Source organism: Rossellomorea marisflavi (assembly GCF_022170785.1).
Classification (GTDB): Bacteria; Bacillota; Bacilli; order Bacillales; family Bacillaceae_B; genus Rossellomorea; species Rossellomorea marisflavi_B.
Genome location: NZ_CP081870.1, coordinates 4,095,271 through 4,152,941, shown reverse-complemented (window position 1 = coordinate 4,152,941; position 57,671 = coordinate 4,095,271). Strand labels below are relative to the sequence as shown.

The 57,671-nt window shown below is 48.0% G+C and carries 53 protein-coding genes and 1 riboswitch (2 of these 54 only partly in view); of the genes, 35 read left to right on the top strand and 18 right to left on the bottom strand.

Translation table 11 applies throughout. The features are described 5' to 3' along the window. Window positions 1–498: the 3' portion of a GntR family transcriptional regulator gene (locus tag K6T23_RS21375; RefSeq protein WP_056539525.1), read on the top strand. The gene continues 132 nt to the left of window position 1, outside the view; 498 of the gene's 630 nt are visible here — the last part of the coding sequence; the start codon falls outside the window, past its left edge; the stop codon is at window positions 496–498. A 181-nt stretch (window positions 499–679) separates the two neighbouring features. After that, the gene (locus tag K6T23_RS21370) at window positions 680–1,435 is read left to right on the top strand and encodes an SDR family NAD(P)-dependent oxidoreductase (RefSeq protein ID WP_056539522.1); all 756 of its coding nucleotides are present in this window, start codon (window positions 680–682) and stop codon (window positions 1,433–1,435) included. Window positions 1,436–1,486: 51 nt separating this feature from the next. Here the strand turns inward: K6T23_RS21370 and K6T23_RS21365 are convergent, their stop codons facing one another. The 5 genes from K6T23_RS21365 to pepT form a co-directional block, all read right to left on the bottom strand. Continuing rightward, the gene (locus tag K6T23_RS21365) at window positions 1,487–1,951 is read right to left on the bottom strand and encodes a FixH family protein (RefSeq protein ID WP_238283272.1); all 465 of its coding nucleotides are present in this window, start codon (window positions 1,949–1,951) and stop codon (window positions 1,487–1,489) included. Window positions 1,952–1,966: 15 nt separating this feature from the next. Beyond that, window positions 1,967–3,310: a PepSY-associated TM helix domain-containing protein gene (locus K6T23_RS21360; RefSeq protein ID WP_238283271.1), complete on the bottom strand. Its 1,344-nt coding sequence runs from the start codon at window positions 3,308–3,310 to the stop codon at window positions 1,967–1,969. A 14-nt stretch (window positions 3,311–3,324) separates the two neighbouring features. Next, on the bottom strand, window positions 3,325–3,888 hold the full coding sequence (locus K6T23_RS21355) for a DeoR family transcriptional regulator (protein WP_238283270.1): 564 nt from the start codon (window positions 3,886–3,888) through the stop codon (window positions 3,325–3,327). A gap of 154 nt (window positions 3,889–4,042) precedes the next feature. Further along, a complete protein-coding gene (locus K6T23_RS21350) occupies window positions 4,043–5,440 on the bottom strand; it encodes an RQC-minor-2 family DNA-binding protein (RefSeq protein WP_238283269.1) in 1,398 nt (465 codons plus the stop codon). Between the two features lie 111 nt (window positions 5,441–5,551). Further along, window positions 5,552–6,784, bottom strand: a complete 1,233-nt coding sequence (gene pepT, locus K6T23_RS21345; protein ID WP_056539503.1) for a peptidase T — start codon at window positions 6,782–6,784, stop codon at window positions 5,552–5,554. 154 nt (window positions 6,785–6,938) lie between these two features. Here pepT and K6T23_RS21340 point away from each other — a divergent pair, with 154 nt between their 5' ends. From K6T23_RS21340 to K6T23_RS21320, 5 genes are all read left to right on the top strand, one after another. Beyond that, entirely contained in the window at window positions 6,939–8,528 is a 1,590-nt protein-coding gene (locus K6T23_RS21340; protein ID WP_079514094.1) for an ATP-binding protein, read from the top strand. Further along, a complete protein-coding gene (locus K6T23_RS21335; protein ID WP_056539497.1) occupies window positions 8,525–9,190 on the top strand; it encodes a response regulator in 666 nt (221 codons plus the stop codon). The genes K6T23_RS21340 and K6T23_RS21335 overlap by 4 nt, the downstream gene beginning before the upstream one ends. Window positions 9,191–9,352: 162 nt before the next feature. Further along, the gene (locus K6T23_RS21330; RefSeq protein WP_056539493.1) at window positions 9,353–10,360 is read left to right on the top strand and encodes a tripartite tricarboxylate transporter substrate binding protein; all 1,008 of its coding nucleotides are present in this window, start codon (window positions 9,353–9,355) and stop codon (window positions 10,358–10,360) included. Window positions 10,361–10,374: 14 nt separating this feature from the next. Beyond that, complete coding sequence (locus K6T23_RS21325; RefSeq protein ID WP_048015663.1) at window positions 10,375–10,833, top strand: tripartite tricarboxylate transporter TctB family protein; 459 nt, start codon at window positions 10,375–10,377, stop codon at window positions 10,831–10,833. A 24-nt stretch (window positions 10,834–10,857) separates the two neighbouring features. Further along, window positions 10,858–12,363, top strand: a complete 1,506-nt coding sequence (locus K6T23_RS21320) for a tripartite tricarboxylate transporter permease (RefSeq protein ID WP_048015664.1) — start codon at window positions 10,858–10,860, stop codon at window positions 12,361–12,363. A 43-nt stretch (window positions 12,364–12,406) separates the two neighbouring features. Here K6T23_RS21320 and K6T23_RS21315 read toward each other — a convergent pair whose 3' ends face one another. Continuing rightward, window positions 12,407–13,318, bottom strand: coding sequence for a hypothetical protein (locus tag K6T23_RS21315; protein ID WP_238283268.1), 912 nt, complete (start codon window positions 13,316–13,318; stop codon window positions 12,407–12,409). 331 nt (window positions 13,319–13,649) lie between these two features. Between K6T23_RS21315 and licT the strand changes: the two genes are divergently transcribed. The 10 genes from licT (at window position 13,650) to K6T23_RS21265 (ending at window position 25,654) form a co-directional block, all read left to right on the top strand. Then, complete coding sequence (licT, locus tag K6T23_RS21310; protein ID WP_238283267.1) at window positions 13,650–14,516, top strand: BglG family transcription antiterminator LicT; 867 nt, start codon at window positions 13,650–13,652, stop codon at window positions 14,514–14,516. A 122-nt stretch (window positions 14,517–14,638) separates the two neighbouring features. Continuing rightward, window positions 14,639–16,510 (top strand): beta-glucoside-specific PTS transporter subunit IIABC, encoded by a 1,872-nt coding sequence (locus K6T23_RS21305; RefSeq protein ID WP_238283266.1) that lies wholly within the window; start codon window positions 14,639–14,641, stop codon window positions 16,508–16,510. After that, window positions 16,507–17,961, top strand: coding sequence for a 6-phospho-beta-glucosidase (locus K6T23_RS21300; protein ID WP_238283265.1), 1,455 nt, complete (start codon window positions 16,507–16,509; stop codon window positions 17,959–17,961). The genes K6T23_RS21305 and K6T23_RS21300 overlap by 4 nt, the downstream gene beginning before the upstream one ends. 81 nt (window positions 17,962–18,042) lie before the next feature. Next, window positions 18,043–18,152: riboswitch (SAM riboswitch) on the top strand. Window positions 18,153–18,225: 73 nt separating this feature from the next. After that, complete coding sequence (locus K6T23_RS21295; protein WP_238283264.1) at window positions 18,226–19,350, top strand: 5-methyltetrahydropteroyltriglutamate--homocysteine S-methyltransferase; 1,125 nt, start codon at window positions 18,226–18,228, stop codon at window positions 19,348–19,350. Between the two features lie 40 nt (window positions 19,351–19,390). Continuing rightward, a complete protein-coding gene (locus tag K6T23_RS21290) occupies window positions 19,391–20,278 on the top strand; it encodes an EamA family transporter (protein ID WP_238283263.1) in 888 nt (295 codons plus the stop codon). A 223-nt stretch (window positions 20,279–20,501) separates the two neighbouring features. Beyond that, a complete protein-coding gene (locus K6T23_RS21285) occupies window positions 20,502–21,149 on the top strand; it encodes a hypothetical protein (protein WP_238283262.1) in 648 nt (215 codons plus the stop codon). 22 nt (window positions 21,150–21,171) lie between these two features. Next, entirely contained in the window at window positions 21,172–22,770 is a 1,599-nt protein-coding gene (locus K6T23_RS21280; RefSeq protein ID WP_238283261.1) for a DUF6792 domain-containing protein, read from the top strand. 20 nt (window positions 22,771–22,790) lie between these two features. Beyond that, window positions 22,791–23,114, top strand: coding sequence for a hypothetical protein (locus K6T23_RS21275; protein WP_238283260.1), 324 nt, complete (start codon window positions 22,791–22,793; stop codon window positions 23,112–23,114). Between the two features lie 184 nt (window positions 23,115–23,298). After that, window positions 23,299–24,630, top strand: a complete 1,332-nt coding sequence (locus K6T23_RS21270) for a hypothetical protein (protein WP_056539993.1) — start codon at window positions 23,299–23,301, stop codon at window positions 24,628–24,630. Between the two features lie 58 nt (window positions 24,631–24,688). Further along, window positions 24,689–25,654: a class F sortase gene (locus tag K6T23_RS21265; RefSeq protein WP_238283259.1), complete on the top strand. Its 966-nt coding sequence runs from the start codon at window positions 24,689–24,691 to the stop codon at window positions 25,652–25,654. Between the two features lie 368 nt (window positions 25,655–26,022). Here the strand turns inward: K6T23_RS21265 and K6T23_RS21260 are convergent, their stop codons facing one another. Together K6T23_RS21260 and K6T23_RS21255 are read right to left on the bottom strand one after the other, a co-directional pair. Then, window positions 26,023–26,715, bottom strand: coding sequence for an LrgB family protein (locus K6T23_RS21260; RefSeq protein ID WP_238283258.1), 693 nt, complete (start codon window positions 26,713–26,715; stop codon window positions 26,023–26,025). After that, on the bottom strand, window positions 26,688–27,086 hold the full coding sequence (locus K6T23_RS21255) for a CidA/LrgA family holin-like protein (protein WP_238283257.1): 399 nt from the start codon (window positions 27,084–27,086) through the stop codon (window positions 26,688–26,690). Before K6T23_RS21255 ends, K6T23_RS21260 begins: the two co-directional genes overlap by 28 nt. A 175-nt stretch (window positions 27,087–27,261) precedes the next feature. Here K6T23_RS21255 and K6T23_RS21250 point away from each other — a divergent pair, with 175 nt between their 5' ends. From K6T23_RS21250 to K6T23_RS21235, 4 genes are all read left to right on the top strand, one after another. Further along, window positions 27,262–27,693: a MarR family winged helix-turn-helix transcriptional regulator gene (locus K6T23_RS21250; RefSeq protein ID WP_048004724.1), complete on the top strand. Its 432-nt coding sequence runs from the start codon at window positions 27,262–27,264 to the stop codon at window positions 27,691–27,693. Window positions 27,694–27,759: 66 nt separating this feature from the next. Continuing rightward, entirely contained in the window at window positions 27,760–28,554 is a 795-nt protein-coding gene (locus tag K6T23_RS21245) for a MurR/RpiR family transcriptional regulator (RefSeq protein ID WP_079514120.1), read from the top strand. Window positions 28,555–28,681: 127 nt separating this feature from the next. Further along, complete coding sequence (locus K6T23_RS21240) at window positions 28,682–30,241, top strand: PTS transporter subunit EIIC (protein WP_238283256.1); 1,560 nt, start codon at window positions 28,682–28,684, stop codon at window positions 30,239–30,241. Then, window positions 30,238–31,593, top strand: a complete 1,356-nt coding sequence (locus tag K6T23_RS21235; RefSeq protein ID WP_056539468.1) for a 6-phospho-alpha-glucosidase — start codon at window positions 30,238–30,240, stop codon at window positions 31,591–31,593. Before K6T23_RS21240 ends, K6T23_RS21235 begins: the two co-directional genes overlap by 4 nt. Window positions 31,594–31,639: 46 nt before the next feature. Here K6T23_RS21235 and K6T23_RS21230 read toward each other — a convergent pair whose 3' ends face one another. The 3 genes from K6T23_RS21230 to K6T23_RS21220 are packed head-to-tail and all read right to left on the bottom strand — an operon-like array spanning window position 31,640 to window position 35,472. After that, on the bottom strand, window positions 31,640–32,281 hold the full coding sequence (locus K6T23_RS21230; RefSeq protein ID WP_238283255.1) for a DUF1266 domain-containing protein: 642 nt from the start codon (window positions 32,279–32,281) through the stop codon (window positions 31,640–31,642). Window positions 32,282–32,296: 15 nt separating this feature from the next. Then, complete coding sequence (locus K6T23_RS21225; RefSeq protein WP_238283254.1) at window positions 32,297–33,772, bottom strand: J domain-containing protein; 1,476 nt, start codon at window positions 33,770–33,772, stop codon at window positions 32,297–32,299. Then, the gene (locus K6T23_RS21220) at window positions 33,769–35,472 is read right to left on the bottom strand and encodes a molecular chaperone HscC (protein ID WP_238283253.1); all 1,704 of its coding nucleotides are present in this window, start codon (window positions 35,470–35,472) and stop codon (window positions 33,769–33,771) included. Before K6T23_RS21220 ends, K6T23_RS21225 begins: the two co-directional genes overlap by 4 nt. A 655-nt stretch (window positions 35,473–36,127) precedes the next feature. On the opposite strand from K6T23_RS21220, the gene K6T23_RS21215 reads away from it, so the two are divergent. The 7 genes from K6T23_RS21215 to K6T23_RS21185 are packed head-to-tail and all read left to right on the top strand — an operon-like array spanning window position 36,128 to window position 45,698. After that, window positions 36,128–37,477: an aspartate aminotransferase family protein gene (locus tag K6T23_RS21215; protein WP_238283252.1), complete on the top strand. Its 1,350-nt coding sequence runs from the start codon at window positions 36,128–36,130 to the stop codon at window positions 37,475–37,477. A gap of 4 nt (window positions 37,478–37,481) precedes the next feature. Continuing rightward, window positions 37,482–38,984 carry a pyridoxal phosphate-dependent decarboxylase family protein gene (locus K6T23_RS21210; RefSeq protein WP_238283251.1) on the top strand — a complete coding sequence of 501 codons (1,503 nt, stop codon included), beginning with the start codon at window positions 37,482–37,484 and terminating at the stop codon, window positions 38,982–38,984. Between the two features lie 28 nt (window positions 38,985–39,012). Further along, window positions 39,013–40,749, top strand: coding sequence for an IucA/IucC family protein (locus K6T23_RS21205; RefSeq protein ID WP_420493515.1), 1,737 nt, complete (start codon window positions 39,013–39,015; stop codon window positions 40,747–40,749). 16 nt (window positions 40,750–40,765) lie between these two features. Further along, window positions 40,766–41,290, top strand: coding sequence for a GNAT family N-acetyltransferase (locus tag K6T23_RS21200; RefSeq protein WP_238284494.1), 525 nt, complete (start codon window positions 40,766–40,768; stop codon window positions 41,288–41,290). After that, window positions 41,290–42,672, top strand: a complete 1,383-nt coding sequence (locus tag K6T23_RS21195) for a lysine N(6)-hydroxylase/L-ornithine N(5)-oxygenase family protein (RefSeq protein WP_238283249.1) — start codon at window positions 41,290–41,292, stop codon at window positions 42,670–42,672. Before K6T23_RS21200 ends, K6T23_RS21195 begins: the two co-directional genes overlap by 1 nt. Then, window positions 42,669–44,459, top strand: coding sequence for an IucA/IucC family protein (locus K6T23_RS21190; RefSeq protein WP_238283248.1), 1,791 nt, complete (start codon window positions 42,669–42,671; stop codon window positions 44,457–44,459). The genes K6T23_RS21195 and K6T23_RS21190 overlap by 4 nt, the downstream gene beginning before the upstream one ends. 30 nt (window positions 44,460–44,489) lie before the next feature. Further along, on the top strand, window positions 44,490–45,698 hold the full coding sequence (locus K6T23_RS21185; protein WP_238283247.1) for an aspartate kinase: 1,209 nt from the start codon (window positions 44,490–44,492) through the stop codon (window positions 45,696–45,698). A 40-nt stretch (window positions 45,699–45,738) separates the two neighbouring features. Here the strand turns inward: K6T23_RS21185 and K6T23_RS21180 are convergent, their stop codons facing one another. Beyond that, window positions 45,739–45,999: a hypothetical protein gene (locus tag K6T23_RS21180; RefSeq protein WP_238283246.1), complete on the bottom strand. Its 261-nt coding sequence runs from the start codon at window positions 45,997–45,999 to the stop codon at window positions 45,739–45,741. Window positions 46,000–46,151: 152 nt separating this feature from the next. Between K6T23_RS21180 and K6T23_RS21175 the strand changes: the two genes are divergently transcribed. Next, on the top strand, window positions 46,152–46,307 hold the full coding sequence (locus K6T23_RS21175; protein ID WP_079514148.1) for a DUF1540 domain-containing protein: 156 nt from the start codon (window positions 46,152–46,154) through the stop codon (window positions 46,305–46,307). Window positions 46,308–46,405: 98 nt separating this feature from the next. Here the strand turns inward: K6T23_RS21175 and K6T23_RS21170 are convergent, their stop codons facing one another. Beyond that, window positions 46,406–47,848 carry a PH domain-containing protein gene (locus K6T23_RS21170; RefSeq protein WP_238283245.1) on the bottom strand — a complete coding sequence of 481 codons (1,443 nt, stop codon included), beginning with the start codon at window positions 47,846–47,848 and terminating at the stop codon, window positions 46,406–46,408. Further along, the gene (locus tag K6T23_RS21165; RefSeq protein WP_238283244.1) at window positions 47,845–48,408 is read right to left on the bottom strand and encodes a PH domain-containing protein; all 564 of its coding nucleotides are present in this window, start codon (window positions 48,406–48,408) and stop codon (window positions 47,845–47,847) included. The genes K6T23_RS21170 and K6T23_RS21165 overlap by 4 nt, the downstream gene beginning before the upstream one ends. A 515-nt stretch (window positions 48,409–48,923) precedes the next feature. Here K6T23_RS21165 and K6T23_RS21160 point away from each other — a divergent pair. The 3 genes from K6T23_RS21160 (at window position 48,924) to K6T23_RS21150 (ending at window position 50,949) form a co-directional block, all read left to right on the top strand. Then, window positions 48,924–49,583, top strand: a complete 660-nt coding sequence (locus tag K6T23_RS21160) for a hypothetical protein (protein WP_079514154.1) — start codon at window positions 48,924–48,926, stop codon at window positions 49,581–49,583. A gap of 66 nt (window positions 49,584–49,649) precedes the next feature. Beyond that, a complete protein-coding gene (locus tag K6T23_RS21155) occupies window positions 49,650–50,018 on the top strand; it encodes a hypothetical protein (RefSeq protein WP_238283243.1) in 369 nt (122 codons plus the stop codon). Between the two features lie 13 nt (window positions 50,019–50,031). After that, entirely contained in the window at window positions 50,032–50,949 is a 918-nt protein-coding gene (locus K6T23_RS21150) for a hypothetical protein (RefSeq protein WP_238283242.1), read from the top strand. A gap of 95 nt (window positions 50,950–51,044) precedes the next feature. Here K6T23_RS21150 and K6T23_RS21145 read toward each other — a convergent pair whose 3' ends face one another. The 4 genes from K6T23_RS21145 to K6T23_RS21130 form a co-directional block, all read right to left on the bottom strand. Then, complete coding sequence (locus tag K6T23_RS21145) at window positions 51,045–52,997, bottom strand: ABC transporter permease (RefSeq protein ID WP_238283241.1); 1,953 nt, start codon at window positions 52,995–52,997, stop codon at window positions 51,045–51,047. Continuing rightward, window positions 52,987–53,748, bottom strand: a complete 762-nt coding sequence (locus tag K6T23_RS21140; RefSeq protein ID WP_238283240.1) for an ABC transporter ATP-binding protein — start codon at window positions 53,746–53,748, stop codon at window positions 52,987–52,989. Before K6T23_RS21140 ends, K6T23_RS21145 begins: the two co-directional genes overlap by 11 nt. Before the next feature lie 104 nt (window positions 53,749–53,852). After that, window positions 53,853–54,854, bottom strand: a complete 1,002-nt coding sequence (locus K6T23_RS21135) for a sensor histidine kinase (protein ID WP_238283239.1) — start codon at window positions 54,852–54,854, stop codon at window positions 53,853–53,855. Continuing rightward, window positions 54,851–55,540: a response regulator transcription factor gene (locus tag K6T23_RS21130; RefSeq protein ID WP_238283238.1), complete on the bottom strand. Its 690-nt coding sequence runs from the start codon at window positions 55,538–55,540 to the stop codon at window positions 54,851–54,853. The genes K6T23_RS21135 and K6T23_RS21130 overlap by 4 nt, the downstream gene beginning before the upstream one ends. Before the next feature lie 518 nt (window positions 55,541–56,058). Here K6T23_RS21130 and K6T23_RS21125 point away from each other — a divergent pair. The 3 genes from K6T23_RS21125 to essB form a co-directional block, all read left to right on the top strand. Then, window positions 56,059–56,352, top strand: coding sequence for a WXG100 family type VII secretion target (locus tag K6T23_RS21125; RefSeq protein ID WP_048012098.1), 294 nt, complete (start codon window positions 56,059–56,061; stop codon window positions 56,350–56,352). Window positions 56,353–56,426: 74 nt separating this feature from the next. Further along, on the top strand, window positions 56,427–56,669 hold the full coding sequence (gene yukD / locus K6T23_RS21120) for an ESX secretion system protein YukD (protein WP_053429740.1): 243 nt from the start codon (window positions 56,427–56,429) through the stop codon (window positions 56,667–56,669). A gap of 15 nt (window positions 56,670–56,684) precedes the next feature. Beyond that, window positions 56,685–57,671 carry the 5' portion of a type VII secretion protein EssB gene (gene essB / locus K6T23_RS21115; RefSeq protein WP_056539436.1) on the top strand. Its footprint extends 336 nt past the window's final position, so the window shows 987 of its 1,323 coding nt (coding positions 1–987); it begins with the start codon at window positions 56,685–56,687; its stop codon lies beyond the right edge, outside the window.

Here is a 57,671-nt window from a genome sequence, read left to right as displayed (position 1 = left end):
ACGAGTCGGGCCCCTGTCAGGGAGGCCCTTTACCTGTTGAAGGTAGACGGCATCGCCGAGCGCATTCCGAGGATCGGAACGATTGTGAAACATTTCAGTGATAAAGAAATCATCGAATACAACGACGCCGTGATCGGACTGCTTCAATCAGCCATCGATCAGTCACAACCCAAATGGAATGACACCAATCGCCACAGGCTGCAATCATTCGGCGACGAGACTGATGAGGCTTGCAGGCAAGAGGATGTGCAGTTGTATCAATCAAAGGTGGAACAGCTGATTACCCACGTTTTCACTGTTTCGGATAATAAAGCGTTGATGCGCTTTTACAAAGAAGCCAATCATATCCTGATGGTCTTCGCCCAGGTCAAGTGGACCGGGGAGACGATGAAGAACTTCAACAGGGAGCTTAAGGTGTTCACTTCTTCTCTGCTTCAAGGGAATTTTGAAGAGGCGAAGCATGCAGTGAAAGTGACTCTCGATCAGGGAGTGATCTGAGGGCTAATCGGAATCAAAATGGTAGTAAGCAGGTCGGGGGCCTGCTTACTTTTTTTATGGAGATCGAAACCTGCCTGTTAAAATATAGTACATTTGGCTGAGCTTAATTGTCGACAATACGAACGATCAGGCGTACAATAAAAGAGTATTACAAATTGTCGACAATACAGGAGGGGTTTTTATGTCAGAGTTAAAAGGTCAAGTTGTCGTAATCACTGGGGGAGCAAGTGGAATAGGGAAGGAAGCGGCCCTTCAGTTATCTGGAAAGGGAGCATCCGTTGTCGTCGCCGACTTCAATGAAAGCGGTGCGAAGGAAGTAGCCGAACAGATCAATCAAGCGGGTGGAAGTGCCGCTCATTATAAAGTAGATGTTTCAAAAGGGGAAGAAATCAAAGCATTGATCGACTGGACGGCTGAGAAATTTGGTACATTCAACGGGATCTTCAATAACGCCGGCATCGGGTTGGTGAAACCATTCCTTGAAATGGATCCAGAATCGTATCACCGCGTCATCGATGTGGATCAGCACAGCGTATACTATGGCATGTACTATGGCGCCAAGAAAATGGTTGAGCTCGGTGCGACTGGAACAATCGTAAACACGGCGTCCATTTATGGAACGGCTGCCGCAGTGGGAAGCTTCAACTACAATGCAGCCAAAGCGGCCGTTGTCATGATGTCCAAATCAGGAGCCCTCGAGCTTGCTGAACACGGCATCCGCGTCGTCGGTGTGGCACCTGGCTTCATTGATACACCGATTTTAGGTGACGATCAGGAAGCAAAAGATTATCTGGCCGGACAGCATATGCGTGGTGAACTGATCAAGCCGGAGAAAGTGGCGAGCGTCGTCACGTTCTTATTCACGGATGCAGCCAGCGCGATCAATGGACAAACCATCCCGGTGGAAGATGGATTCCTGAGCTACAAAATCCGATAAGACAAAGAAAGACCGGAAGAGGGCCAACCCTTTCTTCCGGTCTTTTTGCTTTTAATGATGATGTCCGCCGCCTCCGCTTTGCTGCGGGACGTTCCCGTTCAAGGCCTCAACATCTTCTTTTGACAGCTCGCCGACGGCAAGGGGCTTGGTCGGCATGATGGTGGAGCCGTTACTACCGGCATGGACTTTTACATAATACAGTCCTTCTTCCTTCAGATCTGTCTTGAAGGTATAAAGGCCCTTTCCTTCGTTATCGGCTTCTTCCATCCCCTGGCGGAAGCTGCCGTCAGCCTTCCACATTTCCACATGGACAAAATTGGCATTCTCCACCTTTTCTCCGTCCTGGGTGAGGGAGATTTTGATCGGCTCGTCACTCGTATAAGGATCTGGCAGGGACACATCCGCCTCAAGAGGGGATTCCTGCTTGTACAGGTCGGCTGCATCCTCTTTAGGGGCACATGCCCCCAATAGGATGAGGATCAGGGTAAAAGGCAGTAGTTTCAACAGGTATCTCATAGGTCGTCTCCTTTCTTATGCCGCTCCAAGGAATTCTTTTACCTTCGGGAGCCTTCTGATGATAAGCCAGTCCAGGAGCCAGACAACGATGAGACTCAACCCTACCAGCGGGAAGATGATCCCCAGTGCAATCATGACGGCCAAGAAGGCACTGAATCTCCAGATGCTTGGTCCTTTCGGTGCACCCATCTCATGCTTCGGTTTCCGCTTCAGCCACAGATAGAATCCGCTCACAACCACAAGGATGATTCCAAGGCAGATGAGAAGGCTGAGGATTTGATTGAAGATCCCGAACTGTGTCCCTTTGTGCAGGGTGATGCCGAGTGCCACGGCTTTCCCGACAGGACCGTAATGGTCATAACGGTAATCGGCGAGGATCGCACCGGAATACTGATCGATATGGATTGTCAGTTCATCCTGCGCCCTGGCAGGAAAAGCAGAGAGCGTGTAAACACCTGTCGGGTCCTGAGGGATATAGACTGTATAACTCGGATCGATATCCTGACTATTGGCGATGTCGACTACATCGTTGATGGATAGGGGAGTGTATCCTTCAAGGGCCGATTTGGGAACGTCCAAGTTTTCTGCTCCCCATGGCACTTCGGCAATTTCCTTCGTTTTCACTTCTGATTGTGGTGCACTTCCCGTCCAGATCGATGGAGGGTAGCCTGCTCCGGAATTGGTGACGGCGTTCTGGAAGTTGGTCCCCCAGAAGCCTGACCACGGGAGCCCCGTCAGGATCAGGAATAGCATCCCTGCTGTGATCCAGAAGGCAGGGACGGCATGAAGGTCACGACGGAAAATCTTCTTGCCTTTATTGAATCTCGGGAAGAGGACCCCTGACAGTTTGTCTTTTTTTCGCGGGAACCAGAGGAAGAGCCCCGTCACGATGAGGACGACGGCCCAGCAGGCGGCAAGTTCCACGATCCGGTCGCCGAGTGTACCAGCCATCAATTCTCCATGGATCTCTTCAATTTTGTTCATGATCCGGTCGTCGGCCTTCAGTTCACCGAGGGATTTGCCTGTATAGGGATCGATGAACACGGTGGATGAGCCTTCTTCCGTACTGATGCCCACTTCGCTGGAGCGATCGGCGCTTTCTCCTGGCCTATAAGAAGTGACGGTTGCATCGGGATGAAGCTTTTTCACTTCTTCGATCTGTTCGACAGGTGCAATCTTGTCTCCTTGGGGCTGGACATCATAGTACTGGTTGTACAGCACACCTTCAATCTGTGGTTTAAAAAGGTAAATCGAACCGGTCACCGCCAGGATGAACAGGAAGGGGGCAAAGATGAGCCCTGCGTAAAAATGCCACCTCCAGATCGTTTGATAGGGAGATTTTTTAGGTTGGTTTTTCATAAATAGACTCCTTCTTAAGGGTGACAGCAGCCATTGCCTTGCATCGTATCCGAAATGGCATGGATGGCCTCTTCAAATGTGTGCAGGGTACCGCCGAATCCAATTTGGAATTTTTCTGCGTGCATGAGTGAACCGAAGGCGATGACCTGAGGCTGACAGCAATTCAGGTTCAATTCGGCACCGATGAGGAATGTAGCGGTCTTGGCGCTGATTGTGGCATCGGTCAGGAAATCACGGCACAGGATCTGAACGACCTCATCGCGGATGTCGTTGAAGCGGAGAAGGCCGCAATGTGGACAGCAGGTTTGTTCGACACGGTGACTCGTCTTCACGAGCTGGACGGAGTGCCTCGTTCCGATCGACTTCATGCAAAGGCTGCATCCGTTTAGGGGTAGCTCATGGCTCGAGGTGATGCCGTTTGACGTTTTTTGGACACTCCCTTCATCGACAAGGGGCTTGATGTCCCGGTAGACCGTCATCTCGGAGACACCGAGGCGTTCGCTGATATCCGATACCTTCAAGGTTTCTTCCTCTTCAAGCCAAGTCAGGATCTGTTGGCGGCGTTCAATGGGAAGCATGGGACCACTCCTTTTTTTATTCATAGTGTAAGAGTATGGGAGAAAGGGGCGGGGAACAAGGGGAAGCTTGATGAAAAATGTGAAAATATGTTGACGTGTAACAAAGAAGACAAACAAACTTCTTTTTTTCCACACAAAGAAGAGCGGTGCACGCTCATGCACCGCTCTTCTTCCATTGGATCATCGCTTGAGTGATATACTTGGCCGGCCATGAGGAAAGCATGGCGAAGATCGATGTATCATTCAGCCCCAAGCGCCTGATCTTGCTGGTGGCCTCGCCTTTTAAGATTTGAACAAGCAGGTGGACGGGAATATCCGACCACCCGGGGACACCCTCGATGTCCTCGATCATACCACGGGTGAGCCCGTACCCTTTGACCTCTACCATCACATCATCCGGTGATGGGCGGTATTCCTGCTCTTTTGTCTCAAGATAGGAAAGATGGTCTTCCAGTGTCTGCTGAAAGTCCTCTCCCTCCAGGTTCGTCTTAAGCAATGAAATATCAGGAATATGGACGAGGGACAGGCTCATTAAATCGGGTTCCACATAGCAATCGGGTAGCTTACATCCCTTTAAGGACTGATAGATGGAAAGGATGGGATGGGAGGCTACCCGCCCTCCCAATTGTTCTTCGAGATCTCTTGCCCGTTCGATCATGTCTGCAAGAGGTATCAAGTCTGCCTTAAGGTCCTGGAGTCGGCGGATTGCGTTCACGACGTCCATTGTTTTCTCGGCCATGGCATTGAACTGCTTTTCGATTGTGGCGATGCGTTTACGCGCCTGCTCCATATTGACCTCGGTTGGCAGGGTCACACGGTCTTCTTCCGGAGAATAGTCGATTGTATAGTTGCACTTATGACAGGTACAGGAGAGGATCCCTTCCTTCGCTTTCAGGATAAGCTCCTTCTCATGACCGCATATATCCCACCGCCAGTGAAGAGGAATGCTTCTGTAGGGGCGAAGGACGATTTCCACACGGTGCCTCCAGAGGGCCACATCCTCTGGTGAATTCAACAGGCCGAGAAGCGAAGAGGAATTAAGGAATTCTACAGCTTGTACGATGTCCTGCTTCGTGCGTGCTAATTCCATGAAAGGATGCCGGGAATAGGCGGACCGGATCGACTCGAGCCACTCATCCCTCTCCCTCTCATGAAGGGTGGCGACAAACGCATAGTCGGTCATCACACGCTGCACGTGAGCTTCCAGGTCCTCCGCAGAAAGGGTATCATATTCCACAGTATAAAAGGATTCTTTCTCTATGGGGAGCCCCCGCTGGTCGGAGTGCTTCTTCCACAGGAAGGATTCAGGTCTGATGAGATGGGGATAAAGCTCTTCTTTCCGATAGATCGGGACGGGAAGGCGTGTACCGTTGGTGTCGGGGAAGAAAGCCTGTATGGCATGTCCCTCTTCGATGATCCCATCCACCGCGTGTTGAAGGCGGCTCAGGAGCCCCCGCTGCTTCTTGTGTCCGATGGACCTGACTTCGGGGAACTTCCTGCCAACGGGAATGATGAGGAGGGAGGGATAGTCAGTCAATTCAACATATCTCATAATGGGTCACCTCGTCTTAGTCTGTATTCCACATTATAATTTCCTGCCTTGCTGGAAGCGAATGTGCATGTGCAAAAAAAGAGCAGTCCCTTCTCCAGGACTGCTCTCCTCTTATGCTTCTTCTGCAAATAGACGTGCGATTTCCACGATTACATTCACGGATTTCTCCATATTGTCCACGGAAATGAATTCGAATTTCCCGTGGAAGTTCTCTCCGCCTGTGAAGATATTCGGGGTCGGGAGTCCCATGTAGGAAAGCTGGGAACCGTCTGTCCCGCCGCGGATCGGCTCGACGATCGGGACGATGCCGTGGTTGGTCATGGCTTTATATGCCGTATCGACAATGAATTTCACGGGCTCGATCTTCTCGCGCATATTGTAATACTGATCTTTCATGGAGAGGGAGACACGCTCTTCCCCGTATGTTTCCTGAAGTTCTTTCACGATGGAGGTCATAAGCTCCTTCCGCTCGGTGAATGTCTCACGGTCGAAATCACGGATGATATACGTGAGAGTCGTCTTCTCCACATCGCCCTCGAAGGAGAGGAGGTGGAAGAAGCCTTCATACCCTTCCGTATATTCAGGCGCTTCTTCTCGAGGCAGTCTGCTTTGGAGCTCCATGGCGATCTTCATGGAGTTGACCATCTTGCCTTTGGCCGTTCCTGGATGGATGTTCGTTCCGTTGATGGTGATGACGGCACCTGCCGCGCTGAAGCTTTCGTATTGGAGCTCACCGAGTGGGCCTCCGTCGACGGTATAGGCATATTGCGCATCGAATCGCTCCACATCGAATTGATGAGGGCCGCGTCCGATTTCTTCATCCGGTGTAAAGGCGACGCGGATCCGTCCGTGCTCGATGTCAGGATGTTTCACGAGGTAGTCCATGGCGGTCATGATCTCGGCAATGCCCGCTTTATTATCGGCACCAAGGAGCGTTGTCCCATCCGTTGTGATCAAGGTATGGCCATGATAGTTTCCGAGGTTCGGAAATTCATGGGGTGATAGCGTGACACCTCGGTCTTCATTCAGGACGATTTCGCCACCGTCATATTCTTCATGAATCTGCGGATTGACGTTTTTCCCGGTGAAATCCGTCGCCGTATCCACATGCGCCAGGAATCCGATCGTCGGTACATCCTTATCCGTATTGGCTGGCAGGGTCGCCATCACATATCCAAAGTCGTCCATGGATGCATCGCTCAACCCGATCGACTTCAACTCTTCTACAAGTTTTTTTCCGAGCTCAAGCTGTCCGGGAGTGGAGGGGCAAGATTCGTTTTGTTCGTTGGACTGGGTATCCATTTTCACATAAGACGTAAAGCGTTCGATGATTTCCTGCTTCAATGTTCATTTCCCCTTTCGATTATGTACTTCTACCATTATATCAAACTGCGGCTTTTGAGGCGGGGAGGGAGTCTCCCGCTAAATGCCTTCTTTTCTATTATTCCATAAAGTGTTAGAATTTTCTGCATCGGGGTGATACGGGAGGGATGCAGAGATGGAGAACAGATGGCCCCTCGAGCGGAAGATCATGGTGCTTGTCTGTACGTTGATCACCATCATCATGTTGATGGTGACGGTGGTGTATATGTATTTCGAGCGTAAGCAGGCGCAGGACATCGTCGGCCAGCAGGCTCTTACAACGGCGATGACCGTATCGGAAATCCCGGATGTGAAACAGGTCTTGACTGAAAATGCAAACGCTTTAGATATGCAACAAGTCGTAGAAAAAATCCGTGAGAAATCAGGTGCCGAATTCATCGTCATAGGCGATGTGGATGGAATCCGCTACACCCATCCCACGAGGGAAAAGATCGGGAAGGCAATGGTCGGCGGGGACAACGAAGAGGCACTCATCAATGGTAAAAGTTATGTCTCCATGGCTGAAGGATCCATCGGTGAATCGGTCCGTGGAAAAACGCCGATCGTCAATGAAGAAGGTGAGATCATCGGTGTCGTATCGGTCGGATTCCTTCTTTCTAAGATTGACTCGACTTATCAGGAAGGGTTGATCGGCATCCTTTTATGGCTCCTGTTCATCTTTATCATGGGAGTCGGTGGTAGCTTGATGCTGACCCGCAATATTCGGAAAGACACATTCGGACTCGAGCCGTATCAGATCGCCAGGATCTATAAGGAAAGAGGAGCCGTGCTTGAAGCAATAAGTGAAGGGGTCATGGCGACAGATCAGAATGGCCGGGTCACCCTCGTCAACCAGTCGGCAAAAGAGATTCTGGGCATCACGGAAGATGCGATCGGTCACCCTATTCAAAACACCCTCCCAGGCTCTACGATCGCCAGTGTCATGGAACGCGAAGCAGCGGAAGGACAATATGAAACCGTGTATGGAGGTCAGCAGCTTGTGGTCCGTTATAAGAGGGTGGACGACGAGGGTCGCTACGGGGGAAAGGTCGCGAGCTTCCAGCGCCGTTCGGAAATACAGGAGCTCATCAGCACGTTGTCGGAGGTACAGCAGTACTCTCATGACCTCCGTGCCCAGACACATGAATATACCAATAAGCTGTATGCCATATCAGGCTGGCTGCAGCTCGGTAAGGTCACGAAAGCCATGGCCTTCATCCATGATGAAACAGGTCAGCAGAAGGCATATGAACGCGTGTTATTCGAGCAGATCCATGATCCGACGATTCAAGCTGTATTGATTGGGAAGCTGTCAAAGGCCTCTGAGAAAAAAATAGCCTTCGCCCTGGATGAGACGAGCTCCATCGAATATGAATGGCCTCAGGATGCCGCCTCCCCCCTGGTGACGATCATAGGGAATATCATCGACAATGCCTTTGAAGCAGTGGTGGGTCAACCGGAACCCTGGGTACAGGTGTATACGACGGATATCGCAGATGATCTGATCCTGGAGGTATCCGATAATGGAAAAGGCATCCCGCCTGAGTTGATGGAACGGATTCATGAGCAGGGATTCACCACAAAAGAAGGCAGCGACAGAGGATTTGGCATGTCCCTCGTCCACGCTTCACTGCGGGAGCTCGGGGGGAGTTTGGAGATCGCATCCGATGAACAGGAAGGGACGGTCGTGACCGTCTATATTCCGAAAGGAGGAAGTACTCAGTGAAGGTCCTTATTGCAGAAGATGACTACCGTGTAGCAGACATCCATCATCAGTTCCTGGAAAGGGTCGGGGGCTTGCAGGTTCTTGCCTCGGCTACCACTGCGGGGGAAACGCTAAGGCTGGCAGGGGAGCTGAAGCCAGATCTGCTCCTTTTGGATGTGTATCTACCTGACAGTCTTGGAATCAGCATCATCGGCCCTCTAAGGGAACAATGTCCAGATCTTCAGATCATCCTGATTACGGCGGCGACGGACCGGGAGATCCTGACCAAGGCGTTGAATCACGGGGTCGTCGATTACTTGATCAAACCCATTGAGCTCGAACGCCTGTCTGAGGCCGTTTCGCGGGCTGTGCAGACCCGTCATGTCCTAAAGGGAAGCGAGGATGTGAATCAAGCCCTCATCGACAGGCTTTTCCAGTCCGAGACGTCTTCTCCCCGGGAGGCTCTTCCGAAAGGAATCGATCAGCTGACGCTTGAAAAGGTCAAGGAGCTTCTGGGACAACAGGAAGAAGGGATCACGGCGGAAGCCCTCGGGAAACTTTTCGGGGCTTCCCGGACGACTTCCCGCCGGTATCTGGAATACCTTATATCAATCAAAGAAGCGGAAGCAGAGCTCGTGTATGGGATCGTGGGTCGACCGGAAAGGAAATACAAACGAAAATGATCAAAGCGGTTTTGAAAAGGAGAAATCCTTTTCAAAACCGCTTTTTTGTGAACTTTATGAACATAAAAGGCAAAAAGGACTCTAAGAACTTTAAATTGGAAACGGTTACAAAATTGTGAACACCCCGTAAAATGGTTGAAAAATGGCAAGGAGGCGCTAGTGTTGCGAAAACGATTGATTGTACTTATCATATTTGGCCTCATTCTGATGACAGGCTGTTCCCTTCCCGTCCAAAAAGGGTCGGTCAATGCAGATGGAGAATGGGAACCGGACCGCTCCATTGAAGTGATCGCCCCGGCAGGAGCAGGAGGCGGATGGGACACGACCGCCAGGATGATTGCGAAAAGCATTGAAGATGAAAATCTATCAGATCGTAGCTTCGGTGTTGTCAATAAGCCGGGCGGTGGGGGAGCGGTAGCCTGGTCGTATATCCACAAGCGGAATGATCCCCATAATATCTTCATCAGCTCACCTCCGTTACACTTTGTAGCACTGAACGGGCAATCCCCTTACGGCTACGAAGATTTCACTCCCATTGCCAATCTGATTGCAGATTACGGAGCATTTGCTGTAAGAGCCGATGCCAAATGGGATACACTCGATGAGCTGTTTGACGATATGAGGAAGGATCCGGAGAGCGTGACAGTCGTCGGAATCTCATCTCCCGGAAGTATGGACCATATTCAATTCATCATGTTCGCCCAAGCGGCAGGTGTGGACATAAGTAAGATCCGATATGTATCAGATCAGGATGGAGGCTCCATGACAGCCGTTCTTAATGGTAGTGTCGATGTCGTCTCGACAGGGGTATCCGATGCCATGGATCAGGCAAGAGCCGAGAAATTAAAGATCCTCGCGGTCACCTCTCCTGAACGACTATCAGGTGACGAATTCCTCGAAACCCTTCCGACTGCGAAGGAACAGGGGATCGATGCAGAATTCATCGTATGGCGAGGCTTATTCGGACCGCCCGATATGACCGAAGAACAGATTGCCTATTATGAGGACATTGCAAAAGGTGTATCCGAATCAGAATCCTTTGATAAGGTCAGGAAGGCATACGGCTGGGATGAGCAGTATATGGGAAGTGAAGAATTCAAGTCCTTCCTAGATGAACAAGCGGAAGATCTGACCAAGGTTCTGGATGAACTTGGATTCAAGAGAGATTAGGAGGAGAAGGAGAAATGAAAGTAACAGTGAATAAAGGTATTTCCATTGTATTGATGCTTGTATCGGTTACGTATTTGATCATGGCGTTCCTTCTTCCTGAATACCCCTTTGTTCCGGTTGATGCCGATCTGATTCCCAAGATCCTGGGCTTTTGTCTTCTGATCTTATCCGTCTGCTTTTTCTTCAGTAAGGATATAGACACGGAAGACCAAAAGGCCAAACGGGTGATCCCGAGGAAGGAAGTCCTGATGCTTCTGGCCGTCATGGGCCTGGTTCTGATCTATATCACGTTCCTTGAGGTAGCAGGTTTTGTCCTTATGACGACGGCCTTCATCATCGCCTGTTCCAGATTGCTGGGATATAAGAAGTGGGTACCGAATATCTTGACGGCCATCGTCTTCTCCGGCAGTGCCTATAGTCTTTTTAATTATGCTTTATCGATCCGTCTGCCCGCAGGGATCTTGCCATTTTAACCAAGGATAGAAAGGAGTGAACGTATGGGTTCGTTTGATGGATTGCTGCAAGGCTTTCAGATAGCCTTCAGTTTACAAGGAATTATGTTCGTATTTATTGGTGTCTTAATCGGGACGATTATTGGAATGATCCCTGGTCTCGGTCCAATCAGTGCCATCGCAATCATGATCCCCGTTACCTACGGGATGGACCCCACCATTGCCCTCGTCATGATGGCTGGTGTATATTACGGTTCCATGTACGGAGGGTCTACGTCTTCAATCCTTCTGAATGCACCGGGTGTTGCCGGTACGGTGGCAACGGCTTTTGACGGTTACCCTATGGCACAGCAGGGTAAGGCGGGGAAAGCCCTTGCCATTTCCGCCATCGCATCCTTTGTGGGAGGGACGGTCAGCGTTGTTCTTTTAATGCTGTTTGCCCCCGTATTGGCAAGCGTGGCCATCATTTTCGGTCCGCCTGAATACTTTGCCCTCATGCTGCTTGGTTTGACGGCCATATCCAGTCTTTCGGACGGCTCCACCCTCAAGGCGCTTACGTCTGCGGTCCTCGGCTTCATGGTCGTGACCATCGGGATCGATTCCCAAACGGGCACGAGCCGTTTTACGATGGGAAATGTGAATCTTCTTGACGGAATTGACTTCCTTGTCATAGCACTCGGAGTCTTTGCCCTGGCTGAAGTCTGCTTCCTCATCTTGAGCCGGAAAGCGAAGATGAGCGACTTCAAGAATATCGGCAGCTTGAAGCTGTCAAAAGAGGATTTCAAAGAGATGAAAGGCCCGATGACGAGACAATCCTTCATCGGATTCCTCTTGGGGGTACTGCCTGGAGCAGGAGCCACCATCTCTTCCTTTGTTGCCTATATTTCCGAGAAGAAGCTTGCGAAGAAGCCGGAAGAGTTCGGGAAAGGCTCCATCAAGGGTCTTGCAGCACCTGAGACGGCGAATAACGCTGCAACGAGCGGCGCGTTCGTACCGTTGCTCAGCCTCGGGATCCCGGGTTCAGGGACGACCGCCGTCATGCTCGGAGCGTTCCTTGTCCTCGGCGTCCAGCCAGGTCCGCTTCTCATGACGGAAAATCCGACAATCTTCTGGGGAGTCATTGCGAGTATGTATGTAGGGAATGTCTTCCTGTTGATTCTGAACCTCCCGCTCATCCCATACTTTGTGAAGATCCTTTCTGTACCGCGTCCGTTGCTGATTGCCCTCGTAATCATTTCCAGCTTGGTCGGGGTATATGCCGTCAGCTTCAGCACATTTGATCTCTATCTATTGGTGATCTTCGGGATCATCGGATATCTGATGCGGATCTTTGCCTTCCCTGCTGCCCCCTTCATCCTGGCATTCATCCTCGGAGGCATGATGGAACAGGCACTGAGGCAATCCTTGACCATATCCGGCGGGAACTGGAGCATCTTCTATACAAGTCCGCTGGCTGTTTCCCTCTTTGTCATTGCCATCCTGGCCCTAATCGTTCCGGCTTGGCGTCAGCGAGTGAGGCGGCAAAAGGAAGATACGACAGTGAATATGTAACGAAAAAGAGCCCTTTCTTGATGGGGCTCTTTTCTGTATTTGCTTAGTCTTCGGATAATGTATAGTTCACCCGTGCGAACAGGTTATTCACTTCCTGCCTCGTTTGATCGTAGAGGAGCTTGAATTCTTCTTTATCCTGCTCGGGATTTTGATAGAGTCCTAGTTTTCCCCATAGGGCATGGACCGTGCGTATACTTTCGTACAACTCATAATCCAGTGGCGTCTGGGGAGACGGGAAAAGCACCATCGGATCACCGATTCGCTTGAACTCTGCTTGAGCCGTCTTGAATTGTTCCGTGTCGTACTCATCCTGTTCGATGGCATACTGGAGATAGTTCATGGGAACCGACAGCAGGATGGTCATCTGAATGATTCCCCGTTCCATATTGGTTGCTTCCTCCCATGATCTGTATTCAATTCCTTCCTTTCCTTGAAGCTGAACGGGAGGATGATCGATGAAAAGCTGATAGGCGATTTCAATCTCTTTGGGATCCTGAATTTTATAAGACAGATTTTGGGAAAGATCAATGAAGGTATCGCTGTAGTTCATCACATTATCCACTTTACCCGTGCGCATGATGCGTATGGGATCCTCATCCAGGTCGAATCGGATCATATTGTTCTCATCTGTGAAGTCCCGGGCAAGTTCCTTATCGGTGTGCACATATTTAAAATTGCCATCTTCACCATAAGGGGATTCCATAGGGACTGTCGGGATTTTCAACTCTTCCGGGGTCAGCTCGTCGAAGGTCTTCATCGGCTGACCTTGCTTATCCGTCTCAGCTTTTGAAGCACTTGCTTCTTTTTCATTTGTAGCCTTCTCATCTTCTGATGCCTTTGCCTTTTTTTCATCTGCCGTAGCTTCTGTTTTTGAAGCCGTTTCTTTCTTTTCACCCAATCCGCAAGCGGTCAGCAACCCGCATGCCGTGAGGATCACGATCCATTTCTTCACCATCTAATTCCCTCCTGTTTTCTCGATCCTCAAGGACCCCTTTTGATATGGAATATAGTGTAAAACGATCAACATCCTTCCTTTTATACCCAGATTCCAAAAAAGAAAACGCTCTGCGGAAAAGGTGGGATATATAAAACTAGTAAAAAGGATTGACATCCTTAAGGACCTGTGGCAAAATAAAGTAACCGTTTACAACGAACGATATAAAAACAGGATTGTTACTGCTTCGGGCAGGCAAAACCTAAATTTGCTGGTTACCTTTTGAGGTGACGTGTGGGCAGATTTGGGTTATTTTTGTTTCAGGGAATATGGATGGACGGGGCGAAGAGATATGGAGATTAGTAAAGTCATCAATAATAATGTGGTCCTGACCCACGACGATACAGGGAAGGAACTGGTGGTCATGGGAAGGGGACTGGCCTTCAAGAAGCGGCCGGGCGATCAGGTGGATACCGGACTGGTGGAAAAGACCTTCGTCCTTGAGGGAGAAGGCGTATCAGCCAAACTTGCAGAGCTTCTGGCCGATGTGTCGGAGAAGTATCTCGTACTCTCTGAGAAAATTATGACGATGGCAGCCATGAAGCTCGAGGTCAAGCTGGATGACTATCTGTATGTCGCCTTGACCGACCATTTGAGCTTTGCCATCACCCGTTACAAGCAAGGAATCAAGCTTCAGAATGCTCTTGCATGGGAGATCAAGAAGTACTACCGGAAAGAATACCAGACTGCGCTTGAGGCCCTGACGATCATCGAGGAAGAGACAGGGATCAGGATGGATGAGAATGAGGCTGCGTCCATTGCTATGCACCTGGTGAACAGTCAAGTGTCTGGTGAAGGACTTGAATCCATCTCCAAAGTCGTGACGACGGTCAACGATATCCTGACCATCGTCAAGTATCACTTCAATGTGACACTCGATGAGGAATCCATGAATTACGAGCGCTTTCTTACCCATCTCCGCTTCTTTGCATGGAGGCTCATGAAAAAGGAGCAGATTGTTGAAGAGCAGAATGACGACTTTTTTTATCAGCAGGTCGAGCGTCAGTATCCACAAGCATTCGAGTGCTCAGGGAAGATTGCCATCTACATTCAGAAGGAGCTCAACTGGACATTATCAAAAGACGAACGCATATACCTCACACTTCATATTCATCGCGTGACATCCCGTCATGCGATGCAGCATAGTCCAAGAGGATAGTTACTGGTCAAGCAGGCTAAACCTAGGTGACAGCAAGGGAAAAAATCGTATTTTTCCTTTGCCGTTGTCTAGGTTTTTCTTTTGAAAAAAATCAATGCTTTCAAATAAAGGAGGTTTTCGCAATGGATTTCGCAAAAACAGCAGAATTGATCATCCGCCATATTGGCGGGGAACAAAATGTCGCCTCTCTCGTGCACTGTGCCACACGGCTCAGGTTTAAATTGAACCAGCGGGACAAAGCAGACAAAAAGGCCATCATGGCGCTTGATGGTGTAGTTACCGTCATGGAAAGCGGCGGGCAATTCCAGGTAGTCATCGGAAATGGTGTTTCCCACGTCTACCGTGAGATCGGAAAACAAACCTCCCTCCTATCCGATACGTCTTCAAAACAGACGGACGGAGAAGGGGATAAAGGATCCGTAGTCGGCAGGGTCATCGATATCATTGCCGGGATCTTCACACCGCTTCTTGGCATCATGGCCGGCGCAGGTGTTCTGAAGGGGGTCCTTCAGATTTTGACGAGCACCGGGGTGATGACGCCGGATAATACGACGTATATCATTCTATATGCTGCAGCGGACAGCCTATTTTACTTCTTGCCTGTGTTGTTAGCGTTTACAGCTGCGAGGAAATTTGATGCGAACCCATTCATTGCCGCTACGATTGCCGGGGCGTTGATCTATCCGTCCATCATTGAACTGGCCAACGGGAACGTTGAAACCACGTTCTTCGGCATCCCTGTCGTGATGATGAAATACTCATCAACTGTCATCCCGATCATCCTGGCGGTCCTCGTCATGGGGTATTTCGAGAGATTCCTTAACCGCAGGATCCATCAGTCCGTGCGTACATTCATTACGCCATTTGTCTTGTTGGTTACGATCCTGCCGTTGACGCTTCTCGCCTTTGGACCGTTCGGTGTGTATGTGGGGAATGGGATTGCAGCAGGCATCCTCTATGTATTCTCACTGAGCCCGATCATTGCCGGTGCCATTGTCGCCATGTCTTGGCAGGTGCTTGTCATCTTCGGTGTTCACTGGGGGATCATTCCGATCTTCATCAACAATATCACTGTCCAAGGCTATGATAACGTCAAGCCAGTCACCGCTCCGGCTATCTTTGCACAAGCAGGGGCAGCCCTTGGTGTCATGCTGAAGACGAAGAACAAAAAACTGAAGGCCCTCTCTGGTTCGACTGCGATCACCGGTCTATTCGGGATCACGGAACCAATCGTATACGGTGTCACCCTGCCGCTGAAAAAGCCATTCATCATGGCTACGATCAGTGCAGGTGTCGGGGGAGCCATCGTCGGCTATTCCCAAAGCGCCGCCATCGCTACGGGCCCTCCGGGATTATTGACCCTCCCGATCTTCTATGGCGAAGGCTTCATCGGCTTGATCATCGGGATCTCTGTATCCTTTATCTTGTCCATTGCCCTTACGTATATTGTCGGCTTTAAAGATCCCGTGGAAGAAGGGACGGACCAGGAAGTTTCTGCTGATCAACACGTCACGCCATCTTCCACTATCGGCGCTGTCAGCCCGCTGACAGGCATCGTGATGCCTCTGTCTGACGTCAAAGATGCCGCCTTCTCTACAGAAGCCCTTGGAAAAGGAGTCGCCATCCTTCCGACAGAAGGCAAGTTGTACTCTCCGATCACGGGTGTGATTGGCACCTTGTTCCCATCGAAGCACGCTGTCGGGATTGTAGGAGACGATGGAGCAGAGATCCTCGTCCATGTCGGTCTCAACACCGTCCAGCTGAATGGTGAACATTTCACCGCGCATATCGCCCAGGGGGACCGCGTCGAAGCGGGGCAGCTCCTTGTGGAATTCGATGTGAAGGCGATCCAGGAAGCCGGGTATGACCTGTCCACGCCGATCGTCGTGACCAATACGAATGACTTCATGGACGTCCTTTCAGAAGAACCGGGGGACATCAAAGCAGGATCACGCCTGCTATCTTATATGAAAGAAAAGGAGCGAGTATCATGACTACGACTACATTTCCGGCATCCTTCCTTTGGGGAGGGGCCATTGCAGCAAACCAGGCAGAAGGAGGATACCGCGAAGGCGGGAAGGGGTTGACCAACGTCGACCTCCTTCCACGCGGTGAAGAGAGATTCTCCTATATGAAAGGGAATATACCACACCTGGAACTTCAAGATGATCTTTACTACCCGTCACATGAGGCCATCGATTTTTATCATCACTACAAAGAAGATATCAAGCTGTTTGCCGAGATGGGCTTTAAATGCCTTCGGGTGTCTGTATCATGGGCAAGGATCTTCCCGAACGGGAACGACGCTGAGCCGAATGAAGAAGGATTGACGTTCTATGAAAACCTCTTCGCAGAGCTCAAATCGAACGGAATCGAACCCGTTGTAACCATCGCCCATTTCGATGTGCCCGTCCATCTGATTGAAACGTTCGGAAGCTGGAAAGGCCGTGAGCTCGTCGGATTCTACGAAACGTATGCCCGTACTCTTTTCAATCGTTTTAAAGGGACCGTGAAATATTGGATGACGTTCAATGAAATCAATATGCTTTTCCATCTGCCTTTCCTTGGGGCAGGAATTGTGTTCAAAGAAGGTGAAAATCGGGATCAGGTCCTCTATCAGGCTGCTCATCATCAGCTTGTCGCCAGTGCCCTTGCCGTGAAGGCACTTCATGAGATCGATCCGGAGGCACAGATCGGGTGCATGCTGGCCGCAGGTGTCACGTATCCGTACTCCTGTAATCCGGAAGATATCTGGGCGGGAATCGAACGGGACCGCGAATCCTACTTCTTCATCGACGTTCAGTCCCGTGGAGCGTATCCGGGCTATGCGAAGCGCTTCTTCCGGGAGCAGGAGTGGGATCTCCAGATGGAAGAAGGCGATGAAGACATTCTTAAGGCTTATACGGTGGATTACATCGGATTCAGCTATTACTCCAGCCGCACGATCAGCCGTGATCCCGAAATCCTCGGGAAGATGACGGCAGGAAATGTGTTCCCTTCGGTCAAAAATCCTCATTTGAAAACATCGGAATGGGGATGGACCATCGATCCAAAAGGGATCCGAATTACGGCCAATCAATTGTATGATCGCTATCAAAAACCATTATTCGTCGTGGAAAACGGCCTCGGGGCCATCGACGAGCCCGGCGCAGATGGGGAAATCAACGATGCCTATCGAATCGATTATCTCTCAGCACATCTCCGCGAACTGAATGAGGCGATCAAGGACGGAGTCCAACTGCTGGGCTACACATGCTGGGGACCGATTGATATCGTCAGCGCGTCAAGCGGCGAAATGAAAAAGCGATATGGCTATATCCATGTAGAAAAAGACAACGAAGGCAATGGCACCCTCAACCGATCCAAGAAGGCCAGCTTCGACTGGTACAAACAGGTGATTGAGACGAATGGAGCGGCATTGGAGAACGAAACCGTCAAAAGTTGAGCGGTTAATTTCCCTCATCCCATTGACAACAGGAGTTGAATCCTGAATAATTATTATATTGAGAAAATTAAATAGCGATATTCCTTATTAAGAGTGGTGGAGGGACTGGCCCTGTGAAACCCGGCAACCGCTGTTCAAACTTGAACAGAATGGTGCTAAATCCTTGAACGAGATTCGTTCGGAGATGAGGAAGAGACGAGAATCATAAGGCTCTTCCTTTTACCGGGAAGGGCCTTTTTATATGAAGAAAGGGAGAGGATTCAGATGACACACGTACAAACAAAAGGAAAGAAAGCAATAAAGGCCCCGTTCCGGGCAGATCAAGTGGGGAGCCTGCTGAGGTCGGAAAGGATCAAGGAAGCACGCGAACGGAGAGGGAATGGAGAGCTATCCGCAGCTGAACTCCGACGAATCGAGGATGAAGAAATCATCCGCATCGTCGACAAGCAAAAGGAAATCGGCCTCCAAGTCGTGACCGATGGTGAATTCAGGAGGGCGTGGTGGCACTTCGACTTCCTTGAAGGTCTGGATGGCGTCGAAGGATATGAATCGGACCAGGGCATCAAGTTCCATAACACGACGACCAAGGCACGTGGCATCAAAGTGACGGGGAAAGTGGACTTCACGGATCATCCGATGCTGAAAGACTACGAATTCCTTCATGGAATTGCAGGCGATCACACAGCCAAGATGACGATTCCGAGTCCGAATATGCTTTTCTTCAGAGGCAAGATTGAAACAGACGTATACGGTGATCATCTGGATGCTTTCCACCACGATGTAGCCGAAGCCTACAAAAAGGCAATCCGTGCTTTCTACGATGCAGGCTGCCGCTATCTGCAGCTCGACGATACGGCATGGTCGGTATTCTTCTCCGAACAGGGACATGAGCAGATCAAGGCATTTGGCCGCGAACCCGACGAACTCAGGGAATCCTTCGCCCGCACCATCAATGAGGCTGTGAAGGATCGTCCAGAGGACCTTGTCGTGACCATGCATATTTGTAGAGGGAATTTCAAATCGACATGGGTGGCGGAAGGCGGATATGAAGCGGCTGCCGAAACCATCTTCGGCGGGCTCGACCTCGACGGGCTATTCCTGGAGTTCGATGATGATCGTTCCGGAGGCTTCGAACCGCTGCGCTATGTGAAGAATCCGAATCTCCAGATCGTCCTCGGTCTTGTGACGTCGAAACATGGAGAGCTCGAGGCGACGGAAGACGTCGAGGCACGGATACAGGAAGCTGCGCGCTATGTGGACATCAACCAGCTCTGTCTCAGTCCCCAATGTGGATTCGCCTCAACAGAAGAAGGAAATCTGTTGACGGAAGCAGAACAATGGAAGAAACTGCAACACGTGCTCGCCATTGCCGATCGGGTGTGGGAATGAGGTTCCCATTCAGCCAGTAATCGATTAGGAGGGGGTTGGATTGCGGATACAGTATGCTCTCTTTATCCTCATGGCCGCCATGCTGTGGGGAACAACGGGGACGATACAGGCACTGGCACCGGAAGGCGTCCATCCGATTGCCATCGGAGCGGTGCGTCTGGCCATAGGAGGCTTATTTCTCCTTCTATTATCCTTGGGAAAAATACATTGGAAAGGGTGGCCTTTGAAAGGAACCGTGGCGGCCGCTCTTTGCATGGCACTTTACCAGCCTTTCTTTTTCTCGGCAGTCAGTATAACAGGGATTGCAATCGGGACCGTCATTGCCATCGGAAGCGCCCCGGTCATAGCAGGACTCCTTGAATGGGGGATAAAAAGGAAGGTCCCCCAAGCATCCTGGTGGGTCTCCACCGCCATGGCCATCGCAGGCTGCATCCTTCTGTTCACGAATAGAGGGTCGGTCGTTGCCGACCCGCGCGGTATCCTCCTCGCACTGGGGGCGGGGGCTTCATTTGCCGGGTACACCATGATCAGCGGAACCCTTGTCAATAGAAGGGAAACACTTCCCGTGGTCGCTGTCGTGTTCATGCTGGGTGCATTCTTCCTCACGCCCTTCCTCTTCCTCTATGATCTATCGTGGCTTATGGAGGTAAGGGGAGCCGGGGTCGCCCTGCACCTTGGGGTCGTGGCAACAGGACTTGCCTATCTTCTCTTTGCACGTGGACTGGTGAAGGTGCCTGCCTCAACCGCCGTGACGCTCTCCCTCGCCGAACCCCTCACCGCCACCATGCTCGGGGTCTTCCTGATTGGTGAATCCCTTGACGCCCTATCGTGGTTGGGCGTCGGGCTCCTCTTTCTAGGAATCATATTATTAGTGGGGAAAAAGGGAGTGGATTCGAATAAAGATAAAGGACAAATGAGATCAGCTTAGGCTGGTCTTTTTTTGAGGAGAAATGTGTATTGTAAGTAAGGTAATGCAAATTTCGGAGCGACTCTAAGTCAGTGAATAAAAAATATACATTAATGTTTATAATTGGAATTATTGTGGAATGTATGTAATGAAAAAGGTACTAGTTTTTAGTGAATTCTAACTTTTAGCTTGAGGCTCCTGCTACAATGCTTATAAAGAGTGCATACATAAAAGGAGTGGAGATATGAGAAAAAAACTATTATTTATTGGCTTTACAGTTCTAATTATTATTGTGTTAGGGGGGTGGTTGCTTATGAAAATGTCTGAACGTCCTGCTGCTTTAAAAGATTCGCTCACAGCAAGTCATTTAGATAAGGAATCTAGAACGAGTGACGGTTTTTTTAGATATACATCGAAGAAAAATGAGTATTCTATGTTTTTTCCTGAAAAATATGTAATCGATAGGGAAACGTTTCAAGAAAGAAAAGAATTTGAATCTTGGAGAATGTTATCTAAAGAAAATGATGAAAAAGCCCTGATACGCTCAATAAAAATTTTATACAACAATAACGATAGCATCCCTGATGCATTTTTTGAACGTTATAGTTTTGAAGGGAAGTTTGAAAAGGTAACCTTAACTGACTCAAATGGGAATGAAATATATATCGGTTATGTAAATAACTATTTTGACGAGAATGCAAAATTAATTAAGCGTGATCCTGCGAAGTATGGACCAACTTTAGTAATTAGCTTAATTAAAGATCCTGATACAGGTAAAACAATTAAAATTCATTCATCAACGGTTTGTCCTAAAAATTCTACGTGTCAGAAAGTAAGTCTAAAATCTGAAAAAGAATTTATTTTAAAGATAGCAAAAAGTGTAAAATTTTAAAAACAATTTAAGGAGTTAATTTATGAGTAATCAAGCATTTCTAGATGAAGATACTAGGAATAATTTGTTGCTACTTGAGAATAAAGGAGGGTTAACTAATGAAAAAGTAACTGACATTATCACAGAGGGTACGGGGGAGTTAGATACCGGAGTTACTATTGAAGTATATACGCAAGAAGACTTTAAAATAGGAAACGAATCCGGTCTAAATGTTTCTGCCGTCCACATTCAAGATACGAATGAAAATACTAATGAGGTCTACTACTTTTTTAGAGGAACTGAACCCTCAAATTTTAATGATGTTTGGACAGACGCAGCAGGAATCGCTGCTGGATCTAATACAGAACAACTTGAAGATTCAATAGAATTTAAAGAGAATGTTAATAGAGTTATCGAATCTGAAACCCCGGAAGTTATTCCTAAAAATTATGCAGATGCATACTCATTAGGAGTTAATAATGCATCGGGATTAATGTTGATAAGTAAAGATTTTGAAGACATGAGAGGGTTTAACGGTGCACCTATTAATGCTTACCACTTAGCGGAAGCGGATAGTTCATTTGAACAATATTTAAATGGTGAAGGGTATCCTAATATAAGAAAGATACCCCAAGAATTAATGTCTAAGTACATCTACGATTATTATGGTGAAGAAGTTCACAAAATAGTTAACTACCGACAAAAAGGTGAACCACTATATGCTCAATCCTTTCCCGGAAAGATGTATCTTGGTAAAGTGGTAACGTTTGGAGAAGATTCTGGTGTAGATGATTTTGTAGACGTAGGAAGCTATCCTTATGAACCTGGTGTAATGAACCTTCCCCTTTTATATGATGAAATAAGTTATAACGGGAGAATAGAACGCTGGCTAAATGATCTTGGAGGAATAGATGAAAGAAACGGTGGCATTAAAGGTGTAGAAGAGTTAGGGCAGTCACCATTTAAATTGTTCGTGGAAGCAAGTAATACACAAACAGGGAAAGAAATAATCTTTAGCCCATTTAGAACTTTTCGAGATGTGATTTTTAGCCCGGGAGTTTGGAAGCAAACTAGTTCTATCAAAGACGCATGGGGGCAAATGGACCTTCATTCTTTGGAGATCGTTTTAAGTTCTTATGATAAAGAGAAAAGTAAAGCTAGGGTACGATATGTTAGGCTCGACCCAGTTTCTAATAAACAAATTACGCTTGAACCTGAAACACTCTATCAATTTCTAAATCGCTGCGAGTTAGGTCTTACAGAAAAAAAAGAAGTTCTAAATAACTTGAAAAATTATGAGAGTAATATAATGACTGAATTATACACTAAAGAACAGTCGGAAATAATAAAAAAAATTGATGCGAAGAGTGCCTCTCCACAAGCTTTTTTAATAGAAACAAATAATCAATATGGGTTCTGGGGGAAGCTTGGGAAAGATAGGGAAGCTAGAAGCGTTACATTTGATGAAGACTTCTCTCCTTTAGATGGAAGAATAAAAACTCCAATAATAGAATTGATTTCTTTATTTGAGGAAGAGATAAGTGAAATGGAAAACTTCCTTGAAAATTATAAAGAAACATATATAAAGATGTTTGAAAAAGATGAAGAGCTCTCAAAATATATAAATGTAATTAAATCTTAAAAGATAGAGGTGATACTTTCTTGCCGAGTGTAAAAGGAAGATATAAATTTAATTTTGATGAGAATGCATTTGGTGAAGAGTGTAAACATAGACTTTCTTCTATTAAGGAAGAGAATGAAGAAGCTACTAATACATTTTGTGGGTCTTCTCAAATTTTAAATAGCATGGAAGGAGCGTATATTGATTCAATAATTGAAGTTCTTGAGAAAGTAAATCGTAAAACAGAGGACATTTTAATAACGTATAACATTTACCAATTCACTCATGTAGATTCATTTGTTCGGTTTATTGATGACGAGTATGAACGCTCATATACAATTTTCTATTCTGAAGTCGATTCGTAAATTTTGAAAGAGATGCACTTCAGTGGCCTTTAGGCCTTTTTTTAATTCCCTCATACAACTTAAATAAGAAAATATAAAAAGTTTTTAAAAAAAGTGATCCAAATACAAAACCCTCTCGTTATCTTAGTGTAAATATAAAAAACCAGGATAAAAGGAGAGGAATACATTGAAAAAATCAAAGCTAATGAAAAAAATCGCAGCACCTGTACTGGGGCTATCCCTACTGGCAGCACCGACAGCAAGTTTCGCAGCAGAGCAACCGACAGCCGTCACTCCGGCATCCGACTTGCGCTCCACTCTTGATCAACTTCTATCAGAGCACTTTGTGCTAGCGGTTGACGCAATGGTAAAAGATTATAACGACGCACCGGACGAAAAACAAGCCATGAAGGCACTGGATGACAACGCCAAGGATATGACGCCGGCGATCGAATCCATCTACGGTGAAGAAGGAGCGAAGGAATTCGAACGAATCTTCCGCGGACATAATGCTTACTCAGAAGACTTCGTAAAAGCCGCTCAATCTGGTGATGAAGATGCGAGAATGGCCGCTGAAAAAGAAGTGGATGAATTCGTAGAAGAGTTCTCGACTTTCCTTAGCACAGCAACGGAAGACAATCTTCCTAAAGATGCAGCCGCTGAAGTCCTGAAGGCACATGAAGAAGATGTCCTTAACGCATTTGATGCATATGTAGAAGAAGACTACAAAGGCTACTTCTCTTCATTCCGCGAAGGATATGACCGTATGTTCGACATCAGTAAAGCTCTTTCAACAGCAATCGTGACGCAAATGCCAGACAAATTTGAAGGATCAAAAGCCGATTCTGCAGCAGCTGATCTTCGTTCTACCTTGAACAACCTGGCAGCAGAGCACTTTGCACTTGCAACAATGGGAATGCAAAAAGGCGTTGACGGAGCAGCTGACTATGACTTCGCCAACTGGGCTGAAGATGAGCACACAAAAGACTTCAAAGCAGCCATCGCTTCCATCTACGGAGATGAAGGTGCAGCACAATTCGAAAAGATCTGGACTGGTGAGCACATCAATGCCCAATCTGATCTAGTAGCCGCTGTATTGGCTGATGATAAAGAAAAAGAAGAAGCAGCACGCGAAAGCTTGAGCATGTTCTCTGAAGACTTCGGTAACTTCCTTGGAACAGCAACAGAAGGAAATCTACCTGCTGAAGATGCCATCGCAGCAGTAAAAGGCCACGAAGAGCAAGTATTGAAAGCATTCGATGACTACTTGGCTGAAGACTACGATGCAAGCACTGCAGACTTCCGTGAAGGATATGCGTACATGTTCGGAGTAGGTAAAGCGCTTGGAGATGCCATCGTGAAACAAAACCCTGATATGTTCGCAGGTTCCGATATGCCATCTGCTATGCCTAACACAGGTATGGGTGGAGCTGCACAAGACTCTAATGCACCAATCATGGCTTGGACAGCGGGAATCACTGCTCTACTAGCAGCTGGAGTATTCCTTATCCGCAAAAAAGTATCAAACCAACAATAATTAAATGAAGAGAGAAGGGCTTTACCGCTCTTCTCTTTTTCCTACTAGAGGTGAGAAGATGAAAAAGAGACTATTGACCGTATTGACTGTCATGCTCCTCAGCATCATAAGCTTCCAGGTGTTCGCCCAAGAAAATACCACACCTCAGCAGACCTCAGAGAAAAAGCAGGTGAAAGCTGAGAAAGAGACAAAGCAAAAGACGAGACCGATTGGCCACAAAGGGGAAGAATTTGTTCTTCTTGACTCTTTACAGAAGAAGAAAGCCGAGCTGGAAGAACAATTAAAGGTTCAAGAAGAGGGAATTACCCCCGTAAGGATCCAAATCCCGAGCATGGATATCGATACCAAGGTGATCCCTGTCGGATTGAAGGAATCCGGTGAAATGGATGTTCCGGAGTCTACAGAAGTGACCGGATGGTATGACCGCGGTCCAAAGCCGGGCGGGAAAGGAAGTTCCGTCGTGGCAGGGCATGTCGACAGTAAAAAAGGTCCCGCCATCTTCTTTTACCTGAAGAACATCGAGGTCGGGGAAACGATTACCCTTACCGACGAAAACGGTAATGAGCGCACGTTCAAAGTAAAATCAAAAGAGAGCTATCCTTATAATGACGCACCAATCGAAAAGATTTTCGGTTCATCGGATAAACGGAAGCTCAATGTCATCACCTGTACCGGTACGTTCGATCACGATAAGCATGAGTATCCAGATCGGTTGGTTGTGTACACCGAGCTGATCAGTGAAAAGCAGAAGCAGGAAGAGAAAACGCCTGAGGCGCCGACCGACGTCACCCAGGAATCCAATGTCATCAACTGGCACGCCGTCCGTGCAGACGATGTCATCGGCTACCGCGTCTATAAAAAATCTGCTTCTGAAGAAGAGTACACCCACGTAGCAAGCATTTCTGCCCATGAACGGAAAAGCTTCTTCGATGAGAATCATGAAGAGGGTGACTCTTATTACGTCACCACCGTCAACATCCAGGAAAACGAATCCAAGCCATCTGAGAAGTTACCTGGCGAATAACGGATAGAAATATAGAAAACCATTAAGAGAAAAACGGCCGATTACTAGAGTGAACCTCAAGTAATCGGCCGTTTTATTGTTTTTAGGAAGTAGGTTATGTGAAGCTAAAGGACTTTTAATATGGTGCATATATGAGGTGAGTCGCTACAACGATCAGAATTACTGAGTGGATTGGAGCGGAAGGCGCTTGACTCCTGCGGGAAAGGAGGAAAGCAAGCGCCTGTAGCGAAAAGGAACGGACTTTGTCTTCATTCATCCTTCATTTAAAAAATGCAAAAACCCCTTATATAGAAAGGGTGAGTGTGCACGCACACCACCACATCTACAAGGGGTATCATGAACAGGCCATGCTCTCAGCTTCGTCAGCCTCAAATCTGGAACAGCCATACTGCAAGAGGTCCGATGACGGAGCCGAGGAGGGCGCTAAGGGTCATGGAGACAGAGCTCATGGAGACGGAAAGCTCGCCATATTCCATGGCCTTTGAGGTACCAAGAGCATGGGATGCACTTCCGAGGGCGATGCCTTGTCCCATTTTGCTTCGGATCCGTACCCATTTGAGGATCATCGGTCCGAGGATGACGCCTGAGAATCCTGCCACCATGACGAAGACGACGGTCATGGCCGGTACGCCGCCGATTCCTGAGGCGATCTGAATCGCTACAGGCGTCGTGATTGATTTAGGGATGATGGAAAGGATCAAGTCATGATCCATCCCAAGGATCCGTGCGAACAGGAATCCACTCATCATGCCAGTGAGAAGGCCTGCCAGGACTCCTCCGATGATGGTCAAGCTGTACTTCAGGATGACGTCCCTCTGCTTATAGAGTGGATAGGCGAGGGCCACGACACCTGGGCCGAGCAGGGAATGAATCCACTGTCCACCGACCATGTAGTCTTCATAAGGAATATGGAAGCCGACAAGGAGACCGACCACCATGATTGTGGAGGTCAAAACAGGGATCAGGACGGGAAGGGAGAAGCGTTTATAGATTCCCGCCATGACGATGTAGATTCCCACGGTTGCCGCAATACTTACGATTGTGAGCAGGAATTGCTGCATCGTTTTTCCTCCTTCCGATTTGATCTTTTCTCAAGGAGCTGGCTCGCGTGTCCGGCTACAGCGATGGTCACGACGGTACTGACGATGACAATCAAGAATAAGGCGGCTCCGGTTGGTGATACAAGACCCGGGTAGTTCATGACGCCCGCCATGGCAGGGATGAATAATAGGGGAAGGATGGACAGGAGGAAGCTTGCTCCGTCTTCCACGACCACAACCGGGACGACTTTGATTGCAAGGCACAGAAGGAGAAGGAGCAGACCGAGGATGCTCCCTGCAATCGGAAGGTCCAATGCCTGTTGAATCCAACCTCCTGCAAAGGAAAACACATATAAAATTCCGACTTGTAAAATAATGCGGAGTACTTTCATAACGTCGCTGTTAAAACAGCTTTGAACCCTTCTTTCACGTAAGTTTTCGGTAAGAAAACGCTTTACAAATCAGCGAATTGCTTGTACGATACAATTAATATATTTGTATTATACAAGCATTTGGTCATTTGTCAACGAATCTGTCAGGTTTCATACCGAAAAGGAGCGAAAAAATATGGATGAATTAAATCCTCTTGAGCGTGTTGAATATGAATTGACGACCTTTATCCGAAGAGCCGTCTACCTTGATCAGTCTGAACGGAAGATTGGATTTCTGGAGCGTGCTTCCTATCTACTCCTTCGGCAGCTCGATGAATTCGGACCTTCACGGGTCAAAGATCTCGCCGATTCCTTCAAGCTTGATATTTCTACATTATCCCGACAGGCAGGCGGGTTGGAGACGAAAGGACTCATCCAGCGCTTCGCCGATCCAAGTGACGGGCGCGTCAGGATGTTCAAGATCACAGAGCTCGGCAAAGAGAAGCTTGAAGCAGATAAGCGATTGAGGCTGGAACGCTACAATGAATGGATGGACGGCTGGAGCGAAGATGAACGGGGGCTCTTCGGTGAATTTCTTACCAGGTTGAACAGGGGATTTGTTGATTGAGGCCTAAACGTGAGAAAATAGGGGTACTGAATATAGGTCTGCTATCACAGAAAGGTACGAGTGAACATGAAAAAAACAGAGAAATTGTTTTTGGATTATGCAAGTGATCACGATTTGAACCCCTCGGAAGAAGAAATCCTCTCCTTCCTCATCGAATCACATGATAAAGGAGAACAGCTCAGCATCCGCAGGGCGGCGGATCAGCTGTTCGTCTCCACCACCTCCATCATCCGCCTGTGTAAGAAGCTCGGATTCAGCGGTTATAGCGAATTCATCTTCAACCTGGGCTTGAAGGTGAAAAACATGCAGGATCCCGGTCCTGCCACCAGCCTTCACGATCCCCTCGTCAGGAAAAAGGAAGAGTTCCTTTCCAATGCCCGTTGGACCCTTGATTCCATCGGGGAAGACAGCATCAAACAATTCCTCGATGAATTGAAGCAACACAACCTCATCTACTTCTATGGAGCCGGATTCTCCACCCTGTTCTCCAATTACCTTGCAAAGAAGCTAGAGCTTTACGGGTACTATGTGTCCAACACGTCCACTAGTGACAGCCGGGCGATTTTCTTCAATAACATCCAGCGCTATAACCTCTTGATCATTTTTTCACGATCCGGGGAGACGGGCAAGGTCATTGAAAAGGTGCAGATCGCCAAGGACAAAGGCCTTAAGACCGTCCTCTTCACGGGGAATCGTCAAAGCACGACGGCTGCCCTTGCTGATATCGTCTTCCCCGTCTTCGATCCCACAATCGAGTCGCAGCAGGAATTCCAGGTGACTTCTTACGAGTCCAATATGTTCATGCTGATCGACATCCTCCTGAGCCTCGCCATTGAGCAGGGAATCATCGAAGAATATTAGATGTAACATGTTACATCTTTTGTTCACACTGTACAGATTCCCTGTAATCCCTTACATCATCCGGTTATCCGCGCTATACTTTGGATGTAAATGATAGCGTTTACTTATAAGGAAAGGAAGGCTGCACATGAAAAGAGTCGTCAATGGTCTTCAAACATTTGGAAAATCATTATTTGCACCGATCTTGATCCTCCCGATCATCGGTTTGTTCATTGCTTTCGGAAATGTGTTCGGGAATGGGAATCTTGCGGAGTACGTCCCTTTCCTCGCACATCCCTATATACAAAACTTCGGGACATTCATCTCGTCTTCAGCCGTATCGATCCTTCAGAATCTGGCGCTGATCTTCGCCGTCGGGATTCCCATCGGTCTTGCCCGGAAGGATAAGGGATATGCCGCTCTCACAGGGCTTGTCACCTTCGTGATCTTCATCAATGCCATGCACCAGGTATTGAAGATCTCAGGCAATCTTGTACCTGCTGAAGAGATGCAGCTTGCGGGACAAGCCATGGTCCTGAACGTACAAGTCCTTGAAATGGGCGTGTTCGCCGGTATCCTGATCGGGGCGCTTGTAGGAATCCTTCACAACAAATATTGTGACACAGAATTCAAGGGTGTCTTCTCCATCTACTCCGGACATCGCTTCGTCGCCATCCTGGCGATTCCGAGCGCTATGATCCTCGGCTTCCTGGCCGCTGAATTTTGGCCATATGTCCAAAACGGGATTACAGCCATGGCCGGAGGGATCAAGAGCCTTGGGGACGTCGGTTTCTTGATTTATGGATTCCTTGAGAGGATCCTCATCCCAACGGGTCTCCACCACTTGGTCTATACGCCATTCCTTTACACGGAGCTAGGCGGAACGTCGACAGTGGCAGGGGAAGTCGTCTACGGGGCACGGAACATCTACTTTGCGGAAATGGCCGATGCAAGCACGAAGGTGCTGAGCAGCACGGTGAACTGGGATGCCAGGGGACTTGCAAAAATGTTCGGTCTCATGGGTGCGGCCCTTGCCATGTATGTAACGGCGAACAAGGACAAAAAGAAAATGGCCAAGGCCATCCTGCTTCCGGCAGCCGTCACGTCATTCCTTCTCGGGGTGACAGAGCCGCTTGAATTCGCCTTCTTATTCACGGCGCCGATCCTGTTCGTCGTCCATGCCGTCCTCACAGGAGCGGGCATGATGCTCCTGAATGTATTTGGGGTCCATGCCATCGGGGCAAACGGCATCATCGACTTCCTGCTCTACAATCTGCCCCTCGGTACGACCAAGTCGAACTGGCCGATGTTCATCCTCGTCGGACTGCTCATGTTTGCCGTGTACTTCGTCGTCTTCCGCTTCTTGATTCTGAAGCTTAATTTGAAGACACCGGGTCGCGAAGAAGAGACAGAGACTCCCGTAGAGGAGAAGAGCGCTAGCGCTGCTTCACCTGGAACCGCAGCACCTCTTGGGGAAACGATCGTTGCCGCCCTTGGAGGCAGTGAAAATATCGAAGCCGTCGACAACTGCTATACCCGTCTTCGCCTTGTCGTGAAGGATCCGGGAGTGGTCGATGAGCAGAAGCTAAAAGAAACGGGCTCTAAAGGAGTCATCAAGTCAGGTAACAACGTACAGGTAGTCTATGGTCTGAACGTGAAATCCGTAAGGGATCAAGTCGATCAAAATCTAGGAGGAATGCAGCTATGAAAACATATAAACTAGCAATTGCAGGTGGAGGAAGCACATATACACCAGGGATTGTAAGAAGTCTGATGGACCGTCTGGAGGATTTGCCACTCGAGGAAATCAGGTTCTACGATATTGATGGTGAACGACAATCGAAGGTCGTCGTGGCAGCAACAGCTGTGATCCGTGAATACTCCGATTCCATCAAGGTCCTTGATACGACTGATCCAGAGACGGCCTTCACGGACGTGGACTTCGTTTTCGCCCAAATGCGGGTAGGGAAATATGCCATGAGGGAACTAGATGAAAAAATCCCCCTCTCCCATGACGTGGTAGGACAAGAAACATGCGGACCGGGTGGACTGGCGTACGGTCTGCGAACGATTTTCCCGATGGTGGAGCTGATCGATTTTGTTGAGCAGTATGCGAAGAAGGACTGCTGGATCGTGAACTATTCGAATCCGGCTTCGATTGTGGCTGAAGGGGTAAGGAAGCTACGTCCTGATGCACGCGTCCTCAATATCTGTGATATGCCTGTCGCCACCATGAGGAATATGAGTGCGATCCTCGGGGTTGAGCGGGATGAGCTGAAAGTGGACTATTTCGGGTTGAATCACTTCGGCTGGTTCACCAGGGTGGAAGTGGACGGCGTCGACCGCCTTCCTGAGCTTCGGAAGCATGTGAGTGAGCATGGCCTCCTGACAGAGGACGTATCGAAGATCGACTATCGACATGCGGATGCGTCATGGATCAAGACGTTCAAGAACATCCAGCCGATCATGGACTTCTTCCCGGATTATCTGCCGAATCCATACCTTCAATATTATCTGCTGCCGGAATACATCGTGGAGAATTCCAATAAGGAATACACCCGCGCCAATGAAGTCATGGATGGACGCGAGAAATCACTGTTTGAAACCGTCAGGAAGTATGAAGAGACGGGAGTCCTTGAAGACGCGTTCCACGTGGGCGTTCACGGCATCTTCATCGTGGATGTGACAGTCTCCCTTGCACAAAACCTGGGAGAACGCCATCTCGTCATGGTGGAGAACAACGGGACGATCCCGAATCTGCCTGCTGATGCCATGATCGAAGTGCCTGCCTCCATCACGAGTGATGGTCCGGTACCGGAATATGTAGGAGAAATCCCTTATTTCCATAAAGCCATGATCGACCAGCAGCTTGCCTCTGAAAAGCTCCTGGTGGAAGCCATCACAGAAGGATCCTATGAAAAGGCACTGCAGGCCTTCACCCTTAATAAAACGATTCCTTCAGCCATCGTGGCGAAAAGGATTCTCGATGATCTCATCGAAGCCAATAAAGGATACTGGCCGACCCTGAACAAGTCTTTCTCTGAAGGGATATTGGTTTAATTCAATAGAAAAAGCGCATGCCGAGGGCATGCGCTTTTTTTGCTTACTAGACTAGATTCGTATTCCAGCTGATCTTTCTTAGTGGGCTATGGTGCGCTGTCAGGATCCTGGTCAGCATGACTTGCTGACTCTTCATGAAGGCTACTGAAGCTTCTTCGTTTTCTTTATTGAATTCTCCTCCTGCCGAGTGGGAGATCAAGAAATCGCTCCACTTGGAGAAGTCCTTTTGTGCCCTTCTACCGGCTTGGCAGCCATATTCATATGCGTCCTCGCTGGTTATATAATCTGCCATCCAGGCATTTTGAGCGAACATCGTACAGAACCCATAGTCCGTTCCTGCAATGGTTTTACTACTCAATTTGTGAAGGTACCGGTTTACGACTTTGTACTGATTCCGTGTCTTTTCGTCCTCGAGGGAGGAGATCCACTGCTCCCTGTCAGGGGCTGAGATGAATAAGAGGGTATTCTTCATACGATCGAAATCCTTGCGCAATCCTTCTTCCAGGAACCATTTCAGTTTGGCATGTGCCGTTTCTGCATCCACGATCCCCCAATATTCCAGGAGTTTTTTTGCCCGGTCCTTTGTAATATCAAGGGGGTTATAATGCAGGACACTATAATAAGCAAGATCTCCAGTATAGTTCAAGGAAGCCACTAGATTCACAAATCGTTTCTGTTCTTTATTCATGGACATATCTCCTTTCTAACCCACCAATGACCGTCTGACTCGATTCCACCGCTTTACAATCTTTCTGAGAGACAGGAGAAGGATCGCAGTCCAGATAATGGTCCAGATAATGGTGGAGGTAGGCTGTCTGTACTCAGAGCCCATGCTGAAGATCGTCACCAACGTAAACCCAACGCGATTCATATGAATCTCTTCAGCTAATTTCCCGAGCTGATGCCAGCTTACAAATAAAAAGATACAAGAAAAGATCATACCCCATCTGAATTGGCTCCATAAGAACACTGCGAATTTCTTACCCGGGGAATACAAATATAATTCCGCTTCGATATCTTTGGTGGTAGAGTCGAATTTTCCGGGATCGTTCCTCATGATCCGGTGGATGTTCGCCAGGTACACAAGGACTTCAGAATCTCCAATAGGATCGATGTGCTTGACCTTTTTAAATACCCTGCGGGCTTCCACAAGCTTTTTCTGCTTGAATAAGACCTTCCCGTAAAGGTTCAGGAAGTCCGTGTTTTCCGGTTCCAACTCTATCAGATAAGCAAGGACGGCGGCGGATTCCTCATAGGCGCCATCTTCGTAGAGGGCACGCGCCGAGGATAGCTGGGCATCCAGGTCATCGGGATCGAGCTTCGTTACTTCCACGAGGTGAGGAAGAGCGTGCTTCACCCGTCCTTGGTGGAGATGAAGCTGCCCGAGGAGCTTATGGACATCGGGATGATGGTCAAAGAGTGAAAGTGCCGTTTTCGCGTGTGCTTCAGATGCTTCGAAGTCTCCTTTGAACCATTCATCGTAAGCAGACTCAAGGGCATGGAAGAAGGCCTCATGATCCATTTCCTCACCGATGGTCCAGTCATAGCGTAGAGCCGGAAAATAGCCGATGCGCCGCTCATAGAAGCGGTAGAAATGTTCGGCGTCCTCCTCATCAAGTGAATGGTTTCCTTCCTTCAGCATCTGCTGCCAGCCGAACTGATTTTCAAGGAGGAGCCAGATCCTCTTCGGAAGGAGACAGTGATGCCAGATGAAAAAGAGCATTTCTTCGCTCACCCGCTGTTGAAGCTCCATATTCCATAGTACATCTTGATCAAGGAGATCCATCCAGCGCCCCTCATCGAGCCTTGCTTCAAAGTCGTCGTACAGGGCCTCGACCTGATCAAGGAGCAAAGCAACGTCACTCAAAGGCTCATGAAGGGAGCTGATGTGATCGGGGAAGAGACTGGTGGCAGGGACATACTCTTCGTCTTCTGTGATTGCATCTTCCGGGATGTCCATTTCCATTTCCGCTTCGTCCGTTGTCGCGAAGGCTGCTTCCTTTTCCGCGCGTTTTTGCTGTTTCACCAGCTTGGTGATGCTGTCATAGGCTTCCCTCAGGTTCTGATACCCTTCAGGATCGTCTTCAGGGTGATGATTCTTTAACTGCCTGGAGTAGGCTTTCTTTATGACGGAGAGGTCATCCGTCGGTTCGATGCCGAGTATTTCCCACTGTGTCATAGATTATTCCAGCTTTCGAATTGGTCTAGTGCTTCTTTGAATTCAGCCGATGCGCGCTTGATGAGTTGATCATCCTGGGTTCCAAGGGCCATTTCGAACTGTTCGATGGCTCTTGCAATCACACCCCGTTTGTCTCCGAGTGCCTCCTCATAGAGGCGTTCTCCGCGGGCGACCAGAAGTCTGTTCTCCGTCCGCTCACGGGGGTGGATCTTGATGGTGGCAAGCTGCTCCATCCGTTTCTGCATTTCCTTATCGGACAGGCCGCTGTCGCTTTGTTCGATGATCATATTCTTCTTCTCCCCGGTACTGAGGATGGTCACCTCCACCTCGAGAAGACCGTTCACATCATACGTATAGCGCACGTCTACTTCTTCCTTTCCGGCAGGACCGGGTGGGATATCGACTTTCAGTGAGCCTAACTTCAAATTGTTCTCCACCATGCGGCTTTCCCCTTGATAGACTTCAAGGGTGATCGTCTTTTGCTGATCCGCGATCGGGGCCAATCGTTCCACACGGCTGACCGGAATCGGGGTGTTCCTCTCGATGATGGGGAAGAAATGACCGTCAGTGTACTGATCGTAGCCCACCTGTTTGGAAATCGCCGTTCCGAGGGAAAACGGACATACATCTGTCAGGATCAGTTCCTGGACGGCTTCGTTCCGCTCTTTCAGGGCTACTTGCACGGCTGTACCGAGAGCGACAGCTTCATCGGGATGGATGGTCAGGAACGGGAGCTTGCCAAACATCTTGCTCACTGTCGATTTGATGATTGGCATCCTGGTGGCTCCACCGATGAGGATGATGGCGTCAATCTCATCCACCATGAGATCCGCGTCGCGAAGGGCCCGTTCGATCGGTTTTCGGAGCTTCAGCATGAGGGGCTGGCAAAGCTTCTCGAATCGCTTCCGATCCACTTCCATTTCCCGCACCCGTCCGTTCGCCTTGAGGGTCATGGTACATGACTGATCATTCCCTGATAGTGCTTTCTTGCATTCCTCCGCTTGTTTAAAGAGGAGGGAGAGTTTCTGGGAATCGAGTTCTTCCACCTTGAGACCTTCCGATTGCAGAAAGGCATTCATGAGGATGGAAGTGAAGTCCTCTCCGCCTAGGAAGTTATCGCCGGCCACCGACTTCACTTCCATGACCCCTTCGAACAGCTCGAGGATCGAAACGTCAAAGGTCCCTCCCCCAAGGTCGAAGACGAGGAATTTCGTATCTTCCTCCTCCTGGTGGAACCCGTAGGCGATGGCAGCGGCCGTCGGTTCACTGATTAGGCGTTCTACCTGCATTCCGGCCATTTCTGCCGCCTGTTTGGTTGCTTTTCTTTGTTTATCATTAAAATAGGCCGGTACGCTAATGACGGCTTTAGATACATCTTCACCAAGATGACTCTCCGCGTCCCGCTTCAATGATTGAAGGACGAAAGAAGACAATTCAACGGGGGAGAGGGTGTACGATCCGAGCTTGTAAGCCTTTTGCGTACCCATATGGCGTTTGAATGCGGCCACGGTCAATTGTGGGTGGGTAATCAGTCTTTCCTTCGCTACGTGACCAACAAGAATTTCTCCCGATTCATCCACACTGATGATGGAAGGGGTCAGATGGCTCCCCAGTACATTTGGAATAAGTGCTGGACCGTCCTCGGTCCAGTAGGATACCAGACTATTGGACGTGCCCAAGTCAATGCCGATCGTCGTCATAGTTCTCTCTCCTTTTTCAGTCAGATCAGTGCAGGTCACTGATCATTTTTTTATCGTCGGGATTGGCATACCCCTTAAATGGAAAAGATGGGACGTGTATACCACTAAATAGTTTACTAGAATAACAATTGATATGGATGATTCATATGACCTTTGTTGGATTAGGACAAAAGGATTATTTTACAATTAATAACAGAAATTTATACCCTTAATGACCCAGGTGTAAACCAATGTTTTGGGAATTTTATGATAATTAGGATGTCTGATGGTGTTTAAAGGTAATTGAGTTCATAAGTAAGATTTGATTCCATTGTAGACTCTCAAATCCGACCACTGTCTTGAGTAAAGTCGGGATATTTATGTTCTTCCAACTTATTTTCACCACGAACTAGTACAATCTACCTTTCTTTTACATTCGAGAATCTCCCTCATCCTTTTAAAAATGAAATCATTCAAGGTATAGAAGAATCTATTAAAATACTGATAATGCTGGTTTTTATCCGTTTGTTGTTCAAAGGGTCATAGAGGGGAGAAAAGATTCAGATGATTCAATACGATGAGAATCGTTATCAATTACTTATTGACAATGAGAATCATTATCAACTAATATGACGTTGTAAGCAGTTACTCAGCCATTATTGAAAGGGAGATGACTATGACGATCCAACAATTGTTGTCCAATCAAGCGTTACTCAATCAGCAGGAGAGAAGAGAATCCAATGCCCGCTCCTATCCGCGCAGGATCCCCCTCGCCATAAAGGAGGCAGAGGGTGTCCATGTGACAGACATGGAAGGGAAAATGTATATTGACTGTTTGGCAGGAGCTGGAACACTGGCGCTCGGACATAATCATCCCGTCATCATCGAAGCTATGGAGCGAGTGATACGCGATAAGCGGCCTTTACATACATTAGATCTGACCACTCCGGTCAAAGAAGAATTTATCACTGAGCTATTCTCATTCCTTCCAGAAGGATTCAGGGAAAGAGCGAAGATTCAATTTTGCGGTCCTACAGGTGGAGATGCCATCGAAGCGGCAATGAAGCTTGTAAAAACGGCAACGGGAAGGCAAAGCATCCTGACTTTCCAAGGAGGATATCACGGTGCGACGCACGGAACGATGGCGATTTCAGGGAATCTAAGTCCGAAGAAAGGGGTTCATGGACTCATGCCGGATACTCACTTCCTTCCGTATCCATATACCTACCGTTGCCCTTTCGGAGTAGGTGGTGAGGCGACCCATGAAATCAGTGCACGGTACATCGAAAACCTTCTTGATGATCCGGAAAGCGGCATCCTTCCACCCGCTGCCATGATCCTTGAGACCGTACAGGGAGAAGGGGGTTCCATACCAGCCCCGATCAAATGGTTAAGGGAAATGAGGAGGATCACCAGGGAAAGGGGCATTCCCCTCATCATTGATGAAGTACAGACCGGCATCGGCCGTACAGGAAAAGTTTTCTCATTCGAGCATGCTGGGATCGTTCCAGATGTGATCGTTCTCTCAAAAGCAATCGGTGGAAGCCTGCCCCTATCCGTGGTTGTGTATGACAAAGACTTGGACGTATGGGGACCTGGAGCACATATCGGCACGTTCAGGGGCAATCAAATGGCCATGGCAACGGGTACGGCAACCCTCCGCTATTTAAAGGAGAATCAGCTTGAGAAACATGCAGCACTACTCGGTGAATCCCTTTTGGCCACGCTCTCAGAGCTTCAGGAAGACGTTCCCCAAATCGGTGAAGTGAGGGGAAGGGGGCTGATGGTAGGGGTTGAGATCATTGATCCGACCCTCCCTGCTTCATCTTCCGGCAGTCATCCTGCCAATGCCGAGCTTGCAAGCCGTATCCAGCGCGAATGTTTCGAGCGTGGTTTGATCCTTGAAGTTGGTGGAAGGCAAGGAGCGGTCGTCCGGTTCCTTCCACCCTTGATCATCACACAAGAGCAGCTACGGGAAGTGATGAGCATTTTCCGCGATGCCGTATTGGCATCCGTTGAGAGGTAGAGAGATGAATAGAACCGAATTCGATCCTTACTTCCTTCATCAAGGGGAAAAAGGGTTGCACGCATATAAAGCCGGTATGACGCTTCTTACGGAGGAGCTCACAGCGCTATACAAAAAGATTGATCGTCCATTTCGCGGAGGAACACCTGACGCTCTTCAAAGACAGGTTGAAGGTGTCTTGTCGTTCACCCAGGATGGTCAGGCATTCGAAGATGTTTTGAGAGAGATCGAGGGTCCGGTCCTTCAAAGCAGTCTTCATGTCTCTCATGAAAGGAGCATGGCCCACCTCCACTGTCCTCCACTCTTACCGGGAATCATGGCAGAGAATATCATTGCTGTTTTGAACCAATCCATGGATTCGTGGGATCAAAGCCCTTCTGCGACCTATCTGGAAGAAGGCATGGTGGATTGGTTGAAGAGGTTGATAGGATACCCTGAAGGTTCTGATGGAGTGTTCACAAGCGGAGGGACCCAATCCAATTACATGGGGCTACTATTGGCGAGGGATTCCTATTGCTTCAAGATGTGGAAGCATGATGTGAAGAAGGACGGGCTGCCTGAAGGGACACATCGGCTCCGGATCCTATGTTCGGAGGACGCCCATTTCACTGTCAAAAAATCAGCTTCACAGCTCGGTCTTGGGGAAAAAGCAGTGGTCACTGTGCCCAGTGACCGAGCACAGCGGATGAGCATGACCGATTTGCAAAGGATTCTCAAGGAGTTGAAGGGAGAGGGCCTACTTCCCTTCGCCCTTGTGGCTACATGTGGCACTACGGATTTCGGTAGCATCGATTCCCTTCAAGCATCTGCAACGATAGCAAAAGAGTATGAACTATGGCTTCATGTCGATGCCGCATTCGGAGGAGCACTGCTGCTCAGCGATAGGCACCGAACCAAAGTGGATGGGCTGCAATACGCTGACTCCATCACCATTGACTTCCACAAGCTATGGTATCAGCCCATCAGCTGTGGAGCGTTCATGGTAAAGGCTCGTGAGTCATTTCGCTTCATCGCCCATCACGCCGCCTATCTTAATCCGTTGGAAGATGAGTATGAAGGAATCGAAAATCTGGTGAATAAATCCGTACAGACGACGCGGCGATTTGATGCATTGAAGATTTATTTGTCCTTGAAGGTAATTGGACTCAGGCGGTTTGGCGAGATGATTGATCATACGCTGGAACTTGCCGGCTACACAGCAGAACTGATAAGGAACATGGATCATTTCGAACTGAAAACACAACATCCCGAAATCAATACGGTGGTGTTCCGGATACGTCCCCTTTCTTTGAAGGAAGAAGAGGTGAATGGTCTGAACAGGTCAATCCAGCAACAGCTATACCAAGACGGTGGTGGCGTAATAGCAAAAACATCGGTTGAAGGGGTAACCTGCTTGAAACTGACGCTATTGAATCCGAGAACGTCCAAAGACGATATCCACCAACTGTTGTCAGATATCGAACGGAAGGCACGACAATTCACGAATGGAGGTAAAGCCCTTGTATGATTCGAAACGTATAGCCGAAAATGCCACAATGCAAAGTTTCCTTAATTGTTATTTAAGGGAGACAGGGAATTACGAATGTACCGATGTGTTCGACTCCTTTTCCCAACACGTTTTCATCTCGAAACTCTCCATCCAGAAAATCGACCTGGTATTGCCTCTTGAGTACTGGTCATTGACGGATCGACATCTCTTCTCCTTTCCGATCTACTACAGGGTTCAAGGAGAAGGCGATCTACAGCCCCTGGATTATGTCACTCTAGTTACTTTGATTGTAAAAGAATTCCTCCTTGACCAGCAATGCAAAGAGGCAGAGGATGAATTGATCTATCGCGTCATCCTCAGCTGCAGGAGCATCCGTAACTACGTGGAGGGGCGACTTGAAGATGGTGAATCCCTCTCCCGTTCTGATGTGGACTTCATAGAGGCGGAACAATCCTTATTATTTGGTCACCTCCTTCACCCAACGCCCAAGAGTAAGCAGGGATTGACAGAGGAAGAAGACAGACTGTACTCGCCAGAAAGGAAGGGAGAGTTCCAACTCCATTATTTTGCAGCCGATGAGGATCTTGTTGTCCATGATTCAAGCCGCCCTGAAACGGCGGTTTCCATCATCATCAATGAGCTGAAGGACGGCGGTGTGGATGAAGAATGGATTGATCAGCTCGTCAATGAAAAAGGAAAGGTACTAATTCCTGTTCATCCCCTACAAACAAAGGAGCTGTTGTCTAGGCCCGAGGTACAGGAACGGATCATGGGGGGGAATCTGGAATACATCGGTCCACTTGGGCGTGTCTATACGGCTACCTCCTCCTTAAGGAGCGTGTACGCCAAGCAGTCGCCCTATATGTTCAAGTTTTCGGTACCTGTGAAGATCACCAATTCTTTACGAATCAATCAGGCAAAGGAGTTGGCCAGGGGGGTGGAGGTGTCAAAACTCCTTCAGACAGACCTCGGAAAAGCACTGAAAGGGCACTTTCCTGACTTCAACATCATCGAGGATCCCGCCTACATCAATCTTGAATCCAGTGAAGACATTTCCGGTTTTGAAGTCGTGATAAGAGATAACCCCTTCAGGGAGGATGCGGGAAGTACCAGCTTGATTGCAGGCCTGTGCCAGGACCATCCATACGGAGGAAAGCCCCGCATCCACTCCATCATCACGGAGATTGCCGTCAGGGAGGGGAGGACAGTGGAACAAGTGAGTGAGGATTGGCTCTCTCGTTATCTATCCATCTCATTGGATCCGATGATGTGGTTATTCTCTCACTATGGAATCGCCTTGGAAGCACACCAGCAAAATTCCCTTGTCACCCTGAAGGAAGGATATCCGCATCGTTTCCACTATCGTGATAATCAGGGGTATTACTATAGCCGTTCGAAAGCAGGGAAGCTAGCCATTCTTCACCCTGGGATCAGTGCCATCAGCGATACGACTTGCGACGATGATGTGGCGGAAGAAAGATTTAGATATTACTTCTTCTTCAATCACCTCTTTGGACTCATCAATGGTTTCGGAGTAAGCGGGTTGATTGAAGAGGAGAACTTGATCAGGATTCTGAGAACAGCTTTGAAAAAACATGAAGGAAGCATGTCGGGGGGCTTGGTGGAAAGTCTCCTCTATCAGCCAGTCCTGCCTTGTAAGGCCAATCTCCTTACCCGGTTCTATGACATGGACGAACTAATCGGTCCGATGGAATCTCAGTCGGTCTATACCATGGTGCGCAATCCAATTGCCCATGAAGTGGAGGTCCGGCATGGTGTATGACGTATATGAACCGAAATTGCACAAAACAATTTCGTTCAGAAAAGCAGGACTTGATGATATTGGTTTGGTTCATACGTGGATGAATGAAGATCACGTCCATCCTTTCTGGCATCTGAACGTCCCTTTACCTGAGTTTCGGACGCATTTTGAGAAGGCTCTGTCCGATGGGCACCAGGCTCTATATCTTGGTATGATCGACGGGATCCCCATGAGCTACTGGGAGGCCTATTGGGTCGAAGGTGACGTATTGCAAGGAACGTATCCGAACCACCCTTATGACCAAGGGGTCCACCTCTTGATAGGGGACAAGCGTTTTTTAGGGAAAGGACTTGCACTTCCCTTGCTAAAGGAGATGGTCCGCTTCCTTTTTGAAGAATCAAAGACGGTAAAAGTGATGGCAGAACCGGATATCCGGAATGAGAAGATGATCCACGTGTTCAAAACATGTGGTTTCATCCCTCTTAAGCCGGTGCAACTACCTGATAAAACCGGACTGCTCATGTCATGTGATCGCAAAGAGTTTGAAAGGAGATGGTCTTGATGAGGGGGATTTTGGATGTAGTCGGAATCGGAATTGGTCCATTCAATCTCGGACTTGCGGCCCTTTTGGATGGAAAAGAAGAGGTGGAAGCTGTTTTTCTTGAACGAAAGGGGTCATTTGATTGGCATCCGGGAATGTTGATTGACGGGACGACCCTCCAGGTTCCTTTTCTTGCTGACCTTGTCAGTATGGTCGATGTAACCAACCGGCACAGTTTCCTTAACTACCTACAAGAACATGGGCGTCTCTATCATTATTACTTTCTTGAGAAGTTCCATATCCCCCGTAAAGAATATAATCACTATTGCCGCTGGGTAGCAGAACGATTACCTTCCTGTCGATTCTCCATGGAAGTGGAAGTGGTCATACCGGTTGATCTACCTGACGGGGAGAAGGGGTACAAAGTGTCTGCGTGGGACCACGGGTCCGGACAAGAAAAACATTTTATGACTCGCCATGTGGTCATGGGGATCGGATCCGTTCCGTCTATACCAGATCCTTGCAAGGAAATGCTTAATGATCGGATCTTCCACTCATCTGAATATATTTTTTCTAAATCCTGCCTGAAAGGGAAACGTTCGGTGACGGTAATCGGATCCGGGCAGAGTGCAGCCGAGGTTTTTCTTGACGCGACCCGGCTCCAAGAAGAGGAAGGATTCTCGCTGAATTGGTTTACAAGGTCGGACGGATTCTTTCCGATGGAGTATTCCAAGCTTGGACTGGAGTATTTCTCACCGGACTATACGAACTTCTTTTATCACCTGCCCCAGGAGAGAAAGGACGAACTCTTGAAAGGTCAGGGCTTACTATACAAAGGAATCAGTGCAGGGACAATCGCTGATATTTATGATCTGCTCTATGAACGATCCATTGGAGGGGTAAGGCCCCCCATCCATCTTCAAGCGATGACAGAAATCACGGGAATAGGGCAGGCCGGTAGTCGGTACGTTCTGGAAGGCTTTCATCATGTGAAAAAGGAGGCATTCTTCATAGAGAGCGATGTCATCATCCTTGGTACAGGTTACAAACAGGCGGAACCATCCTTCTTATCTGCAATGGATCAGAGCATATGGCGAGATAGCCATGGGAGATTCGGAATTACGGAAGACTATCGGTTACGCTCCGCTTCGGGTGAGGCTACCGACATTTTCGTACAAAACGGTGAGTTGCATACCCATGGTGTGGGTGCACCGGACCTTGGCCTTGGAGCCCACCGGAATGCCATCATCATCAATCAGATCGTCGGTCGGGAGGTTTATCCGATCCGACAGAAAAATGTGTTCCAGTCGTTCGGCATAGGGGATCCATCAGGACAGGAAGATGGATCTCAGGAAACGATCAACTCATTTGAAAGGAAGGATCAGAAATGGACAATCATATGAAATCACCATCCGCTTTAACAAGGGGAAATTGGGAACGGGTCAATCGGAAGCTGGTTGCCAAGATGCTTTCAGAATATATGTATGAGGATATGATCCACCCTGATATTAAGACGGACGGCTCTTTGATTCAGTGTGAGCTGAAAGTTTCTGAAACAAGATACTACCGTTATCAAGCGGAGAAACGATTGTTTGATAGCTATGATGTTAAAGAGGAGACAATCGAGGTCTTAGAATCAGGAGAGGTGAGAGGAGCCACGTACGCAGTCGGGCTGCTCATCGATCTTCAAGGGCTCATCCCCATGTCACCTGAAACCGTCGGCCATCTGATCAAAGAGCTGAATGCAACCCTTATTGCCGATGCCCACATACTTGAATGTCAGGAGGTATCGTCGGATGAACTCATTCATGAGGATTACGCCCTCTTGGAAGGCTTCATGACAGGGCACCCTTGGATCACGTATAACAAAGGCAGGATCGGCTTTGGGTACGATGATTATGTGAAGTATGCACCCGAACAGCAGAAGGAGATCCGATTATCCTGGATTGCCGTTAAGAAGGAGATGGCGTCATTCCAAGCTGTCCAAGGGGTGAGCTATGATAAGCTAATTTCTGACGAGCTATCGAAGGAAGAAAGGGAACGGTTCGATGAAAAAGTGAAAGCAGCCGGAGGGCAGCCAGACGACTACTACTATATGCCTGTACACGAGTGGCAGTGGAAGGAAGTGTTGGTCCAGCAATTCCCGCAAGCACTTGCCTTCAAAGAAATCATCCCACTGGGCAAAGGGGATGACGATTATCTCCCGCAGCAGTCGGTGAGGACATTCGTCAACGTGACCAATAGGGACAAACACCATGTCAAACTACCGATGAGTATATTAAATACCCTTGTGTACAGGGGCTTACCGTCTGAACGGACCTTGGTCGCTCCCCAAGTGACGGAATGGATCAAAGGAATCGCTGAACAGGATCCTTTCCTCAGGGATGAGTGCAGGGTCATCCTTCCTGGTGAAAATGCCAGTATGAACGTCGATCATCCCGACTATGTACATGTCGAAAAAGTTCCGTATCATTATCTCGAAATGCTTGGGACCATTTGGAGGGAGAGCATCTATACATACTTGGATGAAGGCGAACAAGCCATCACGTTGGCAGCTCTTCACTACGAAGACCGGAATGGAAAACCTTATGTGAAAAGTTTGATCGAGGATTCTGGTTTAAGTACGGAGAAATGGTTGAAGACATTTTACCAGGTCGTCATGGACCCCCTTCTGCATTACTTGTATCAATATGGTACGGTCTTTTCCCCTCATGGACAGAATACGATCCTGGTCCTGAAGGATTCCGTCCCTCATAGACTGGCCATCAAAGATTTCGTGGATGATGTCAATATGACGGATCAGCCGTTCCCTGAACTGGATGAATTAACGGAGGAACTTAAGCGTGTATTGAGGAGCGAGCCACCAGAAGGATTGACACAATTCATCTTCACGGGATTATTCATTTGTCATCTGCGCTACATGAGCAATATCTTCGTCAATCACAACTTGATGGAGGAAGAAACCTTCTGGGCCTTTCTTGCAGAAGCCATCATTCATTATCAACACCGATTCCCTTCGTTAAAGGAGCGTTTCGAGCTGTTTGACTTCTTTAAGTCGGAGTTGACAAAGCTTTGTCTGAACCGCAACCGAATGGTTGACTATGGATATGCTTCAGGAGATGATCGGCCGCATGCTTCTGAATTCGGATATGTAAAGAATGCCCTGGCATTATTCACTGAGCGGGTGTAATCAGATCCAATGGAAAGAAGGGTGAAGCGTGTGATTGTACAGAAATACGGAGGCACATCCGTAGAATCGGTATCAAATATTAAAGGGATTGCTCGGAAGGTGGCGCTTGAAAAAGCCGGTGGACAAGATCTGGTCATCGTCGTTTCGGCTATGGGAGATACAACCGATGAACTGATGAAGCTTGCTGACCATATCACCACTAGGCATCATAAGCGGGACCTGGATATGCTTCTTTCGACGGGAGAACAGGTGACGGTTGCTCTACTATGTATGGCCCTCAGGGAAGAAGGGGTGGCTGCCACCGGCTTGACCGGCTGGCAGGCGGGGATTTCCACGACGACCGATCACGGAGGGGCATCGATCCTGTCGATTGCCCCCGAGAGGATACAGGGGGAGTTGAAGATGGGGAATGTCGTAGTCGTTGCAGGATTTCAGGGAATAACGGGAGATGGTGATATCTCCACCCTTGGAAGAGGTGGCTCCGACACGACTGCTGCAGCGCTTGCGACCAAGCTAGGTGCCGAAAGATGTGAGATTTATACAGATGTTGAAGGGGTTTATACCTCAGATCCCCGTTATATAAAGAATGCCGTCATGATCAGCTCCTTGACGTATGAAGAGATGTTAACGATGGCACGTAGGGGAGCCGGGGTCCTGCATCCGAAAGCGATTGAACATGCAATGCCTTATAACGTCCCTCTGGTGGTCCGATCTAGTATGAGCAGGGTAGGAGGTACATGGATCCATGGATCACCAAGTAAGGGAGTCAGTCATCCTGTTTGTGGGGTCGTCTTTCATAAGGGCAGATTCTGTTATACTCTCTCACCCATTCAGAATAGGATGAAAATCAAACGGCTCATCTCCTCACGCTTGACCTTATGGGGGATGGAATACGATACCCTGATAGAAGAGGGTGGAGATACTCTTGCCTTTTTGTTAGCGGAGGACGATCTAGAGCGTGCAGATTCAATCTTTGACAGTGCAGGGGCCATCTTCAGGCGGGCCAGAAAAGCCACGGTGACGGTGGTTGCAAAGGATAAAAAGACCTGTCCTGTGATTCGGGATAAGGTCAGACAGATACTCCAAGAGAATGGGCTCGGGTTCCATATCATAGAAAACTGTACTAATCACGTGACGACCGTTGTGGAAGAGTCTCATGCGGTTGATCTGGCTTCTCTTCTTCACTCAGCATTTGGGTTGGATGAAGTCCAAGCTTTTGAGGCGGCAGGTATTTACTGAATGAAAAGCTGGTCAGCAGGATTACCTGCTGACCAGCTTTTTATCTTGTTACTGGTGTCGATTTCAAACAAGACAGCTTTTGCTCATTATGAAAAACTGCATAATGAGCAGATGCCACTTTTTCTTCAATATAATCCAGAGACAAATTCCCAGAAGGGTCTGCAAGACTCCCGATTGCCCTGGATAAGAGATCGACGACTACCTTTAAGTTTGTTCCTTCCTTCAGTGCATGCTCATCGTTCATTCGATCCATGATGTCCAAAGCTAAGTTTTGGACGTGATATAAACGTCTGTCGTTCATATAAGCCCCCTCCATCATCATTGATGAACTTAATATATGGGAGGAGCCCGAAGGATATGACTTCTTCAACTCGCTTGTGGAATGCTATGGCTCAAGGTATGAACCGCAGAGAAAATGAGAACGCTAAAGGGTAGCTGAGGAGGTGAATAACCATGGCACAAGATGTACTATGCGAAGTCAGTAACTGCCGCTACAACAAAGAAGGCAAACGCTGTTCGGCTGATCAGATCTTTGTGGTGAGTCACAGAGGAAATGAAGCCCATGACAGCAAGGAAACCGACTGTAAGACGTTCGAACCGGGTATGTAATGACAGAAAGCAAGGCAACCATGGGGTTGTCTTGTTTTTTAGTATTGATAATAATTCTCAATCTTATTCGTCTTCAAAAAATAAATCCGCCCGTCTCTTTAAGACGAAGCGGATTTTTGTTTGTACCAATCATAGAATTCGCCGGCTTCTTCCCTGGATACCCCGTAAAGCTCGCTGACGTGGGTGGGATCGGCCCTGTTGGTGAAGGAAAGAGTGGCAATCCCGAATCGGCGCTGTAGCCATGAGTGGGTGACGGTTGCCTGTTGGATCCTCCGTTTATGGGTTACAAAGGTTTCTGTCGTGAGGGCGCCGCTCCGGATCTGGATCAGGTCCCCGTGACGGATGTAACTGGTAAAGGCGTAGTCGAGTACCCTCAGAATGACTGCCAATATAAAGAGGATGGCGGAAACCCAAAGGAAGGCCGGTTTGAAAATGAGGAAGCCTGCAATGGACAGGACGGTCACATAATAGGGCCTGAGAAGCTTAGCCCAAAGGACCTGTCGTGGAAAGCGACCCATTTGTTCTTGGATCTCATAGTCGGGAAGCATGTCCTGGATGATTCGATAGGCTTCATGCTTCGGGAGGAATGGATAGAGTGAACTTGTTTCCTCGCTTTCAAGCTCAGATGATCCGGCGCTGATCAGCTTCACCGATGCCAGCCCCAGAAGACGCTTCAGGAGCGATTGTTCTACCACGACGGCCTGTACGTTCCGCTTCGGGATAGAGAAGTGGGTCACGTTTGCCACTCCTTTTTCGATGTAGATCTTGTCATGATCGTCGCTGATCGTGAACTTCCCGTATTTCAAATAGACCCTGACATAGCCGATGACCGATGAAATGAGAAGGGCAATGACAAAAAGAATGATCAACATCCACCAGTGGAGGACCAGGTAATCCCAAGCTCCTTCCGCCCCGTCTTCTAGATTGAAGAACACGGCAAGGTTCGAATAAGCGGCACTGAGGAGCGGGAAGATCGCAAGAAAGCTCAAGGATGTAAAGGAGGCCCGTATCAGGTCTTTTTTCTTTGACTGGAAGCGCAATGTGCGCACGGCTTCAGCCTCAAAGATTTCATCCCCTTCCTCGCGTCCGGTCTCACGCTGCTGCAATCCGACTAGGGAAAGGATCCGTTCTTTTTCTTCTTGGGTGATCACGGGAAAATCTATCTCTCCGTGATCACCGGAAGTCCCGGTTTCAAGTTTCAACGATGTGAGACCGAACCATTTGTGGACAAATGTCGTGTTGGAGGTCTGGTTATGAACGCGGTCCAGTCCTGCCGTCCGCTTTGTTTTCACAAATACCCCTTCATGAAGAACAATCGTCCTCTCAGTCACTTCATAGCCGTGAAATCTCCATTTCAAGAAGATATTCACGATGGCCCAGACGGAACAGGCAATGAGGATGTATCTTCCCCATACCACCCATCCGGAATTGGATTGGGCTTTCAGGACGAATAAGAAGAAGTAGATGAAGAACACGCCCTTTACAAAAGACACAAGCTCCACAACAAGAAAGGCAGGGTGGAACCGCTGGATACCGCTCATATGGCTTCCTCCTCCTCATCCCGGACTTTCGCGTAGGTGGCGATGACGGCCTTCAGCCGCTCTGCTTCAGCCTGCGGGATGGCAGGGATCGTATGATTTGATGTGGTGGTCCCGATCTCTAAATCGTACAGCCCATATTTGCGTAAGAAAGGTCCCTGCTCCGTTCGTACATATTCGACTTTCTCCATGGGAATGACCACATGCTTCGTATTCCACTTCCCGTTCTTGAGTTGGATGAACTCTTCATCGATCCGGTACCTCCAATGGCGCTGGACGAAAACCGGTTCCAGGAGAATGGAGTACAGGGCGGATAGGATCAGGAGTCCTCCCAAAGTGTACAGGACAGGACTCACCCATCCATACCAGTGGAAATGATCCGCACAGTACAGTAGCACTGCAATGATGATCAGTGCAATAGCATGCCCGATGGTATTGGTCAGCCGCCACATCTGGACGGCATCTTTTGATATCGTTTCGGTTGGTTCTTCAATATGTATGTACATTCCGTCTTTCACCTCTCCTGTTATACGGATAGATGGAATGAATGGTTTCAGGTTCATCCCAAAATAATATTTCACATAAAAGGTTTAACTTTCCTTTAGAAGTGATATTTAACATGTAGTTCAAACTATTGAAGACTAAATGCTCAAGCATCGGTCCACTGATAAAAAAGAATCAGTTTCATTACGAAATAAAGTAAATGGAAGGGTGTAGTCAGAAAGCCTTGCATTCTTATCAAACATGCCAGGTGTATGAAAGATTGGAAGGAGATCTCCTTCCAATCAACGGAATTTTTGAGACTAATAACCTAGGTGGGTGACATCCAAAAATAAACAAATGCTATCATAACAGTATTTTACCAATCATGCTATAGTTGAAAAGATTGGAATTTTTAGTGGTTGTGTCCCTGATGATCCAGGGATAAGCCATGATGACCCCAAATCAACCTGGCCAAAGGGGAAATTGGCAGAAGCGAATCTTTAATTAATTGATTGCTGTCTCGCGTTCATGGATGAAGCGGAAGAAGCCATTGATTTCTTAAATAACCAAAACAATCTTGAGAGGATGGATCAGCGTGAAAAAATTAATCATCATGCTCGTGGCTTTATCATTCATCGTGATGGGCTGCAGCCAGAGCACGTCTTCTGACGAAAAGTCGGAGAAAAAAGAAAGCACTCAAACAGAGAAGAAGGAAGACAGCAAAAAAGAAGAAGCTACTAAAGACGAAAGCAAGGAAGAAACAGATAAAGAGGATACGGCAAAGAAAGAAGAGCCGAAAAAAGACCTCTCCGATGCTGAAAAACAGGAGGCCCTCATTACGTATATCAATGATGATGTACGGAAAATTGCCGATTATGAAACCGAGGCTGTTGTAGCTCTTCAAGGTGTATCAGGAGAGAACTATACAAACGATGAAGATATGTACGAAGTCTTGACCAAAGAGGTTATCCCGACTTATGAAAAAGCAGTGGACACGGCTGAGAACATTGAAACCCCGTTTGAGGAACTTGAGCCTATGACGGCTAAATTGAAAGATATTGTAGCCACTTACCATGAGGCCCTCATGCTACAGAAAGAAGGGATCGAAAAGCAGGACGTTTCTTTGATTGAAGATTCCAATGCGAAGGCGCAGGAATACCTTCTGGCAGCACAGGAATATCATATGGCCATGAGCGATTTGGCAAAAAAATATGATGTGGATTACCAACCTGACAATCAACAGTTCTCTAACTGATTGTGACGCAGAAGCCCCTTCCCCAGGCGGAAGGGGCTTTTTTACTCTTTGGATGACGAGGTGACAATGATGAAGCGAGCGATTGCGATGATGGTGGCTGTTTGTCTCATGTCCTTTTTTCCTTATCAGTTGGGGCTGCCTTTTCCAAGCTCTTATCTTCCGGTCTTCTTTTTCATTAACGGGCTATGCGCTCTATGGTCCGTTTTTAATCAACTGGTCGTGATCGCTTTCTATGAATATCGAATTCATGATCATAAAGATACCTTTTTTCATATAGTCCTGAAATTTGTCCTATGGCCGGGCATGATCCTTAATCACCATGTCCAGCTCGTGCTCTGTCGGCTTCCGTTTGTCATCAATAAAGCATTGGGCATCTTATATGCATTGGTGTTGTTCATACTTAGTATGTTGGTATCATTCGTATTTGAAGGGTGAAGGAGGGGATGAGATGAAAAGGCTGACGCTCAGTGCATCAGACTTTGCATCGTTATTGAAAGAAGGAGGATACGGGCGACAATCGAAAAATGTAAAAAAGCAATACGGATTGAACGAGCTCCCTCCGGCAGTAGGAAGTGATTTTTCTGATCGGGTCATATCATGTATCGGAAAAAGCAGCATGTCTATCTTTTATCATGCGGAAGAACGGAGGGGCATGGCTCTTCATGCTTCATCGGTGAAAGAGGCACTTGTGGAATGGGTTGAAGGTGATCAATACACCTTCTGGTTCCAGCCTTACCATGAGGGTATGGAGGAGCTGTTCAAGGATTTCTTTGCCCTGCAGGAGGAACGGGAAGCTGTGCAGGTGGAGGAAGTGAAAATCCAGAAGTGGCTGATCTATGAGGATTCATTCGAAGAAGATGAATGGAATGAGCTTTTGGAAGAAGAAGGGGTTTCTGAAGAAGAACGAAAAACCGTGAGAGAGTTCAAGGAAAAAGGATACGGGGCCCCGAATGTGGTGACAACCATCTTTCCTGATAGGCTGACTTCTTACCGGGAGGAAGCATTTATTGCAGGGGAAGGGTACGTATGGCTTCTTGACCCTGAGACGGTAGAGGACTCTTTCTTCCTGGGATTGAAGAAGATCGGGGTTGCAGAGTATGTGGAGCGGCTGGTCCTTCAGGCAAAAGAAGTCCTATCACCGCATACAGCGGAAGTGAAAAAGTTCTCGATTAAGCGAGGGATGATGTTTCAATTGAAGGGGCAGATACCGATGCTTGTAGTGGTGGCCATCCTATGTGTGAATATGCAGGCATGGGAAGCGGATGGCTGGCTGGAAATCGCAGTCATGGTGATTTTTTATGAGTTTTTCTTGGGTATCCTCTCTTTAATTTCCTGTCTTAGACCCCGGAGATTGTTCTATATATAAACGAGAAAGAGGCAGGAGCAACCTGTTTTAGTCATAGTAAAACCCGAAAACATTTGCATGCGATACGGCAAATGTTTTCGGGTTTTTACTTTGTTTCATGACAAGGAGTCCCTGATGACTTTCTGGTAATAGAGGACGGACAGGATGCCAAACATGGAATAAAGAACGGCATACACACCCATGACGATCAAGGTCGGAGCCCAAAAGTCATTCCCGAAGAAGAACCAGCCCGACTTGACGGCAAAGTAGCTGTGAAGAAGCCCGATCATGAGGGGGATTCCAAAATTGAACAGCTGTTTGAATTGAATCCCTCGTAGAAGATCTCCACGGATATAGCCAAGCTTGCGCAGGATCGTGTAATTGGGTTTCTCGTCTTCGCTTTCATCCATCTGCTTAAAGTAGAGGATGCAGCCTGATGTGACAAGGAAGGCAAGTCCAAGGAACGCAACACAGAACATGGCGATCCCCATGTTGGACCGTTGTTGTTCTTTGCTGTTGAGTTGAGAGATGGACTGGGTGGTTTCCTGATTGAACGTTTGATTGAACAGTTTGTTGGCATCTTTCAACTGGGACGTTTCTTTCACATCCAACCCTAGATATAGACTGGTTTCCATTTGAATGGAAGGATCCAGATCGCTCTTGAGCTTGTTGAATAAGGCATCATCAACAATCCCGATGGGGAAACCGCCTCCTGTGAACTTCCACGAAACATAGAAATCATCCTCCATGCTCAGGTAGTTCTGTTTTTCCTTATGCTCTTTCCCTTTGTAGACTACACGACCGGAATCCTTCATGGGAATAAAGCGGCTGAGCATATCACTGTAGCCCGTCAGGATCGTTTCGCCAGGAGAGAGATTCACTCCCTTCACGTCCTTATCGCTGATCACAGCCATCTGGGTATTACGGGTATCCATCTGGAACCCTTCGTTTTCTTTCTGCTTCATGATGGCAGACAAATCAGCGTTTACCTGGATGACCTCGATCTTTGTGACATCGTACGGGATGTCTTTCTGCTTCAGCGTCTCCTCAAAGATCTTCAGTTCATTTTCATCCTCAAGGGCAAAGTGGTTCGGCGTCTGGCTGATCGCTGTTTTATCGGCTGAATAATACGAGATATACGTCAACGATAAGAGACCGATGGCAAGGGCCGATACCGTGGTAATGACGGTAAGGAGCAGGGAGTTGGACTTCATACGGAACATGATCGATGAGAGGGACAGCACCTGGTTGATGCTGAGGTAGCCTCCTTGCTGTTTCCTGATCACGTTAAAGATGAAGCCGACAGACCCTTTATAAAAGAAATAGGTTCCAATGATGACAGACCCAAGGATGAACGCCATGGCCATGAATAATTCGGTCATGGAGGTGAAGTCGCCTCCAAAGAGCCTGGTAGATACATAGTAACCCGCCGCTATCAGTCCGATTCCACAAAGCCCCATGAAGACTTCCCAAATCGACATGCCTTTCATTGAATTCTCCGTTGATGACTTCACGTTGAATAAGGCCAGGATCGATTGTTTTTTGATAAAGAAGGCATTCATCATCATGATGAGGAGATAGATGCCGATGAATACAATGATCGTCTGGAGAAGTGCGTCTCCGGAGAAGCGGAGCTCTGCGGTTGAAGACACCCCGGTCACCTTGAAAAGGACCATCAGGATCAACTTTGAGAAGGAGAACCCGGCGAAGATCCCGATCACCATCGAACCGAAGTAAAGGATGGCGTTTTCTACGGTCAACAGCTTGAAGATCCGGTTCTTAGTCATCCCGATGAGCTGGAACAGCCCGATTTCCTTGCTCCTTCTCTTGATGAAAATGGTATTCGCATAAAGCAGGAAGACTGCCACGATGATCACCAGAAGATAGGATGAAACCTTGATGGCGGCTGCGCCCTTCACGTCCCCCTTTGTTTGATCGAGTGCCGGGTCGAACTGCAGCGTCACGAAGGCAAAATACAGGGCGACACCGAATACAAGGGCAAATACATAGAGATAGTAGTTCTTGATGTTCTTCTTCAGATTCTTCAGGATCAGCGAATTAACGTTCATGCTGTACCCCGCTGAGGAGGCCCTGGGTCTTCATGATATCCTGGAAGAAGGCTTGTCGCTCCTGGAGGCCCTTATTCAACTGGGTATAGATCTGCCCGTCTTTGATGAAAATCACCCGGCTGCAGTAGCTTGCCGCCACTGGATCGTGGGTGACCATGACGATGGTCGACTTCAGGTTTTCGTTCAGGTCGCTCAGCTTGTTCAAAAGATCGGATGCCGATTTGGAATCCAGGGCACCTGTCGGCTCATCGGCGAAGATGATGCTCGGGTCATGGATGAAGGCCCGTGCGGCCGACGTGCGCTGTTTTTGCCCGCCTGAAATCTGATTCGGATACTTGTTCTTCAGTTCATTGATCCCAAGCTGTGAGGCGAGAGCAGAGAATTTTTGATCGGCCACCTTCCTTGGTGTCTTGGTGATGGAGAGGGGAAGCAGGATGTTTTCCTTCACGGTCAAGGTATCGAGAAGGTTATAGTCCTGGAAGATGAAGCCCAAATGATTCTTGCGGAACTCGGCCAGCTGCTTCTCTTTCATACGGGTCATTTCGTTGCCTTCGATCTTAATGGATCCTTCTGTTACGTTATCGATGGAGGAAAGTACGTTCAACAGCGTCGTCTTACCTGACCCAGATGCCCCCATTATGCTAACGAACTCACCTTTTTCAATCGTGAGATCGATTCCCTTCAAAACCTCTTGTTTATTGAATTTGTTCCCATAGCTTTTATGCAATTTGACGGCTTCCAGTATGCTCATTAGTCAAAACTCCTTTGCGTTGGTTGATAGTTTCATTATAGGAAGCATGGAGTTCCGTTTCCTTTCATTCAGCGAACAAAATAGAAAAGCATGTGACAATGTTGTCACATGCCCATCACCTGGTGAATCTCGTTGCGGTCAGGGAAAATCAGGGTGAAGGTCGATCCTATACCAGGAGTGGAGTCTACTTCGATTTTGATGAGGAGGGAATCGGTGATGACCTTCGTCAAGTAGAGCCCCATGCCGGTGGAGGCAGAATGGTTATGGTGGACCGTCGATGTGAACCCTTTATCGAAAATCCGAGGCAGATCTTGAGGCTCGATTCCTCTGCCCTTGTCCCTGATAGACAAGGACATTTGATCGCCGGCAGTTCCAGTGATCTCGATGTCTGTTGCTTCACTGTATTTGACGGCGTTGGTGAGGAGTTGCCTGAATACGAACGAAAGCCATTTGGAGTCGCTTAGCACTTCGGTGGAGGCAAGGTCGATATCGAAACCGATCCCTTTCTGTATGCACCAAGACTGCAACGTCTTGATTTCTTGATAGAGGAGGTCTTCTACATCGATCTTCTCAATATAAAGGTCATTCTCCATGATATCCATGCGCTTCTGATGGAGTTGCTGGTCAAGAAGCAGGTGAATCCTCAACCACTCATATTTCAAAGGGGCCTTGAGAGCATCGTTCTCCATGCGTTCCATGATGAGATGCATTGCTGTAAGAGGCGTCTTGACCTCATGGATCCAGGCGAGAAGGTCATCCTTTTCCTGATCGAGACGCCTCCTGTTTTCCGACGCGGCCTCTTTCAGGCTTTGCCCCTGCTCGGTGAGGATGGTGTAGAGGATATTCTCAAAAGGAGAGTCCGGTTCCGGGACCCCGCTGATCGTGAAATTCCGGCTCCATTCCTCCAATCCCTTATAAAAACGGGTCTCCCTCTGATAGCGGAAGAAAAGGAACCCGAGGAAGAAAAGAGAGGACAGGAAGGAAACATAGAGAACGGAGGCTACCGGTATGTCTGCATCGAGAAAGGCGATCCCGAGATAGAAAAACTGGAGGAAGATGAACATGAGGATCCAGCTTTTCCTCTCCCACAGGAATGCCCTGATCATGAAAGCTCTCCTTCAACGGCCATATATCCCTGCCCCACCTTTGTCAGGATGTTTTGCCCCAGGCCGATCTCATCCAGGCGTTTCCGCAGGCGGTTCACATTCACCGTCAGGGTATTGTCACTGATGAATCGCTTATCGTCCCACAGCTTGTTGATCAGCTCATCCCGGGTGACAATCCGGTTTTTATGCTCGATCAGGAGCTTCAGGATGAACATTTCATTTTTCGTCAGCTCGATTTCCCTTTCATCGTTGTCCACGGTATTCCGCTCATAATCGACCTTTGCCCCGCACCAGGTCTTCAGATTGACCACCTCGGCATTATAGTTGTAGACCCGCCTGAGCGTTGCCTGCACCTTTGCCACCAGTACATCAAAGTGGAAAGGCTTCTGGATGAAGTCATCGGCCCCTAGCTGCATCGACATCACCATATCCATCGGATGGTCCCGTGAAGACAGGAAGAGGATCGGTACATTGGAGTGGGAACGGATCATCCGGCACCAGTGGAAACCATCGAACTTCGGCAGCTGGATATCAATGATCACCAAGTCCGGCTGAACCGCTGCGAATTCCTCCATCACCAGACTGAAATCCTTTACACCGTGGACTTCATACGACCATTGAGTCAATCGGTCACGGATCTCATTGAATAAACTTGTATCATCTTCGATCAAAAGCAATGTAAACAATTAAACCACCACAATACTGTTTTTTAAAAATTTTACCGAATAATGAAAGGTTTTACCAGATATATCAGCCATTTTATATAGGCTTGCTAGAGTATGGAAAGGAGTGAAAAGCCTGTGAAGAATTTGGTCCCCCATCCTTTGAACCAAAAAGTTTAACAATTTCTGAAAATTGCGGTTTATAAAAGTAAATATCAGGATATATAGTAAGTACTTGTAACCGTAAAGGGCTGAGTATGGTATCTTATCCCGACGTACGAACCGGGGTATGTCGATATCTGTCGTTTCGACGGGTCTGAAAGACCTAATCGACAAAGCATGACATTACATTATTCCTAAGGAAACAGAGATTTTAGTAGTTATAAAGTTTCCTTTTCTGAGTAAAATCTGTGTTTTTATGTAAGATTGTAATACTATGTTAGATGAAGTTGTCAGTAAAAGGAATCTATTCTTTGTTATGGGTATTCAGACTTTATATAGATGATTACCAACTAAAAACGTTATAAGGGAGAGGAAATTACATGTCAGGAAGAATTCGCGTAACCCCAGCAGAATTGGATGGTATGTCAGGCCGTTATTCAAACGAAAAAGGTAAACTAGAAAGCCAAATCGGCGATCTTGATGGAATGATCCGTGAACTTGAATCAATGTGGGAAGGTGAATCAAGCCGTGCCTTCAGCGATCAATATGAGCGCCTTCGCCCGTCTTTCGTTGAAATGCAGGAATTGCTAGGAGATATCTCACTGCAACTCAGAAATACTGCAAGAGCCATCGAAGATGCAGACAATCAAATCGCCAGCCAAATTCGTGGATAATCATTTCCGACGACATTTCAATCAAGGAGCGCTTAACGTGTTGAGGCGCTCCTTCTTTATGAGGTGAATGAACGATGTACATAGAAATCACCGTCGATCTCAATCGATATCAGAAGGGGAAGGTCCTTGACCTTCGTCTCTCCAATTACCATACGGTCAAGAAGCTCATCGACCTCGTATGGCAGTCCCAAAAGCTCACCTCGGAACCAAGGGAAGGGTACTGGATCAGGATTTCCAATAAGGACCTGGTCATTTCAGGAAACGCCCGCCTGAATGAAGCCGGGATTCTCTCGGGTGACCGGGTTGAAATTTTATAAAGGAGATCAATGACCATGGCCGAAACGAAACGGACGTACCTAGAAGAAAAGCTTGATATTGTTGTGAACCGGACTGACGACGTCATCACGTTCGTGTTTCAAAATGAAAAGATCAAACTGGATCATGTCAGAGAAATCATGTTTCTTAAAGACCTGGATCCAACCATTCAAAAAGAAATCAGGATGGAAAATGATGAACTTAGCATTTCTCACACCATCCCTGCCTCATATATTGCCTCTGACAAGCTGAATATCGGTGAGAAGGAAAGGCTGATAACGGCACTCCAACTTGTCCATAGGGTGCAGCAGCACCGACTCTCAAGGATTCATTTAGTAGTAAGCCCTGGGAATATTGTTTTCGACCAGGGATTGAGCCCTCACTTCCTGCATTACGGAGTAAAAGAAAGCCTGCCTCCATATGAAAAGGACGGAGACACCCTGTTCAAGGAAACGAAGGCAATGGCTGCCTTCATTTCAGAGCCGAAACTATCATTCGATGACTATATCAAATTCAGTGAAACGATCAAACTTTCCGAAGTGACACGGGCCATCATGGAAACCGCCACCTTCGAAGAACTGGAAAACGTGCTGAATAAGAGTATCCTGGATGCGAAGGAAGTCGCTGCTTCCTACATGTCCATCAGTAAAAAGAAGTGGAAGACCAACCGCTATATCCTGCTGGGTGTATCCATACTATTGGTTCCAGCCATCATCTATTCAATCTATTCATTCTTCTTCATCAACCCGAAGCAGGAGAGCATTGTTTCCGCTCAGGAAAATTTCTTACTGAACAAGTACAGTGATGTTGTCACGGAATTGGAGCCTTATGAGATTGATGATATTCCAAAGGTGGCCCAGTACCAACTGGCCCTCTCCTATATTGTGAATGAATCCCTGTCAGAGGATCAGAAGGAGAATGTCAGGAATACGATCTCCCTCCAGTCCGATCCCATGTACTACGAGTACTGGATCAACATAGGGCGCGGAAAGGCGAAGGAAGCC

Bases quoted from the DNA above. Each gene is read 5' to 3' on its own strand.
- K6T23_RS21370 (WP_056539522.1), top strand. From the start codon at position 680: ATGTCAGAGTTAAAAGGTCAAGTTGTCGTAATCACTGGGGGAGCAAGT.
- K6T23_RS21365 (WP_238283272.1), bottom strand. From the start codon at position 1,951: ATGAGATACCTGTTGAAACTACTGCCTTTTACCCTGATCCTCATCCTA.
- K6T23_RS21360 (WP_238283271.1), bottom strand. From the start codon at position 3,310: ATGAAAAACCAACCTAAAAAATCTCCCTATCAAACGATCTGGAGGTGG.
- K6T23_RS21355 (WP_238283270.1), bottom strand. From the start codon at position 3,888: ATGCTTCCCATTGAACGCCGCCAACAGATCCTGACTTGGCTTGAAGAG.
- K6T23_RS21350 (WP_238283269.1), bottom strand. From the start codon at position 5,440: ATGAGATATGTTGAATTGACTGACTATCCCTCCCTCCTCATCATTCCC.
- K6T23_RS21340 (WP_079514094.1), top strand. From the start codon at position 6,939: ATGGAGAACAGATGGCCCCTCGAGCGGAAGATCATGGTGCTTGTCTGT.
- K6T23_RS21325 (WP_048015663.1), top strand. From the start codon at position 10,375: ATGAAAGTAACAGTGAATAAAGGTATTTCCATTGTATTGATGCTTGTA.
- K6T23_RS21320 (WP_048015664.1), top strand. From the start codon at position 10,858: ATGGGTTCGTTTGATGGATTGCTGCAAGGCTTTCAGATAGCCTTCAGT.
- K6T23_RS21315 (WP_238283268.1), bottom strand. From the start codon at position 13,318: ATGGTGAAGAAATGGATCGTGATCCTCACGGCATGCGGGTTGCTGACC.
- licT (WP_238283267.1), top strand. From the start codon at position 13,650: ATGGAGATTAGTAAAGTCATCAATAATAATGTGGTCCTGACCCACGAC.
- K6T23_RS21305 (WP_238283266.1), top strand. From the start codon at position 14,639: ATGGATTTCGCAAAAACAGCAGAATTGATCATCCGCCATATTGGCGGG.
- K6T23_RS21300 (WP_238283265.1), top strand. From the start codon at position 16,507: ATGACTACGACTACATTTCCGGCATCCTTCCTTTGGGGAGGGGCCATT.
- K6T23_RS21295 (WP_238283264.1), top strand. From the start codon at position 18,226: ATGACACACGTACAAACAAAAGGAAAGAAAGCAATAAAGGCCCCGTTC.
- K6T23_RS21285 (WP_238283262.1), top strand. From the start codon at position 20,502: ATGAGAAAAAAACTATTATTTATTGGCTTTACAGTTCTAATTATTATT.
- K6T23_RS21280 (WP_238283261.1), top strand. From the start codon at position 21,172: ATGAGTAATCAAGCATTTCTAGATGAAGATACTAGGAATAATTTGTTG.
- K6T23_RS21270 (WP_056539993.1), top strand. From the start codon at position 23,299: ATGAAAAAAATCGCAGCACCTGTACTGGGGCTATCCCTACTGGCAGCA.
- K6T23_RS21265 (WP_238283259.1), top strand. From the start codon at position 24,689: ATGAAAAAGAGACTATTGACCGTATTGACTGTCATGCTCCTCAGCATC.
- K6T23_RS21260 (WP_238283258.1), bottom strand. From the start codon at position 26,715: ATGCAGCAATTCCTGCTCACAATCGTAAGTATTGCGGCAACCGTGGGA.
- K6T23_RS21255 (WP_238283257.1), bottom strand. From the start codon at position 27,086: ATGAAAGTACTCCGCATTATTTTACAAGTCGGAATTTTATATGTGTTT.
- K6T23_RS21250 (WP_048004724.1), top strand. From the start codon at position 27,262: ATGGATGAATTAAATCCTCTTGAGCGTGTTGAATATGAATTGACGACC.
- K6T23_RS21245 (WP_079514120.1), top strand. From the start codon at position 27,760: ATGAAAAAAACAGAGAAATTGTTTTTGGATTATGCAAGTGATCACGAT.
- K6T23_RS21240 (WP_238283256.1), top strand. From the start codon at position 28,682: ATGAAAAGAGTCGTCAATGGTCTTCAAACATTTGGAAAATCATTATTT.
- K6T23_RS21235 (WP_056539468.1), top strand. From the start codon at position 30,238: ATGAAAACATATAAACTAGCAATTGCAGGTGGAGGAAGCACATATACA.
- K6T23_RS21230 (WP_238283255.1), bottom strand. From the start codon at position 32,281: ATGAATAAAGAACAGAAACGATTTGTGAATCTAGTGGCTTCCTTGAAC.
- K6T23_RS21225 (WP_238283254.1), bottom strand. From the start codon at position 33,772: ATGACACAGTGGGAAATACTCGGCATCGAACCGACGGATGACCTCTCC.
- K6T23_RS21220 (WP_238283253.1), bottom strand. From the start codon at position 35,472: ATGACGACGATCGGCATTGACTTGGGCACGTCCAATAGTCTGGTATCC.
- K6T23_RS21215 (WP_238283252.1), top strand. From the start codon at position 36,128: ATGACGATCCAACAATTGTTGTCCAATCAAGCGTTACTCAATCAGCAG.
- K6T23_RS21210 (WP_238283251.1), top strand. From the start codon at position 37,482: ATGAATAGAACCGAATTCGATCCTTACTTCCTTCATCAAGGGGAAAAA.
- K6T23_RS21205 (WP_420493515.1), top strand. From the start codon at position 39,013: ATGCAAAGTTTCCTTAATTGTTATTTAAGGGAGACAGGGAATTACGAA.
- K6T23_RS21195 (WP_238283249.1), top strand. From the start codon at position 41,290: ATGAGGGGGATTTTGGATGTAGTCGGAATCGGAATTGGTCCATTCAAT.
- K6T23_RS21190 (WP_238283248.1), top strand. From the start codon at position 42,669: ATGAAATCACCATCCGCTTTAACAAGGGGAAATTGGGAACGGGTCAAT.
- K6T23_RS21180 (WP_238283246.1), bottom strand. From the start codon at position 45,999: ATGAACGACAGACGTTTATATCACGTCCAAAACTTAGCTTTGGACATC.
- K6T23_RS21175 (WP_079514148.1), top strand. From the start codon at position 46,152: ATGGCACAAGATGTACTATGCGAAGTCAGTAACTGCCGCTACAACAAA.
- K6T23_RS21170 (WP_238283245.1), bottom strand. From the start codon at position 47,848: ATGAGCGGTATCCAGCGGTTCCACCCTGCCTTTCTTGTTGTGGAGCTT.
- K6T23_RS21165 (WP_238283244.1), bottom strand. From the start codon at position 48,408: ATGAACCTGAAACCATTCATTCCATCTATCCGTATAACAGGAGAGGTG.
- K6T23_RS21155 (WP_238283243.1), top strand. From the start codon at position 49,650: ATGATGAAGCGAGCGATTGCGATGATGGTGGCTGTTTGTCTCATGTCC.
- K6T23_RS21150 (WP_238283242.1), top strand. From the start codon at position 50,032: ATGAAAAGGCTGACGCTCAGTGCATCAGACTTTGCATCGTTATTGAAA.
- K6T23_RS21145 (WP_238283241.1), bottom strand. From the start codon at position 52,997: ATGAACGTTAATTCGCTGATCCTGAAGAATCTGAAGAAGAACATCAAG.
- K6T23_RS21140 (WP_238283240.1), bottom strand. From the start codon at position 53,748: ATGAGCATACTGGAAGCCGTCAAATTGCATAAAAGCTATGGGAACAAA.
- K6T23_RS21135 (WP_238283239.1), bottom strand. From the start codon at position 54,854: ATGATCAGGGCATTCCTGTGGGAGAGGAAAAGCTGGATCCTCATGTTC.
- K6T23_RS21125 (WP_048012098.1), top strand. From the start codon at position 56,059: ATGTCAGGAAGAATTCGCGTAACCCCAGCAGAATTGGATGGTATGTCA.
- yukD (WP_053429740.1), top strand. From the start codon at position 56,427: ATGTACATAGAAATCACCGTCGATCTCAATCGATATCAGAAGGGGAAG.